This window comes from Neobacillus niacini (genome assembly GCF_023715415.1).
Lineage (GTDB): Bacteria > Bacillota > Bacilli > Bacillales > Cytobacillaceae > Neobacillus > Neobacillus niacini_C.
The window spans coordinates 1-40,573 of record NZ_JAMBOB010000020.1; the positions used below are offsets into that span (position 1 = coordinate 1).

37 protein-coding genes, 18 tRNA genes, 2 rRNA genes and 1 other annotated feature are annotated in these 40,573 nt (G+C 39.0%); of the genes, 51 read left to right on the plus strand and 6 right to left on the minus strand.

From position 1 onward, the window contains the following. The 24 genes from M3189_RS25470 to M3189_RS25580 all read left to right on the plus strand — a co-directional run. A 23S ribosomal RNA gene (locus M3189_RS25470) occupies positions 1-87 on the plus strand; the annotation flags it as partial. Positions 88-220: 133 nt separating this feature from the next. Continuing rightward, positions 221-336, plus strand: a 5S ribosomal RNA gene (gene rrf / locus M3189_RS25475). 10 nt (positions 337-346) lie between these two features. Next, positions 347-421 (plus strand) — tRNA-Asn (locus tag M3189_RS25480). A 28-nt stretch (positions 422-449) separates the two neighbouring features. After that, a tRNA-Thr gene (locus M3189_RS25485) sits at positions 450-522 on the plus strand. Positions 523-542: 20 nt separating this feature from the next. Next, positions 543-617: transfer RNA gene (locus M3189_RS25490), tRNA-Glu, on the plus strand. A 39-nt stretch (positions 618-656) separates the two neighbouring features. Then, positions 657-732 (plus strand) — tRNA-Val (locus M3189_RS25495). Between the two features lie 66 nt (positions 733-798). Beyond that, a tRNA-Thr gene (locus tag M3189_RS25500) sits at positions 799-874 on the plus strand. Between the two features lie 78 nt (positions 875-952). Continuing rightward, positions 953-1,037: transfer RNA gene (locus M3189_RS25505), tRNA-Tyr, on the plus strand. 48 nt (positions 1,038-1,085) lie between these two features. Continuing rightward, a tRNA-Gln gene (locus M3189_RS25510) sits at positions 1,086-1,160 on the plus strand. 1 nt (position 1,161) lies between these two features. Beyond that, positions 1,162-1,234: transfer RNA gene (locus M3189_RS25515), tRNA-Lys, on the plus strand. Positions 1,235-1,302: 68 nt separating this feature from the next. Continuing rightward, positions 1,303-1,378, plus strand: a tRNA-Ala gene (locus tag M3189_RS25520). Between the two features lie 327 nt (positions 1,379-1,705). After that, positions 1,706-2,602: an arginase gene (gene rocF / locus M3189_RS25525; RefSeq protein WP_251639461.1), complete on the plus strand. Its 897-nt coding sequence runs from the start codon at positions 1,706-1,708 to the stop codon at positions 2,600-2,602. 191 nt (positions 2,603-2,793) lie between these two features. After that, positions 2,794-3,357 carry an RNA polymerase sigma factor SigW gene (gene sigW, locus M3189_RS25530; protein ID WP_251639463.1) on the plus strand — a complete coding sequence of 188 codons (564 nt, stop codon included), beginning with the start codon at positions 2,794-2,796 and terminating at the stop codon, positions 3,355-3,357. A gap of 16 nt (positions 3,358-3,373) precedes the next feature. Next, the gene (locus M3189_RS25535; protein ID WP_251639466.1) at positions 3,374-3,997 is read left to right on the plus strand and encodes an anti-sigma factor family protein; all 624 of its coding nucleotides are present in this window, start codon (positions 3,374-3,376) and stop codon (positions 3,995-3,997) included. Positions 3,998-4,131: 134 nt separating this feature from the next. After that, complete coding sequence (gene cdaA / locus M3189_RS25540; protein WP_251639468.1) at positions 4,132-4,965, plus strand: diadenylate cyclase CdaA; 834 nt, start codon at positions 4,132-4,134, stop codon at positions 4,963-4,965. Further along, positions 4,958-6,187, plus strand: coding sequence for a CdaR family protein (locus tag M3189_RS25545; protein WP_251639469.1), 1,230 nt, complete (start codon positions 4,958-4,960; stop codon positions 6,185-6,187). Before cdaA ends, M3189_RS25545 begins: the two co-directional genes overlap by 8 nt. A 37-nt stretch (positions 6,188-6,224) precedes the next feature. Then, positions 6,225-7,574 (plus strand): phosphoglucosamine mutase, encoded by a 1,350-nt coding sequence (gene glmM / locus M3189_RS25550; protein ID WP_251639471.1) that lies wholly within the window; start codon positions 6,225-6,227, stop codon positions 7,572-7,574. 249 nt (positions 7,575-7,823) lie between these two features. Next, entirely contained in the window at positions 7,824-7,979 is a 156-nt protein-coding gene (locus tag M3189_RS25555; protein ID WP_251639474.1) for a hypothetical protein, read from the plus strand. A gap of 57 nt (positions 7,980-8,036) precedes the next feature. Then, positions 8,037-9,839, plus strand: coding sequence for a glutamine--fructose-6-phosphate transaminase (isomerizing) (gene glmS, locus M3189_RS25560; protein WP_251639476.1), 1,803 nt, complete (start codon positions 8,037-8,039; stop codon positions 9,837-9,839). 189 nt (positions 9,840-10,028) lie between these two features. Continuing rightward, the gene (locus M3189_RS27050; RefSeq protein WP_285889826.1) at positions 10,029-10,163 is read left to right on the plus strand and encodes a hypothetical protein; all 135 of its coding nucleotides are present in this window, start codon (positions 10,029-10,031) and stop codon (positions 10,161-10,163) included. A 22-nt stretch (positions 10,164-10,185) separates the two neighbouring features. After that, entirely contained in the window at positions 10,186-11,709 is a 1,524-nt protein-coding gene (locus M3189_RS25565) for a sodium:solute symporter family protein (protein WP_251639478.1), read from the plus strand. Between the two features lie 240 nt (positions 11,710-11,949). After that, positions 11,950-12,927 (plus strand): ABC transporter ATP-binding protein, encoded by a 978-nt coding sequence (locus M3189_RS25570; protein WP_251639480.1) that lies wholly within the window; start codon positions 11,950-11,952, stop codon positions 12,925-12,927. After that, entirely contained in the window at positions 12,924-13,727 is an 804-nt protein-coding gene (locus tag M3189_RS25575) for an ABC transporter permease (protein ID WP_251639483.1), read from the plus strand. The genes M3189_RS25570 and M3189_RS25575 overlap by 4 nt, the downstream gene beginning before the upstream one ends. A gap of 4 nt (positions 13,728-13,731) precedes the next feature. After that, on the plus strand, positions 13,732-14,514 hold the full coding sequence (locus tag M3189_RS25580) for an ABC transporter permease (protein WP_251639485.1): 783 nt from the start codon (positions 13,732-13,734) through the stop codon (positions 14,512-14,514). 24 nt (positions 14,515-14,538) lie between these two features. Here the strand turns inward: M3189_RS25580 and M3189_RS25585 are convergent, their stop codons facing one another. Continuing rightward, complete coding sequence (locus tag M3189_RS25585) at positions 14,539-14,793, minus strand: alpha/beta-type small acid-soluble spore protein (RefSeq protein WP_095251293.1); 255 nt, start codon at positions 14,791-14,793, stop codon at positions 14,539-14,541. A gap of 102 nt (positions 14,794-14,895) precedes the next feature. Further along, positions 14,896-15,104: a binding site (T-box leader), on the plus strand. 52 nt (positions 15,105-15,156) lie between these two features. Between M3189_RS25585 and argS the strand changes: the two genes are divergently transcribed. The 3 genes from argS to M3189_RS25600 all read left to right on the plus strand — a co-directional run bounded on the left by argS (position 15,157) and on the right by M3189_RS25600 (position 18,775). Further along, on the plus strand, positions 15,157-16,851 hold the full coding sequence (gene argS / locus M3189_RS25590) for an arginine--tRNA ligase (RefSeq protein WP_251639486.1): 1,695 nt from the start codon (positions 15,157-15,159) through the stop codon (positions 16,849-16,851). Between the two features lie 23 nt (positions 16,852-16,874). Then, the gene (locus tag M3189_RS25595) at positions 16,875-17,336 is read left to right on the plus strand and encodes a DinB family protein (RefSeq protein ID WP_251639488.1); all 462 of its coding nucleotides are present in this window, start codon (positions 16,875-16,877) and stop codon (positions 17,334-17,336) included. Between the two features lie 257 nt (positions 17,337-17,593). After that, on the plus strand, positions 17,594-18,775 hold the full coding sequence (locus tag M3189_RS25600) for a NupC/NupG family nucleoside CNT transporter (protein ID WP_251639490.1): 1,182 nt from the start codon (positions 17,594-17,596) through the stop codon (positions 18,773-18,775). A gap of 22 nt (positions 18,776-18,797) precedes the next feature. Here M3189_RS25600 and M3189_RS25605 read toward each other — a convergent pair whose 3' ends face one another. The 3 genes from M3189_RS25605 to mgtE all read right to left on the minus strand — a co-directional run bounded on the left by M3189_RS25605 (position 18,798) and on the right by mgtE (position 22,211). Further along, positions 18,798-19,397, minus strand: coding sequence for a DedA family protein (locus tag M3189_RS25605; RefSeq protein ID WP_435368122.1), 600 nt, complete (start codon positions 19,395-19,397; stop codon positions 18,798-18,800). A 115-nt stretch (positions 19,398-19,512) separates the two neighbouring features. Beyond that, positions 19,513-20,694 carry an FtsW/RodA/SpoVE family cell cycle protein gene (locus tag M3189_RS25610; RefSeq protein WP_251639494.1) on the minus strand — a complete coding sequence of 394 codons (1,182 nt, stop codon included), beginning with the start codon at positions 20,692-20,694 and terminating at the stop codon, positions 19,513-19,515. Between the two features lie 158 nt (positions 20,695-20,852). After that, positions 20,853-22,211, minus strand: a complete 1,359-nt coding sequence (gene mgtE, locus M3189_RS25615; RefSeq protein ID WP_251639496.1) for a magnesium transporter — start codon at positions 22,209-22,211, stop codon at positions 20,853-20,855. Between the two features lie 303 nt (positions 22,212-22,514). Between mgtE and M3189_RS25620 the strand changes: the two genes are divergently transcribed. The 8 genes from M3189_RS25620 (at position 22,515) to M3189_RS25655 (ending at position 31,581) form a co-directional block, all read left to right on the plus strand. Further along, positions 22,515-23,291, plus strand: coding sequence for a hypothetical protein (locus M3189_RS25620; protein WP_251639498.1), 777 nt, complete (start codon positions 22,515-22,517; stop codon positions 23,289-23,291). 129 nt (positions 23,292-23,420) lie between these two features. Continuing rightward, positions 23,421-24,488 carry a D-alanine--D-alanine ligase gene (locus M3189_RS25625; protein ID WP_251639500.1) on the plus strand — a complete coding sequence of 356 codons (1,068 nt, stop codon included), beginning with the start codon at positions 23,421-23,423 and terminating at the stop codon, positions 24,486-24,488. A gap of 62 nt (positions 24,489-24,550) precedes the next feature. Then, positions 24,551-25,930, plus strand: coding sequence for a UDP-N-acetylmuramoyl-tripeptide--D-alanyl-D-alanine ligase (locus M3189_RS25630; RefSeq protein WP_251639501.1), 1,380 nt, complete (start codon positions 24,551-24,553; stop codon positions 25,928-25,930). An 82-nt stretch (positions 25,931-26,012) separates the two neighbouring features. After that, entirely contained in the window at positions 26,013-26,720 is a 708-nt protein-coding gene (locus M3189_RS25635) for an alpha/beta hydrolase (RefSeq protein WP_251639503.1), read from the plus strand. Between the two features lie 323 nt (positions 26,721-27,043). Beyond that, positions 27,044-28,537 (plus strand): DEAD/DEAH box helicase, encoded by a 1,494-nt coding sequence (locus tag M3189_RS25640; protein WP_251639505.1) that lies wholly within the window; start codon positions 27,044-27,046, stop codon positions 28,535-28,537. A 102-nt stretch (positions 28,538-28,639) separates the two neighbouring features. Next, positions 28,640-29,602, plus strand: a complete 963-nt coding sequence (gene uvsE, locus M3189_RS25645) for a UV DNA damage repair endonuclease UvsE (RefSeq protein WP_251639507.1) — start codon at positions 28,640-28,642, stop codon at positions 29,600-29,602. 67 nt (positions 29,603-29,669) lie between these two features. After that, on the plus strand, positions 29,670-30,149 hold the full coding sequence (locus M3189_RS25650; RefSeq protein WP_251639509.1) for a PH domain-containing protein: 480 nt from the start codon (positions 29,670-29,672) through the stop codon (positions 30,147-30,149). Continuing rightward, a complete protein-coding gene (locus M3189_RS25655; protein WP_251639511.1) occupies positions 30,142-31,581 on the plus strand; it encodes a PH domain-containing protein in 1,440 nt (479 codons plus the stop codon). Before M3189_RS25650 ends, M3189_RS25655 begins: the two co-directional genes overlap by 8 nt. Before the next feature lie 14 nt (positions 31,582-31,595). On the opposite strand, the gene M3189_RS25660 is transcribed toward M3189_RS25655, so the two are convergent. Further along, a complete protein-coding gene (locus tag M3189_RS25660; protein WP_251639513.1) occupies positions 31,596-32,189 on the minus strand; it encodes a rhomboid family intramembrane serine protease in 594 nt (197 codons plus the stop codon). Between the two features lie 101 nt (positions 32,190-32,290). On the opposite strand from M3189_RS25660, the gene acpS reads away from it, so the two are divergent. The 6 genes from acpS to M3189_RS25690 all read left to right on the plus strand — a co-directional run bounded on the left by acpS (position 32,291) and on the right by M3189_RS25690 (position 38,456). Further along, entirely contained in the window at positions 32,291-32,641 is a 351-nt protein-coding gene (acpS, locus tag M3189_RS25665) for a holo-ACP synthase (protein ID WP_251639524.1), read from the plus strand. Positions 32,642-32,771: 130 nt separating this feature from the next. Continuing rightward, entirely contained in the window at positions 32,772-33,782 is a 1,011-nt protein-coding gene (locus tag M3189_RS25670; RefSeq protein ID WP_251639515.1) for a LolA family protein, read from the plus strand. A 128-nt stretch (positions 33,783-33,910) separates the two neighbouring features. Beyond that, on the plus strand, positions 33,911-35,074 hold the full coding sequence (gene alr, locus M3189_RS25675) for an alanine racemase (RefSeq protein WP_251639517.1): 1,164 nt from the start codon (positions 33,911-33,913) through the stop codon (positions 35,072-35,074). A 185-nt stretch (positions 35,075-35,259) separates the two neighbouring features. Further along, positions 35,260-35,541, plus strand: coding sequence for a CopG family ribbon-helix-helix protein (locus tag M3189_RS25680; RefSeq protein ID WP_095251323.1), 282 nt, complete (start codon positions 35,260-35,262; stop codon positions 35,539-35,541). A 4-nt stretch (positions 35,542-35,545) separates the two neighbouring features. Beyond that, positions 35,546-35,896 (plus strand): type II toxin-antitoxin system PemK/MazF family toxin, encoded by a 351-nt coding sequence (locus M3189_RS25685; protein WP_034673264.1) that lies wholly within the window; start codon positions 35,546-35,548, stop codon positions 35,894-35,896. A 370-nt stretch (positions 35,897-36,266) separates the two neighbouring features. Then, complete coding sequence (locus tag M3189_RS25690) at positions 36,267-38,456, plus strand: Tex family protein (protein WP_251639519.1); 2,190 nt, start codon at positions 36,267-36,269, stop codon at positions 38,454-38,456. A gap of 166 nt (positions 38,457-38,622) precedes the next feature. On the opposite strand, the gene cmpA is transcribed toward M3189_RS25690, so the two are convergent. Further along, the gene (gene cmpA / locus M3189_RS25695; protein ID WP_251639521.1) at positions 38,623-38,736 is read right to left on the minus strand and encodes a cortex morphogenetic protein CmpA; all 114 of its coding nucleotides are present in this window, start codon (positions 38,734-38,736) and stop codon (positions 38,623-38,625) included. 92 nt (positions 38,737-38,828) lie between these two features. Here cmpA and M3189_RS25700 point away from each other — a divergent pair, with 92 nt between their 5' ends. From M3189_RS25700 to M3189_RS25745, 10 genes are all read left to right on the plus strand, one after another. Beyond that, positions 38,829-39,302, plus strand: a complete 474-nt coding sequence (locus M3189_RS25700; protein ID WP_251639523.1) for a SprT family protein — start codon at positions 38,829-38,831, stop codon at positions 39,300-39,302. A 259-nt stretch (positions 39,303-39,561) separates the two neighbouring features. After that, a tRNA-Asn gene (locus M3189_RS25705) sits at positions 39,562-39,636 on the plus strand. A gap of 6 nt (positions 39,637-39,642) precedes the next feature. Beyond that, positions 39,643-39,733, plus strand: a tRNA-Ser gene (locus M3189_RS25710). Positions 39,734-39,741: 8 nt separating this feature from the next. Then, a tRNA-Glu gene (locus M3189_RS25715) sits at positions 39,742-39,813 on the plus strand. Positions 39,814-39,868: 55 nt separating this feature from the next. Next, positions 39,869-39,945, plus strand: a tRNA-Asp gene (locus tag M3189_RS25720). A gap of 23 nt (positions 39,946-39,968) precedes the next feature. Then, a tRNA-Gln gene (locus M3189_RS25725) sits at positions 39,969-40,043 on the plus strand. 1 nt (position 40,044) lies between these two features. After that, a tRNA-Lys gene (locus M3189_RS25730) sits at positions 40,045-40,120 on the plus strand. Positions 40,121-40,148: 28 nt separating this feature from the next. Then, positions 40,149-40,233, plus strand: a tRNA-Leu gene (locus M3189_RS25735). A 67-nt stretch (positions 40,234-40,300) separates the two neighbouring features. Then, positions 40,301-40,386 (plus strand) — tRNA-Leu (locus M3189_RS25740). Positions 40,387-40,448: 62 nt separating this feature from the next. Beyond that, positions 40,449-40,525 (plus strand) — tRNA-Arg (locus M3189_RS25745). The last annotated feature ends 48 nt before the right edge of the window (positions 40,526-40,573 follow it).

The following is a 40,573-nucleotide window of genomic DNA, read 5'->3' on the forward strand; positions in this document are numbered from 1 at the left end:
TGAAAGATGATCAGGTTGATAGGTCAGAGGTGGAAGCGTGGTAACATGTGGAGCTGACTGATACTAATCGTTCGAGGACTTAACCAATTTTTAAAGGCAAACTCGTTTTACAAAACTTCTTCTGAAAATTATCTAGTTTTGAGGGAATGATTTTTTTAAAAAACCTCTTGAAAAGTTTCAAAAAGACAGTATAATAATAAATGTCTTTGAGAAAAAATAGTCTGGCAATAATGGCGAGAAGGTCACACCCGTTCCCATACCGAACACGGAAGTTAAGCTTCTCAGCGCCGATGGTAGTTGGGACTTTGTCCCTGTGAGAGTAGGACGTTGCCAGGCTTTATATTGTTCCGCAGTAGCTCAGTGGTAGAGCTATCGGCTGTTAACCGATCGGTCGTAGGTTCGAGTCCTACCTGCGGAGCCATTTCTATTTTTATTCGAAAATTAGCTATGCTTCCATAGCTCAGTAGGTAGAGCACTTCCATGGTAAGGAAGAGGTCAGCGGTTCGAGCCCGCTTGGAAGCTTTCCTATTCTTTAATTATATGGCCCCTTGGTCAAGTGGTTAAGACACCTCCCTTTCACGGAGGTAACACGGGTTCGAATCCCGTAGGGGTCACCAATGTTTTTATGCGAAAGCGAAAATAACTTACTATCATACGGAGGATTAGCTCAGCTGGGAGAGCATCTGCCTTACAAGCAGAGGGTCGGCGGTTCGATCCCGTCATCCTCCACCAATATTTTTTTGCGATATCAAATTAACTTTTGATATTTTTACCAATAAAAAATTATATTTAATATATGCCGGGGTAGCTCAATTGGTAGAGCAACTGACTTGTAATCAGTAGGTTGGGGGTTCAAGTCCTCTCGCCGGCACCATGCTTCTTACTTGCTGAATTTACATCAGCGGAAGCATGCGAAAAATCCCAGAAGGGATTTTAAACAGTTTTTATAAGTGGAGGGGTAGCGAAGTGGCTAAACGCGGCGGACTGTAAATCCGCTCCCTCCGGGTTCGGCGGTTCGAATCCGTCCCCCTCCACCACTTATATTTTTTAAAAATGTTGGACAAACTAGTTAATGTCCTTAACATTGGGCTATAGCCAAGCGGTAAGGCATCGCACTTTGACTGCGACATGCGTTGGTTCAAATCCAGCTAGCCCAGCCAAGAGCCATTAGCTCAGTTGGTAGAGCATCTGACTTTTAATCAGAGGGTCGAAGGTTCGAGTCCTTCATGGCTCATCATTTTACAAATTGACCCCAAGGGATATTTTATCTCTAAGGGTCTTTATCTATGAAAAATTGAATATGGGGCCTTAGCTCAGCTGGGAGAGCGCCTGCTTTGCACGCAGGAGGTCAGCGGTTCGATCCCGCTAGGCTCCACCAAGTTAATTTCACGATAGTGAATTTAACTATGATTTTTTGCCAAGCAAAATAATCAAATTTTTTTGTAAAGCAAAATAACCATCACACTACATATTAAATTTCGCCTTAAATCATTACGATTTAAGGCTTTTTTATGTTCAAGCAAAAGTCCTAAGTTACTGCCAATTCAAAGACCTAAAGGCTAAGGCTAAAAGTTGGCTACCATCAATGGATGTACATAAATACCGATTCCGCTGCAACCGTATATATATACAAAATCTTGTCGAGTTGAGTCATTTACCTGAAAGCGGTTAAAATAGTAGTTAATGAAGGGGCAGGAGGTACAGTATGAGAAAACTATCTATAATTGGAATGCCAATGGATTTAGGTCAAATGAGACGTGGAGTTGATATGGGACCTAGTGCTATCCGATATGCAGGAATAAATGAGAGATTGAAACCACTTTTTGACCAAATTCACGACATGGGAGATATTCCAATTGGAAGACCAGAAGTAGTAATCGATAAGGAATCAAATTTGAGAAATTTAGACCTCGTTGCTGAAAAAAGTACACTGCTAGCAGAAAAAGTGGATGAAGTTATTCAATCAAGGTCTTTTCCGCTTGTTTTGGGGGGAGATCACAGCATTGCCATTGGAACATTAGCAGGTGTTTCGAAGCATTATCAGAACCTCGGGGTTATATGGTATGATGCACATGGTGATTTGAATACGGCAGATACCTCACCTTCTGGAAATATTCATGGTATGCCATTAGCTGCGAGTTTGGGTGTTGGTCATCGTTCCTTAACAGATATCGCAGGGTATGCACCAAAAGTAAAACCAGAAAACGTGGTTATCATCGGTGCGAGATCGCTTGATGAAGGTGAAAAGATTTTAATCAAAGAAAAAGGCATTAAAGTATATACAATGCATGAAATTGATCGGCTAGGGATGGCAAAAGTGATGGAAGAAACGATTACATATCTAAAGGAACGAACAGATGGTGTTCACCTATCACTTGATTTAGACGGTTTGGATCCTAACGATGCTCCGGGTGTAGGGACTCCGGTGATGGGCGGCATTAGTTATCGAGAAAGTCATTTGGCAATGGAAATGCTAGAAGAAGCCCAGATTATTACTTCAGCTGAATTTGTAGAAGTTAATCCCATTTTAGATGAGAAAAACAAAACTGCACGAGTAGCTGTTGAATTGATGGGATCCTTGTTTGGAGAAAAATTATTATAAACATTAGGCAGCAGCTTTCCAAGGAAGCTGCTGTTATTATTTCAGTTTAAAAAATGAGTAAGCCTTCTTATATCCAAAATTAGTTAATTTTTGTTAATATAAAAAGTATGTAGGAAGATATTATTTATATTGAAACCTTTTTGCTTATGATTCGTAAGATTGTATAGCCGCATTGGAGCTGAGATAAATTAATGGAAGCCCTTATAAAAAAGAGAATTAAACAGGTTATAAAAGGCGATCAGGATGCATTTGCTGACATTGTTGAAATCTATAGTAACAGTATTTTTCAGCTGGGGTATCGAATGCTGGGAAATCGCCATGAGGCAGAGGACATTGCACAGGAAGCCTTTATCCGTGCATATGTTAATATTAAGTCATTTAATCAGGATTTAAAATTTTCTACATGGTTATTCAGGATTGCAACCAACTTATGTATCGACAGAATTAGAAAGAAGAAGCCTGATTACTATCTGGATGCAGAAGTTTCTGGGACAGATGGTCTTACCATGTATTCACAGCTCTCTTCGAACTCCCCTTTACCTGAGAACGAATTGGAAAGTCTTGAACTCCAAGAAAGTGTTCAAAAGGAAATATTAAAGCTGCCTGAAAAATACAGGTCTGTGATTGTTCTGAAATATATGGAAGAGTTGTCATTAAATGAGATAAGTGAAATCCTTGATATGCCATTAGGCACAGTCAAAACCCGTATCCATCGTGGACGCGAGGCATTGCGACAACAATTACGTTATGTGTGATAAGAGGTGAAACACGTTGAAGTGTAATGATGAAATCGTTGACTTAATGCATGAATACTTAGATGAAGAAATTGATCCTACAAATGAGATGATTTTAAGAGAACACCTCAAAAGCTGCAAGGAATGTGAGACACTGTTCAATGAATTTAAGAAGACGATTGCAGTTGTAAAAGGCACGTCTAGAATGCAAGCACCACCTGACTTTACAGCAAAAGTGATGGCTAGTCTTCCAAAAGAAAAGAAAAAAGTAGGTATGCAAAGATGGCTGAGAAATCATCCGCTCATTGCTGCTGCTTCCTTATTTTTGGTTTTAATGATGGGCAGTGTATTTTCAACATGGAATCAAGAACGGGAATTTTCCGTTTCTAAACAGGAAAATTTAATAGTACAAAACAATACGGTAATTGTTCCCGAAGGAGAAGTCGTCAAAGGGGATGTCATCGTTCGAAACGGAGAATTAAAAATCGAGGGTGAAGTTCAAGGCGACGTAACGGTAATTAATGGGGAAAAGTATTTAGCTTCAGCTGGACATGTAACGGGCCAAATTGAAGAGGTTAATGAAGTATTTGATTGGATTTGGTATCACATGAAAAAGACAGCCTATGATGTTATTGATATTTTTAATGATAGTGAAAAATAATAAAAGGAAGTCACTCAGCAAGTGGGTGATTTCTTTTTTAATTTTTAGTATTTAAATGACAAATAATAGGTACAAGTTGCATTTATGGTATAATAAATGGGTTATAAGTTAGACAAATTTACGGAGGAAAAACAATGCCGTTTTTTGAAGATTTTACAATATGGAAGTACCTAGCTAGTATTGTTGATATTCTCCTTGTTTCGTATGTCATTTATAAGTTATTAAACCTTATAAAAGGAACGAAGGCTGTTCAATTATTAAAAGGGATTGTAGTAATTCTTCTTATAAGAGTGGTCAGTGAGTTTTTTGGACTAAATACGCTAAGCTGGTTAACACAGCAAGCGATTGATTGGGGATTCTTAGCCGTTATCATTATTTTTCAGCCGGAGCTTCGGAGAGCTCTTGAGCAATTAGGTAGAGGGCGTTTTTTCTCAAGAAGCAGTGGACCTGATGATGAGGAACAAGAGAAAATGGTGGACGCCATTATTAAAGCAACAGATTATATGGCGAAGAGACGCATTGGAGCCTTGATTTCCATTGAGAGGGAAACAGGGATGAGTGATTACATTGAAACAGGTATCCCGCTAGATGCGAAAATATCTTCTGAATTGCTCATAAATATTTTCATTCCAAATACACCACTTCATGATGGTGCTGTCATTATTCAAAAAAACAATATTGCGGCGGCGGCGTGTTATCTTCCCTTATCTGAAAGCCCCTTTATCTCAAAGGAACTCGGTACAAGACATCGTGCTGCTCTAGGAATAAGTGAAGTAACAGACAGTTTAACCGTTGTTGTTTCAGAAGAAACCGGAAATATCTCTCTCACTAGAAACGGTGAGCTTCACCGAAATTTAACATTAGAGGGTTTCAAGGAATTAATCTCTCATGATTTAATCATTACCAGCACGAAAGTAAAACCGGCTTCTTCAGCTCGTTGGAACTGGAGGGGAAAGAATAATGGATAAACTAATGGATAATCCTTGGTTTATTAAAATAATGGCGATATTACTGGCCGTTCTACTTTATTATGTCGTCCCTAATACTGGCAGCAAGACAAACGAAATAAATGTACCAGGCGGAAATACCACAGAAATCTTAGCTGATATCCCTGTAAAAGCTTATTATGATACAGAAAACCTTGTAGTTTCAGGAATTCCGGATACGGTGGATGTAACAATTGAAGGACCAATGCCCCATGTTCAGTCAGCAAAGGCTTTAAAAAACTTTGAGGTATTTGTAGATATAACCAATGCTAAAATTGGAAACCAAAAGGTGAAATTTGAGGTTAGTGGTTTATCTGATAAATTAAAAGCAACCATCAAGCCAAGTACCATAACCGTAGCGATTCAAGAAAAGGTTACGACTGAGTTTACGGTGGAGGCAGAATTTGATAATGATTTGATAAAAGATGGTTATTCGGCGGGACAACCTACCGTTAAGCCAAATAAGGTAAAAATTACAGGTGCCAAAGATGTAGTCGATCGAATTACATATGTAAAAGCAGCACTTGAAGGCGGAGATCTACTCGATAGTACTGTGACAAAAGAAGCACAGGTACAGGTACTAGATAAAGAACTAAATAAACTGAATGTTGTCGTTGAACCGGAGACCGTACAAGTTACGATTCCAATAAAAAGCAATACAAAAACTGTCCCAATAAACATCATTGAAAAAGGTACCCCACAAGAAGGAATCACGATTGAATCAATGAAATTAGATGTTGAGGAAGCCGTTATTTCTGGAGCTGAGGATGTTTTAAAAGAAACGGATAGTGTCCGCGTTGAAGTGGATGTAAGTAAAATAAGTGAAAATACGACACAGACTTTACCGGTTATTATTTCAAACGGGGTAACAAAAGTAACACCTGAAACGGTAAAGGTAACCGTGGTTGTGAAAAGTGAAGTAGAGAAAACTGTATCTGGTGTTCCAATAAAAATTAGAAATTTACCGGAACAATATGAGGCGGTCATCAATGAACCAGCAAATCGAGCAGTAAATTTATTAGTCTTTGGACCAGGAACAGAGGTAACTGCTTTAGGACCAAACAACTTCGATATATTTATTGATTTGAATGGACTTACAGAAGGCGAGCATAATGTGAACATCCAAGTGAATGGGCCGCCTAATGTAAAGTGGGCACCTGATAAATCATCTGTAAAAATTACAATAACGAGAGACAACGCATAATACACAGCAGTAAACATGATAAGGAGCGATTTTGAAAATGGGAAAATACTTTGGTACCGATGGCGTCCGAGGCGTTGCAAATAGTGAATTAACACCTGAATTAGCTTTTAAATTAGGACGTTTCGGGGGTTTTGTATTAACAAAGGATAAGGACAGACCAAAAGTGCTAATTGGTCGTGATACCCGTGTTTCCGGACATATGCTTGAAGGGGCATTAGTAGCTGGTTTACTTTCTATTGGTGCTGAGGTAATGCGCTTAGGAGTAATCTCAACTCCTGGGGTATCCTATCTAACAAAGGCATTAGGTGCTGAAGCTGGTGTAATGATTTCTGCTTCACACAATCCGGTTGCGGACAATGGAATTAAGTTCTTTGGTCCTGATGGATTTAAGCTTTCTGATGACCAAGAACTTGAAATTGAAGAATTAATTGATATGGAAGAAGATCAATTACCTAGACCTGTTGGGGCGGACCTAGGACAGGTTATGGATTATTTTGAAGGTGGTCAAAAGTATCTTCAATACTTAAAGAATACAGTTGATGAGGATTTCTCAGGCATACATATTGCCTTAGATTGTGCACATGGAGCTACTTCTTCACTTGCCACTCATCTATTTGCAGACCTAGATGCGGATATTTCTGTTATGGGTGCTTCGCCTAATGGCATCAATATTAATGCTGGGGTGGGTTCCACACATCCTGAAGCCTTAGCAGCAATGGTTAAGGAAAAAGGTGCAGATGTTGGGCTATCGTTTGATGGTGATGGTGACCGTTTAATTGCTATTGATGAAAAAGGTAATATCGTTGATGGTGACCAAATTATGTTTATTTGTGGAAAGTATATGAAAGAACAGGGTCGTCTAAAGCATAGCACGATTGTTTCGACTGTTATGAGTAATCTTGGATTTTACAAAGGCTTAGAAGGCTATGGAATTCAAAGTGTACCAACTGCAGTTGGAGATCGGTATGTGGTAGAAGAAATGAAGAAAAACGGCTTTAATCTTGGTGGGGAGCAATCTGGTCATATTATTTTCTTAGACTACAATACCACTGGTGACGGATTATTAACGGGGTTGCAATTAGTAAATATTATGAAATCAACTCAGAAGAAATTGTCTGAACTAGCTGCAGATATGAAAAAGTTTCCTCAGAAGCTTGTTAATGTACGTGTAACGGATAAACACCATGTTACGGATAATGAGAAGGTTAAAACGGTTATTGAACAGGTGGAAGCAGAAATGAATGGGAACGGCCGTATTCTTGTTCGTCCATCAGGCACTGAACCACTAGTCCGCGTGATGGCTGAAGCACCTACAGAAGAAGTATGTGCTGCATATGTAGACCGAATTGTTTCTGTTGTAAAAGCTGAAATGGAATTAAAAGAATAGATCATTGTATATGCATAAGGGACGATATTGAGCCCTTATGCATATTTTATTATGTGAGAGGGAAATTAACTACTTTCCCATTTTTTATTTTATTGACGAATGGTGATTCATCAGTTACGATTAGTTTGCTTTGTTCCTTAATAGGCAAAACTAATTATGAAGGAGGATAGTGGATAAGAGAGTTTAGATTTAAATAAAAGCGCCTGAACTAACCAGTGTGGGTTAGTTGACGAGGAGGAGGTTTATCGAATGTTCGGCGGATACCTCCCGGTTGAACGCACAACCGATTATTTCTTCTTTAAAACACCAAGGCAACTCGGTGCACAAAGAGAGGGAAATGCGCATACTAAACATAGCAATAAAAAGAAGAAGGTATATACAGATACCTATCTAAAACAGAGATAAGGGGGCAAGGTGAGCCTCCAAAGCAATCTTGCCCCCTCTATCAGGGAGGAAAAGAAAATGTGTGGAATTGTTGGATATATTGGAAGTAATGATACGAAAGAAATTTTGTTAAAGGGCTTAGAAAAGCTTGAATATAGAGGCTACGATTCAGCAGGAATTGCTGTTATGAACGAAAACGGTGTCCATGTTTTTAAGGAAAAGGGACGTATTGCTGATTTACGTGAGATTGTAGATACGGACGTAATGGCTAATAGCGGAATTGGTCATACACGCTGGGCTACTCATGGAGTACCAAGCAGAACAAATTCCCATCCCCACCAAAGTGCATCTGGACGTTTTACCCTCGTTCATAATGGTGTAATTGAGAACTATGATCTTCTCAAGCGAGACTATTTAGCAGATGTAACGTTTGTTAGTGAAACGGACACAGAAGTCATTGTTCAATTAGTTGAGAAGTTTGTTCACGAAGGCTTAGAGGTTTTAGAAGCTTTTCGTAAGACACTTTCACTTTTACATGGCTCCTATGCCCTTGCTTTATTAGACGAACAAAACAGTGAGACTATTTTTGTTGCAAAAAATAAAAGTCCATTATTGGTAGGCCTTGGTTCAGATTTTAATGTTGTTGCAAGTGATGCGATGGCAATGCTACAGGTAACAAACGAATACGTAGAGCTTATGGATAAAGAAATCGTGATCGTTATGAAGGACCAAGTAACCATCCAGAATCTAGATGGAGAAACAATTACTCGTACTTCTTACATTGCTGAATTGGATGCAAGCGACATTGAAAAAGGCACATACCCTCATTACATGTTAAAAGAGATTGATGAGCAGCCTGCGGTTATGCGTAAAATTATTCAAGCCTACCAAAATGAACAAGGTAAATTAACGATTGATCCCGATATCATTTCTGCAATGAACAACGCTGACCGCATTTATATTATTGCGGCCGGTACCTCTTATCATGCAGGTCTAGTTGGCAAGCAGTTCATTGAAAAGATGGCGAAAATTCCTGTAGAGGTTCATATTTCTAGTGAGTTTGGTTATAATATGCCTCTTCTCTCTGAGAAACCTTTGTTCGTCTTTATTTCACAGAGCGGTGAAACTGCTGATAGTCGTGCCGTTCTTGTTAATATTAAGGAAATGGGTTATCAATCATTAACAATTACGAATGTTCAGGGTTCAACTCTTTCTCGCGAAGCTGATCATACTTTATTGCTTCATGCAGGTCCTGAAATTGCTGTTGCTTCAACAAAAGCCTATACTGCACAATTAGCTGTGTTAGCGATAGTAGCAGAAGTTACTGCGAAAAGCCGAAATCTTGACCCAGGATTTGATTTAATTCATGAACTTGGTCTAGTGGCCAATGCGATAGAAGTTCTTTGTGATTCAAAAGAAATCATTGAGCATATTTCGAGAGAGTTTTTATCTGTAACACGTAATGCCTTTTTTATTGGACGTGGAATTGATTACTATGTTGGGTTAGAGGGAGCATTGAAGCTAAAGGAAATTTCTTATATTCAGGCAGAAGGCTTCGCTGGCGGAGAGTTAAAGCATGGTACCATTGCTTTAATTGAAGAAGGTACACCAGTAATTGCACTTGCTACCCAAGAAAGTGTAAATCTAAGCATTCGCGGTAACGTTAAAGAAGTTGTTGCCCGCGGCGCAAACCCATGCATCATTTCAATGAAGGGTCTAAACATGGACGAAGACAGCTTCGTTATTCCGGAAGTACATGATTTATTAACACCACTTATCTCTGTAATACCATTACAAATTCTTGCCTACTACGCTGCACTGCACCGTGATTGTGACGTTGACAAACCACGTAACCTCGCAAAATCCGTGACAGTTGAGTAATAGGTAAAAATTACAACGAATATAGATTGGCTCTATCTAATTTTTTAGATGGAGCCATTTTTTTATAATCAGTATCTAAGAATAATGAAATTTGGATAAAAATACTGTTGACGGAATAAATATGTATGTTAAAATCAATTTTATATATTTAGAAAATATAGAATTATCTTTCTAGGAGGAGGTATTAGAATGGTTACAGCGTTGTTGATTTGGCTTGGCACGATGATTTTTTCGTTTGTATTAGGTACATACCTATGCATGAGAATTGAAAAATCTGGCGTTAAACGTTGGGGAGCTACGGGAAAAATTTTTAAATATAAATAAGAGATAAAGAGGGCGAAACTTCATGATGTACATAATTGTATTAGCTTTTTACTTATTATTTACGATATGGTCGAGTGTAAAAAGCTTAAAGAATACAGAATCCATCTCTGATTTTACAACGGGTGGACATCGAATGGGATTACTGTTAGGAATAGGCACAACAACAGCTACATGGGTAAGTGTAGCATCTGTTCTAGGAGTACCTGGCTATTTATATAGCTCAGGCGTAGCAGCAATAATTGGTTGGGTTGCAGGCTGGTGTTTAGGGGGAGCGTTAATCCCACTGGTGGCTTATAAAATAAGAAGACCGGAAACTCCGGTACGAACATTTCCAGAGTTTATTCATCTTAGGTACGAGCCTTATAAGCAAAATAGCCCTTTACGGATGATTGTTGGGATTTTAATGACAATCGGCTATTTCCTTTTAGTTCATATCCAAGTAGTAGGGTTCGGAATTGTTTTTGAAACGATAACTGGAATCGATTATAAAATAGCCATTTTTGCCTTTTTGATATTTCTACTCTTTACGAGTATTGGCGGCTTTTGGTCTGTTGCCGCAACGGATACACTTAATACAGTTCTTATTGTAATTGGAGTTGTTTTAGGAAGCGGTGCAGTTTTAGCTGCAACCGGCGGATTACAGAATATTGTAGATACACTTTCTACGACAACTGCACCTACGATTGCAGGCGGACCGCCGCTTGAGCAAGGAATTCTTCTATCTCCATTAGGGACCTTTAGTCTTAGTGCACTCATTTCTATTTTTATTTCAAATTCATTAGGCTCACCCGCATCGCCGCATTGGGTTACAAGAATGCTGGCACCAAAAAATATCAAGGTTGCTATCTTGCAAATCATGGGTACAATCGGAGTGTTATTATTCATCATGGGCCCACTAATCATCCTTGGACTTGGTGCAAAAGCATTATTACCTAGTCTACCTGCAGGAAAAACGACGGATTACATAGTTCCATTAATCATTCAGGACTATGCACCCCCGCTAGTCGGCGCCATGACATTAGTTGCCCTTTGTGCAGCTGCTGTTTCGACTGCAAACTCTATGCTGTTAACCGCAGGGACTACCCTATATTATGATGTGTATTTAGGCATCTTTTCGAAAAAAGTAAGTGATAAAGATTTTAATAAGCGACTTAGATTAATTATTTTCGTCTTGGGATTCTTAGCTGTTATTAGTGCTATTAAGCCGCCGTGGTTTCTGGCAATGGGCTTTGTCTACGTTTACGGAGGATTCGGGGCAGCATTTTTCTTAGCCGTCTTCTTAGGATTGTATTGGAAGAGAATGAACGCAGCAGGAGCTTATGCGGGAATACTAATTGGCTCTGTTGGATATGTTGTTTCCAAGGCAATGGGAGCTTCAAATCCATTTCTAATAGCAGCTGGTATTTCTTTAATAGGGGTAATTCTTGCCGTTTATACGACTAAAAAGCCGCCTATTGAAGCCTATGAACCTTATTTTGAAGAGAAAGTTAGTAAATCCACGGATCGAGTATTGTCCAGTGTAATTAATCGATCTGAAGGAGCTTAAATTTTCGATAAATTTCAGTGATTAAAGGACTGGTAGCAAGCCTAGCTATCAGTCCTTTTTTAAATTTTATTATATGTGAAATGCGTGAAACCAAAAGGAAGGTAACCATTAGTATTCGTGATGCCCGTAAGCAAAGGAATTTTGAAAAAGTGGTAACCATACTATTCTAAAAATTCTTGACACTTATCTCCATCAGGTGATATTATTTTCCTCTGTGACGAAAAAGGGAGGGAATACCAGTTGATAAAATTAGAGGGCATATCGAAATCCTTCAAAGTGCCAAAGCGTTCCAATGGATTGCTGCAAGCCACTAAATCACTTTTTTACCGGGAGCATACTATTGTTGAAGCTCTTAACGAAATCTCCTTCGCAATCAATCCTGGTGAAATTGTTGGGTACATTGGTCCGAATGGTGCTGGAAAATCGACAACGATTAAGATCATGAGCGGCATTTTAGTTCCAGACGGAGGAACCTGCAGTATCATGGGTTTCACACCATGGAAGGACCGGGTCGAGTATGTAAAAAATATCGGAGTTGTCTTTGGACAGCGTTCGCAGCTTTGGTGGGATGTTCCGGTGATTGATTCATTTGAGCTATTAAAGGATATATACAAAATCCCGCCACAAGATTATAAAACAACCTTAGATCTGCTTATCGAAACACTAGAATTAAAAGACATCATAAACGCTCCGGTTCGTCAATTAAGTTTAGGACAACGGATGCGCTGCGAAATTGCTGCTTCATTACTACATAACCCCAATATCTTATTCTTAGACGAACCAACGATTGGCCTTGATGCCGTTTCGAAAATAGCAGTCCGACAGTTTATCAAAACCATCAATCAGGAAAAAGGCGTCACCGTTGTCCTGACTACCCACGATATGAATGATATTGAAGCTCTAGCCAATCGAGTGATATTAATTGGGAAAGGCAGCTTGCTTTATGATGGAAAAATAGAGGAATTGAGAAAACGGTTTGGAACGCATAAAACCATTACGGCTGACTATCGTAAAAATACCAATAGCTTTGATATACCAGGGACCACCATCATCCATTGGTCTCCTGAGCACACTGTACTTAGTATTGATACCGAACAGACTCTCACATCTGACGTCATTACCCAATTATCTAAAAAAGTGGACCTAGTAGATGTCACAATCGAATCACAGCCAATTGAGGATATTATTGTCCAGCTGTATAAGGAGTTCCAAATATGAAGGTATACGCTTCGGTATTGAAAATTAGGCTGTTAATTGGTATGCAATATCGTTCTGCGGCACTAGCCGGGGTGGCAACGCAATTTTTCTGGGGATTTATTTCGATCATGGTATTTGAAGCATTCTATCAATTTGCTGCTGTAACACCGCCAATCTCATTGAAAGAGTTAATCACCTACATATGGCTGCAGCAGGCTTTCCTTGCTTTCATCATGCTTTGGTTCCGGGACAATGAATTATTTGATCTGATAACAAGCGGGAATATCTCCTATGAACTTTGCCGTCCTACTGACCTTTATGGTTTCTGGTATGCAAAGCTTCTGGCACAGAGACTATCAAGCGCATTGCTACGCTGTTATCCTATCTTAATCGTGGCTTTCTTTTTACCAAAACCCTACAACATGACACTACCTCCAAATGTTATAACCTTTATTTTGTTTGTCATTACCCTATTATTAGGTTTACTGCTGTTAGTAGCCATTTCCATGTTCTTATATATCTCTGTTTTTGTAACCTTATCTCCAATGGGATCACTATTGATATTTGGGGTGCTGGGAGAATTCTTTGCAGGTTTGATTATTCCCATACCGCTAATGCCTCTATGGCTACAAAAAATTGCCTACGTCCTGCCTTTTCGCTGGACTGCGGATTTTCCATTTCGGGTTTATTCAGGACATATTGTGCAAAGTGACGCTATAATTGGAGTTTTTATTCAATTAGGATATCTTCTAGGTCTCCTTTGGTTAGGAAAAGTTGCTCTTAACAGTGTCCTAAGAAGAGTGGTCGTACAGGGGGGATAATGGGATGAATCTTTATTTAAAATATTTATTAATCTTATTTAAATCACAAATGCAATACCGAACATCGTTTTGGCTATTATCAATTGGACAGTTTTTTATTCCCTTTTCGGTTTTTGCAGGACTTTACTTTTTGTTTGAGCGGTTCGGTCAGATAAAAGGGTGGGATTTCTTCGAAGTTGCTCTCTGTTTTGCTGTTATACACATGGCCTTTTCGTTAAGTGAATGTTTTGCACGGGGATTCGACACTTTTTCCAGCTTAATTGTGAAAGGAGATTTTGACCGGGTTCTGGTACGCCCTCGAAGTACCTTTCTTCAAGTTCTGGGGTCAAAATTTGAATTTACACGGATAGGCAGGCTCCTGCAAAGTGCGATTGTTCTTATATGGGCATTGAATAATCTACCCATCGAATGGAGCTTTATGAAAGCCGCTACCCTATTTTTTATGATTACCAGTGGTGTCCTAATCTTTACGGGTATCTATATGCTCGCCGCAACGATGTGTTTTTGGACTGTTCAGGGTTTGGAGGTAGCAAATATCTTTACGGATGGCGGCAGAGAGATGGCGCAGTATCCGTTAAATATTTATCAAAAGTGGGTAGCTCGTTTCTTTACCTATATCATCCCTTTTGGAACCGTAAATTACCTGCCGCTGCTGTTTATTCTTGGAAAAACAACTGGGAATCAACTGCTTTATATGCTTACGCCCATTGCGGGAAGTCTGTTTATTCTTCCTTGTTTTCTTGTGTGGCAATTCGGAGTAAGGCATTACCGGTCCACAGGATCATAAAATAAGCAGTGGGATTTCCACTGCTTACCTTTTTTTAGCCATATTTTCTTGAGCCATTTTGACGAGCTCCCGAACCATGCTGCCGCCTAATCTGCCGCCGACTTTTCCTGCCTGTTGTGAAGTGAGCTGACCATTGTAGCCTTTCTTTAATGGAACACCTACTTCTTCTGCTGCCTCAAATTTCGCATTCTCGGGATTTTGTGCTTGAACAACCCTTGCCTTTAATGCATCTAATCCATTCCTAGCCTCTGGGACAAGGATTTTATTTCTTCTGGCCATACTATCCCTCCTTAACGTTTAGGATGACCAATTTGAAAAAATAATCTGCAGTGACTAGATAAATCCTTTTTTATCCAGTATAATAGCTACAAATAAAGTCGGAAAAAATCAATGAAAAAGAGAGTAATTCTTTGTGAAGTCAAAGCGAGTCAGGGATGGTGGGAGCCTGATACGAAACAAAGGATGAAGCGCACTTTTGAGATGTTTGCCTGAATAAAGTAGGGGAAACCGGAGTAGTCCTCCGTTAACAAGTCAAGCTGGTTCCTTTGGAACAAGTAGAGTGGTACCGCGAGTTAACTCTCGTCTCTTCATATAGAGACGGGAGTTTTTTGTTTTTATAAAGAGAAGCAGGAGGTCTTACTAATGAAATATAAACAGGAGCTTGCAAAAGTGTTATATGAAGTGCTAGGACAGGAAATGCAGGTAAAAGAGCTTGAAATGCTCATTGAAAAGCCGAAAAATCCACTTCACGGTGATTTAGCCTTTCCGTGTTTTTCATTAGCAAAGCTAAAAAGAAAGGCTCCAAATAGGATTGCCGAAGAGTTAAGTGAAAAGATTCAATCACCCATTTTTGAAAAGATCGAAGTAGTGGGCGCATATCTAAATATCTTTTTAAATAAAAAAATGGTTGCAGAAGATACGATTTCAGAAATTATCAAGCAAAAGGAAAAGTATGGTTCCCTAAATGTCGGAAATGCCCGTCCAGTAACGATTGACCTGTCATCACCCAATATCGCGAAGCCATTCTCCATGGGTCATCTGCGTTCAACGGTTATCGGAAACTCTTTGGCATTTATTGTAGAAAAATGCGGATATACCCCTATACGAATTAATCATATAGGTGACTGGGGTACTCAATTTGGTAAGCTGATTACTGCCTATAAGCTTTGGGGAGAAGAAGAGAAGGTTAAAGAAAACCCGATTAAGGAATTATTATCCCTCTATGTTAAATTTCACGATGAAGCAGAAAATGATCCTGCACTTGTTGAACAGGGGAGAAGCTGGTTTAAAAGACTTGAAGATGGGGATGAGGAAGCTTTAGCCCTTTGGCGTTGGTTCCGTGAAGAGTCTTTAAAAGAATTTTCAAGGATATATGAATTAATGAACGTTCAATTTGATTCTTTTGCAGGCGAAGCTTTTTATAATGATAAAATGAATCGTGTTGTCCAACTGCTAGAGGAAGCAGAAATGCTAGTAGAATCTGACCAGGCTCAAGTTGTTGACCTGACAGACGAAGGATTACCGCCTTGTTTAATTAAAAAATCCGATGGAGCTACGCTTTATGCAACACGTGATTTAGCTGCAGCTCTTTTCCGTAAAGAAAACTATAACTTTGATTGGTCATTATATGTCGTTGGGAATGAACAGAGCCTTCATTTCAAACAGTTAAATGCTGTATTAGAAAAGATGGGCTTTTCATGGGCAAAGAAGATGGTCCATATTCCGTTCGGGATGATGCTTAAGGACGGAAAGAAGATGTCGACCAGAAAAGGGAAGGTCGTCTTATTAGAGGAAGTACTAAATGAATCCATCACAATGGCTAAATATAACATTGAAGAAAAAAATCCAAACCTCACAAACAAAGACGTGGTAGCGAAACAAGTGGGCGTCGGTGCCGTTATGTTCCATGACTTAAAAAACTATCGAATGAATGATATTGAATTTTCATTAGAAGAAATGCTTCGTTTTGAAGGAGAAACCGGTCCTTATGTCCAATATACTTATGCAAGGGCTTGTTCTATTTTACGCAAAGCAAACTGGCAGATAGACGATGAAGTAAAACCATCCTCTCCATCCTGGGAAAAGGAGTGGAAGGTGGTAAGCTTGCTTACGGAGTTTACGAACGCTATTAAAAGAGCGTATGAACAGTTTGATCCATCTCAAATCGCAAAATATATTGTGGACCTCGCTCAAGCTTTCAATAAATATTACGGCGAGGTGAAAATTCTTGAAGATGGTGAAGAGCAACAAGCACGCCTAGCTCTTGTATATTCTGTAACGGTTGTATTAAAAGAAGGATTGAGATTATTAGGGATTGAAGCACCAGAGGAAATGTAATAAATAGGTGGGGGAGAAGTAGAATGAGTGAACTTTTGTTTAATAACATGGAGCTAACAAGAAGTTTCTTTATCAAGAATGTGGCAGCAATTGAGGAAGGGCTGGCTGATGTACAACCCAAAGGTTTTAATAACACCATTCATTGGCATATTGGGCATGTATTAACGACAGCTGAGGTTTTGATTTTTAATTTTCCTAAAAATCCAAGTCATTTACCAGCAAACTATATGGAATTATTCGCAAAGGGAACGAAACCAGCAGATTGGGAAGGTGATGTCCCTTCTATTTCAGTATTGACTAGTCAGTTGAAGGAACAATTATCAAGAATGAAGGAGATTCCTGTTGAAAGCCTCAATGTGGAGTTAAAAGAACCATTTCTTGGCCAAAAAACATATGGTGAACTCGTAAATTTTGCATTGTTTCATGAGAATTTACATTTAGGACATATCCAAGCTATGAAACGTGTAATCGAAACTGCCGAGTAGCATAATCTAGGATAATATGTAAATCCACCTTTTAAGGGGTGGATTTTTTTTGTCTAAAGAGTAAGAAATGGGGAGAATGGCATAATAAAAAGTGAAAAACCTGAATTTTATTACTTTCCTTGAATGGATTGACACTAGGTAAAGGTGCTTTTATAATCTTTGATATGCTCGACATTTGTCAGAAAATGTCGAAATTAATTATGTTTTCTATCTTCTTACATAATCGATAGAACATCATGAATTGGAGAGGGATTAGGATGAAGTATCTACTTTTTTTGGCTGCAATTGCTATCATTTTTTTGTTAGCCTATATCGCTAGTAACAATAAGAAAAGAATTAAGGTTAAACCGCTTGTTACTATGTTAGTGTTACAGCTCATTTTTGCTTTCTTGCTGCTGAATACAGAGGTTGGGTTTGTCATTATTACGGCTGTTTCTAGTTTGTTCGACCATCTTTTAAGCTACGCTGCAGAGGGAATAAACTTTGTTTTCGGTGGAATGGCGAATGAAGGTGCAGGTCCATTCTTCATAAATGTTCTGCTGCCAATTGTTTTTATTTCTGTATTAATCGGAATTGCACAGTATATTAAGATTCTTCCTATTATCATTCGGTACCTTGGAATTATTTTAAGTAAGGTAAATGGATTAGGTAAGCTTGAATCTTATAATGCTGTTGCATCAGCAGTCTTCGGCCAATCAGAGGTATTCATCTCGGTAAAAAAACAGCTTCCCTATATTCCTGAACACCGTCTTTATACATTATGTACCTCAGCAATGTCAACGGTTTCAGCCTCCATCTTAGGGGCGTATATGACGATGATTGATCCGAAGTATGTAATAACGGCACTGGTTTTAAACTTATTTGGCGGATTCATGGTTGCCAATATCATTAATCCTTATGAGGTTTCAGCGGAAGAAGATATTATAGATGTACAAGAGGGAGAAAAACAAACCTTCTTCGAGGTTCTCGGCGAATATATTCTGGATGGATTTAAAGTAGCCATTATTGTTGGGGCGATGTTAATCGGTTTTGTTGCATTAATTAGTATGATTAACAGTGTATTTGATGCAATTTTTGGAGTTAGCTTTCAGACAGTTCTAGGATATGTGTTTTCACCACTTGCTTTTATTGTGGGTGTACCTGCCGAAGATATGGTGAAAGCGGGTACGATTATGGCTACTAAATTATTATCAAATGAATTTGTTGCGATGATGGATTTAGGAGAGATAGCAGATACTCTATCCAGTAGAACAGTTGGAATTATTTCCGTATTCCTTGTATCTTTTGCAAACTTCTCATCCATTGGGATTATAACAGGGGCAGTAAAAGGACTGAATGAGGCAAAAGGAAATCAAGTAGCTAAGTTTGGACTTAAGTTACTTTACGGTGCTACACTAGTAAGTTTATTAACAGCAGCAATCACAAGTATTATGTTATAAGGAAAAAAACAACCACCGATTTTTAATCAGTGGTTGTTTTTTTCGTTTTCTTTATTAGGTAGTAGATGACACCTAGAATAACAGCTCCAATAATAATAGGCAATGTATATTGCGCTGCGTATTCTTTAATATGTGACCAATTCTCGCCTAACGCATGTCCTAAGTAAAGGAATAGAATGGTCCATGGAATAATAGCTGCTACCGTATAAAGAGTAAATTTTGTCGCAGACATTTTAGCGATTCCAGCTGGAATCGATATCGCATGCCTGACGACTGGAATAAATCGAGCAAAGAAAATAACGCCGACTCCATATTTGCTAAACCATTGTTCAGACAGGTCAATTTGCTTCTTTTTAATAAAGACATACTTTCCGTACTTCTCTAAAAAGGGACGGCCTCCATAATAGCCAGCCCAATAGAGAAATAGCTGTGCAAAAGTTCCACCAATCGTCCCAGCAATGATTGCTCCTGGATAGCCAAGAATGCCCTCTGAAATCATATAACCGCCGTAGCCTAAGACTATTTCGCTTGGAATAACTTCTATCATTAACCCTAGTGCAATTCCGAAGTAACCTAGCTCTGATAAGAACTCCAATATTGAAAAAATAAATTCCTTCATAATTCACCTTCACTTGTAAATGTTCTTTTGCTTTTATTAATGTCTCTTAAAGCTCTTCTAAGTTTATAACAGTTTCGACAATAAAGAAATAAAAACAGCGGGAATCCGCTGCTCTCTATTAACTACTTAGTGACTTTGATGATGTAAACATGTAATTACGATGATGAAAACGAATACTGTAGACAATCCCCATTGCAAACATATTGCCCATTAACGAGCTGCCTCCATAGCTGATGAAGGGCAAGGGAATTCCTGTAATCGGAAGGACCTGAATGGTCATACCGACATTTTGAAAAACATGAAAAGTTAGCATGGAAATGATTCCTGTGCACACATATGTATTAAACGGATCATTCGTATCTAAGGCAGTTTTTATTAAGTGGTAAATTAATAGAAAGAATAGTCCAATGACAATACTGCCGCCTACAAAGCCATACTCCTCACCAATTACGCTGAATATAAAGTCTGTATGTCCTTCGGGAATGTATACTTCCCGATTTCCAAACCCCTTACCAGTTATCAAACCAGAGCCAATGGCACTTAAGGATTTCAATAGGTGATAGCCCGAGCTGCTTGAGTGATTAAATGGGTCAAGCCACGCGTAAATGCGGTTAAACTTGTATTGCTGTACATGTAAATACTTTTCAAGGATATCCGGTCTTTGTACGACTAGGTAAATAATGAAAGCGCCAAGTGATGCCCCAGTACTAAATAGGGGTAAGATAATCTTCCATGTGATCCCTGAGACGAGGATAAATCCAACTAAGATGGATAATAAGACGAGAGAGGTGCCCAAATCATTCTGCTTCATAATAAAGAAGATAGGAACGAATGTGGTGATTCCCAGTTTAAGCAATAACCAAAAGTCTCTTTTAAATGATTTCTCAAGATATTTCTCCTGATGCTTAACTGCAACAGAGCTAAGAGCCAGGATTAAAAACGTTTTTACAAACTCTGAAGGCTGAATGGAGCCAACAGGAGTGATAAACCAGCTTTTTGCACCGTTTCGAATGGGAGCAATGCTTTCAGGAGCAACTAGTATGACTATAAGTAAAAGAAGCCCAAACCCGTAAAAATACCAAGAAAGCCGCCTATATTGATAGCCATCGAAAAGGATTGTAATCGAAATGATGGCAGCTCCAACCACATACCAGAATGTTTGTCTAACTAAGAAATTATCTTCGTACTGCCCAGCAGTCTGTGCACTATAAATGCCTACACAGCTAACGAGGAAAAATAGAAACAGAATTAATGTTAACGTCCAATCAAAGCGATCTACTTTTTTTGTGATATTGTCCATATGCCACACCCAATTTTATCTGTTTGTATAGTGATATGCTAACAAAGAAAAGATTTGGTAACAATATACTTAGGAAAATTATTACAAGTTGTTACCTAGTAAGACGAATCAATTAGAGAAAAGTTTCAAAAAAATAAAGCACGGTTATAAGGCCGTGCTTACAGAAGATAGTTTAGGAACATCGTGGCAATTCCAAAGTACGTGAGCAATGAAAAAATATCATTAATCGTTGTAATTAATGGGCCAGAAGCGACGGCTGGGTCTATATTTAAACGAAATAAAATGAGCGGGATTATGGTACCAGCCATGGTGCCAATAATAAGGGTAAAGAATAGCGAAACACCGACCACTGCCCCTAAGATAAGGCTCCCCTGCCAAATGTAGGCAATGATTGAAATGAGGATCGCGCAGGTAATGCCAATTGTCACTCCAACCCCAAGTTCCCGCAAAACTAAGCGAGCGATGACACCTTTATCGATATCGTGCGAAATGAGGCCTCTTACGACAACTGCAAGTGATTGTGTTCCAGTATTCCCTGTCATACCTGCAATCATTGGCATGAAAAAGGCAATAGCGACAACTTGATTTAATGTACTTTCAAAACTACTGATAATGCTTCCGGAAATGAGTCCGATAAATAAAAGTAAAATAAGCCATGGAAGTCTCCTCGTAGCAGCAACAAACGTCTTTGTATCAAAATCGATGGATTTCCCGGAGGCTGATAACTTTTCTATATCTTCATTTGCTTCCTTTATGACGACATCGATGATATCATCAACCGTTACAATACCAACCAGCACATTGGCTTCATCCACTACAGGAATGGCCAGGAAATCATATCGTTCCGTCATGCGGGCCACTACTTCTTGGTCGGTGGTGACAGAAACCGAAATGACACGTTCATACATAATACTGCTAATTTTTTCATTGAGATCTGCCAGAAGTAAATCTCGATAAGAGACAACACCAACCAGCTTCCGTACTTCATCGACGACATACAGGTAGTTAATGGATTCAGCAAACTCTGCAAACGTTTTTAACTTATCAACAGCTTCTCTGACAGTATAATAACTTCGAATCCACACAAAACGGTTGGTCATCAATCTTCCAGCTGTTTCGGGTGGATAATTCATGATATCGGTAACGGCTTTAGACTCTTCTATCTTCATTCCAGAAAGAAGTGACTCTTTTTTCTCTGGGGATAGTTCATCCAGGAGTAAGGCTAAGTCATCATTGTCCATTAAATCAAGGACTTTGCTGGATTTTTCAATTCCAAGTTTATTTAATACTTCAAGCTGTTCTTCTTTCTCGAGTTCCTGCATTAAGTCAGCAAGGACGTGAAAATTTAAGAATAAAAGAAATCGAAGTTTATGCTTTTCAGGTAAATCCTCGTAGATCTTCGCTGTGTCATAAGGCTGTAATTCTTCAAGAATCGAAATAAAGTCTGCTTTCTTGTTTTCTTTTAGTAATTTAATAATATGGAGAGTGATCTCATCCTGCGTCATATCTTTAATCATCTTATACTCTCCTTTCTACCGGTGCGTTTGTACACTCTATACAGGTATGTTAGAAAATGATTTGTTGATTATTTGCAAATACTAGTTAGGAGTTTAAAACTAGTATGTGTAAATCGTAAAATAATCAAGCTAACTGTTTCAAAAGTATCACAAAATCCTTTAGAATTGTAAATGAATTGAAATAAGCTATTTGGACTATTAATGATAAAATGAGGAAGGATTAGTTAAGATTGGTACCATTTTATAGTGTACGTTCAAACTTATTATATAGATTTTATTTTTCCCGATCGGAGGAGTTTGGCTTTGAAAAAGCACCATCAAGACATACGGGATCTCGTTTATGTCCATCTAAATCAAAATGATCAGTATGTATTGTCTTACGGTATCGAATTTGCCGAATTTGCTGCTGCCTTTTCCGGTGCTTTAAATCCGCTGCTATTATTAAAGCATCACTTTGAAGATGGTGATTTTAATATGCATACACTGCTCGAATATTGTCCAGAGGATAAAATCAAAAGATTAGCTAACGAGGATATATACGGCTACGGAGACTTTTGCTGGATTGACTTTGTTGAAGAAGAAGGATTAAATGAACTCACTGGGCAGGAAATAGCAGAATTATTATATTTGGGTCACCAGAAGCAGCATTTAAAACTTCCCTTTTATAATAAGCTTGGTAATCGCTTTGTTTACTTAGCACATGATGATGGTTTCTTTAATAAAACCTATTACCGAAGTTTCAAGGATTTTTTCCAGCTCTTAAGTCAAGCCCTTTCAAGTAAATTAGGAGAGTTGAAGCTTGAGAAGTCCATCCTTGGAATTAGGAAAAAACGTCTATATCCACCGATAAATAAGGAAATTCTCCTATCTCTAACCCCTTTTATTAAAGAGGGTATCTGTATTTCCTTACGAGATGTGGATCATCAGCGAAGCAGACTGGAAATTCCTATCTGGGTGATAGGCGACTTTGCCACAATGGATGACATGTATGAGGAGTATGAACAAATTTCTGGTGAAAACTGCCATGCGAAAATTATCTTTGATAAGAAAACAAAAGAGTGGAAGCTTACCGTAATCTAATCTCTCCATTTCAGTGGAGAGATTTTGTTTGTGTAAGGAATAATAGTAAGTTTTTAACCAAGCTGTAGGTTTCATAAAGTAATAAAAGTGATAAAATAAAATCGTGAAATGCGAAAATGGAGGTTTAGTATGAAAACTAAAATTGGTTTATTGTACGGAGGAAAATCCGCTGAACATAAAGTATCATTACAAACGGCTCTTGCGGTAATTAAAGCGCTTGATCTAGAAAAATTTGAAATACATCCGATTTACATAAACGTAGAAGGTCAATGGATAAAGGGACAACAGCTACATGCACCAGTAGAAAACGTTAAAGCATTAGAATTTACAAATGAAAATCAGGTAGCAACCACATTGGCACCAGCACTTTTTCAGCATAATCAAGACTCATTGGATGTAATATTCCCATTACTTCATGGTCCAAATGGAGAAGATGGAACCGTACAAGGATTATTGGAGTTATTAAACCTTCCGTATGTCGGGAATGGTGTATTAGCTTCCGCAGCGGGAATGGATAAAGTAATGATGAAAAATGTGTTTGCTCAAGCAGGGTTGGCACAGGTGAATTATGTTGCCTTTATTAGAACGGAATGGGAAAAGGGTAAAGAGTCTGTCTATACGAAAGTGGAAGAGGAACTCGGATATCCTTGTTTTGTAAAACCAGCCAACCTAGGTTCAAGCGTCGGTATCAGTAAATGTACAAACCGAACAGAACTTGAAGCGGCATTCGTTGAAGCATTTCAATTTGACCGTAAAGTAATCATTGAAGAGGGCGTCGTTGCCCGTGAAATTGAAGTTGGGATTCTTGGAAATGACGAACCAAAATGTTCAGTGGCTGGTGAAATTGTTCCAAAGAAGGATTTTTATGATTATAAGGCGAAATATGAAGATGGTGATACGGCACTAATCATTCCGGCAGATGTTTCTGGGGAAGAGTATCAACAAATACAAGAAATGGCCATTCAAGCCTTTAAAGCGTTGGATTGTTCAGGACTTGTCCGAGCTGACTTCTTCTTAACAAAAGACGGTAAGGCCTTAATTAATGAAGTAAATACGATGCCTGGATTTACGCCTTTCAGTATGTTCCCGCTGTTATGGAAGCATACAGGTGTGGAATACCCACAATTAATTGAAACATTAGTGAATCTTGCAAAAGAAAGACATGCAGAAAAACAAAACATAAAATACACGTTCTAAGTAATTGACACGGCTCAGGTGCCGTGTCTTTATTTAAAATCATAACTAACTGGAGGTTTGAAATGATAAAAAGAAACCTAAAGCAGATATCCGAGATGATAGCTGTTAACAATGATATCGCCTCATTTGGTGAGGTGGAAATTACTGGTGTTTCTATTGACTCTAGAAAAATTGAACCTGGTAATTTGTTTGTTCCTTTTAAAGGGGAAAGCTCGGATGGTCATAGATTTGTAGAAGAGTCACTGAAGAAGGGCGCAGCTGCTGCATTGTGGCAAAAGGATGTGCCCAATCCACCCACACATTTACCAATCCTGATAGTGGAAGATTGCTTAGTTGCCCTGCAGGAATTGGCGAGAGAATATCGTAAACAATTACCAGTAAAAGTGGTAGGAATTACCGGAAGTAATGGGAAAACAACTACTAAGGATATGACAGCATCTCTCTTATCCACCACCTATAAAGTACAAAAAACAGAAGGAAATTATAATAACCATATTGGATTGCCACTAACCGTATTAGGTTTGGATGAGGATACTGAAATTGCCGTATTAGAAATGGGAATGAGTGGCAGGGGGGAAATAGAATTTCTCACAAAACTTGCTTCTCCAGATGCGGTTGTCATTACAAATATTGGAGAATCACATCTTCTTGATCTTGGGTCAAGAGAAGGAATTGCTGAAGCAAAGCTTGAAATCCTGCAAGGGTTAAAAGAGGGGGGAATGGCCGTCCTTCATGGCGATGAACCACTTCTTATGGAACGAATAAATAAATATAAAGGGAATGTTAACGTCTTAACATTTGGAAGAAATAACAGGAATGACTTTTATCCTACAGAAGTCAATCAGGTAGAACATGGCAATCGGTTTACGATCAATGAGTCCACTGAAAACTTCGAACTTCCTGTATTAGGAACTCATAATATATTAAACGCACTTGCTGCGATGATCATTGCTCAATACTTTGATGTGCCATTTACTAAAATGAATGAAGGCTTAGCGAGCGTTAAACTTACCAATATGAGAATGGAGCTTGTTGAGGGAAGTCATGGTGAAAAGATTATCAATGACGCCTATAATGCTAGTCCTACCTCGATGACTGCGGCAATTGAACTGGTTTCAAACCTGAAGGGCTATCAAAAAATCATTTTGGTTCTTGGTGATATGCTCGAATTAGGACCTCAGGAAGAACAATACCATCTGCAAATTGGTGAAGGATTGAATCCGGGTAAAATAGATTTGGTCTTTACCTTTGGAAAGTTAGCAGAGCACATTGCCCAAGGAGCACGTTCCGCTTTAGGGAAACACAGAGTTTTTTCCTTTACAGACAAGAATGAGCTAATTAATGCGTTAAAGCAGCATGTAAATAACGAGTCATTAGTCCTCGTAAAGGCTTCAAGAGGGATGAAATTAGAAGAAATTGTGACAGCATTACAGAAAAAGTAATCCAAAAATATGACCGTATGCTAAATGCAGTTATTGGAACACTAAAGAAAAATATTCTTCAAAATAAAGTAGGTGGAGAGTCTTGATTGGCTGTTTGTGTATTCATGGCTTTACAGGGGCACCATATGAAGTAGAGCCTCTTGCTGAGTATTTAACCAAGCATACAGACTGGATATTCAGTGTCCCGACTCTTCCTGGCCATGGGGAAAATCTTTCACTAAAAGGTGTTCACTATCAACAGTGGATTGAACATGCAGAGAACGAATTAAAGAAATTAATTGCTACCTGTGATCAGGTATATGTAATCGGATTTTCCATGGGTGGTATGATTGCAAGTCTTTTAGCTGCCAAGTACCCAGTGGACAAGCTTGTACTACTTAGTGCAGCTGCTTATTACCTAAACCCAAAACAAATGGCAAGCGAAATTAAATCAATGATTTTGGATTCATTAAAAGGAAACTTAGAAAAGAATGAATTTTTTCAGCGATATAAAAGAAAAATAAAAGCAACTCCCATAAAAGCGACTCTACAATTTCGCAGGCTTGTATCTTACATTAAACCACTTCTCCCGCAAGTAGAAGTGCCAACATTGATTGCACAAGGGGAATGTGACGGAATCGTCCCTCCTAAAAGTGCCGAATACTTATACCGGACAATTAATGCTAAAACAAAGAGGCTTACGTATATCAAGGACTCCAGCCATCATATCTGTCATTGTGAGGAAAAAGAGGCCCTTTTTTCCCAGGTGTATGACTTTTTGATGGAGAGGTATGCCGATATGGGACCGTAAATGACGCATTAATTGCAATTAGCGTGTAATAGTGTTATGATTATCTGCAACGTGTCTAAAGAACGATGAATAAAGGGCATACTCCTTGAAGGGGAATGTCTTTTTTTGGTAAAATATAGATGTTACCTACTAGCGGCATTTTGATGCGTGTCTAGCTACGGCGCCTAGGGCTCGACCGCTTCAGTCCAACGATGAAGTCAAAAGCGACTTCACCGTCAGGCCCTACAACGCTTTCGCCCCTAAGCAAGACGCTTTTTCGCATTTCTGAGTATCGGGCGAAAATATTCAGCACCTTAAAAATATTTTCACATAGATGAAGGAGAATGAAAACATTGACAAAGTTTGAAGATTTAGGCCTAAGTCAGGCTACTTTAGAAGCTGTCCTCAAAATGGGTTTTGAGGAAGCAACACCAATCCAAGCAGAAACAATTCCAATGGGACTTGCAAACAAGGATTTGATCGGGCAGGCTCAAACAGGAACTGGTAAAACAGCTGCATTTGGAATTCCGTTAGTGGAAAAGGTTGATGTAACCAAGGATGCCATCCAAGGAATCATCATTGCACCAACTCGTGAGCTTGCTATCCAAGTATCAGAAGAGCTTTATAAAATCGGATCAGGGAAAAGAGTTCGCGTTCTATCTATTTACGGTGGACAGGACATCAGCCGCCAAATCCGCTCATTAAAGAAATACCCACATATCATTGTAGGTACTCCTGGACGTGTATTGGATCATATAAACAGAAAAACAATGCGCTTAGATACAGTTAATACTGTTATTCTTGACGAAGCAGATGAAATGTTAAATATGGGATTCATTGAAGACATTGAAACTATTCTTGCTTCTACACCATCTGAGCGTCAAACATTACTTTTCTCAGCAACAATGCCAGCTCCGATTCAAAGAATGGCAGAAAAGTTTATGAAAGACCCACAAATTGTCCGTGTCAAGATGAAAGAAATGACTGTACCAGCGATTGAACAATTCTATCTTGAAGTGATGGAAAAGAATAAATTCGATGTCTTAACAAGACTTCTTGATATTCAATCACCAGAGTTAGCGATTATCTTTGGACGGACTAAACGCCGCGTTGACGAATTATCTGAAGCATTAACCTTAAGAGGTTACACAGCTGAGGGAATTCACGGAGACTTAACACAGGCGAAACGTATGCAAGTCCTTCGTAAATTTAAAGAAGGAACCATTGATGTATTGGTTGCAACAGACGTGGCAGCAAGGGGTCTTGATATCTCTGGCGTAACACATGTTTACAACTTCGATATTCCACAGGATCCTGAAAGCTATGTCCACCGAATTGGACGTACAGGTCGTGCTGGTAAATCAGGTATGGCATTAACATTCATCACACCGCGTGAAAAGTCTTACCTATCTGTTCTTGAAAGAACAACGAAGCGTAAGATGGAAAGAATGACACCTCCTACATTGGATGAGGCGTTAGAAGGACAGCAACGAGCAGTAGTCGATAAGATTGTTGCAACGATTGAATCAAATAATCTTCAGTATTATAAAGCTGCTGCGAAAGAATTACTTGAAGAAAATGATGCTTCAACTGTTGTTGCTGCAGTATTAAAAATGTTAACAAAAGAGCCTGATCAAACACCGGTTAAGTTAACTGAAGAAGCACCAATGCATTCTAAGCGTGATAGAAAGCCGCAAGATCGTGACCGTAGAAGAAGAGATGACAATAGAAGCTATAATTCTTCACGTGGCGGCGACCGCGATCGTAAAAAGGCACCTGCTAAGCCAAGAACAGGTGAAAAGCGTTCATCTGGAAAACCAAGAAGCTTTAACAGATAATAAAGATAGAGAGCATGGACATAATGTCCAATGCTCTCTTTTTATTTTAACAGGGTGTTTAATGGGAACATTAATGGTAAAACCCTGTTAGGAGTGATGAGGATGATTGTTAAACTTGGATATGTGGCCATGAGCGTTGAGCTTCAAAATGCATCACCATCCCAAACGATGACATTTGCACAATTTAGCAAGATAAAGGACCGTGAAGCTGCAATTAGAAAGTTAGAGCGAATTGCAGAATCGAATATCGATAATTGCTTAAGGTTATTAAAACACAATGCCGGAAATCAAATTCATTTCTTTCGTTTAAGCTCCCGCTTAATCCCGCTCGCTAATCACGAGGAGCTGCTTGATTGGGATTATATAAAGCCACTAAAAGAATCATTAAAAAAAATCGGTGACTACCTTAACCAATACCCAATGCGAATTGACTTTCACCCAGACCATTTCGTTGTCCTAAATACGCCCAACAAGGATATACTTTCGAATGCATTAAAGACACTTGTGATGCATTTGAAATTGCTTAGGGGAATGAAAATTGATACAGAACACCGGTGTGTCCTGCATGTTGGCGGCGGCTATGACGATAAGGAAAAGGCACTTGAACAGTTTATTTATAATTGGGGATATATCCAGCCTGCTATTCAAAAAATGATCATTCTTGAAAATGATGATACCACGTTCACAGTTAAAGAAACGCTATACCTTTGTGAAAAGTTAGGGATTCCAATGGTATTTGATTATCATCATCATTTGGCCAATCATGAAGAGGTGGAATGGCAGGGAGACTGGGAACGAATCGTTGCCACATGGAAGACGTCACCTCTGCCTGTTAAAATGCATATCTCAAGTCCTCGCTCTGATAAGGAATATAGGGCACACGCTGATTTTGTTGATCCTGAAATGTTTCTGAAATTCATCAATAAAATCAAGGGAAGTGTTCCTGAGGTCCATTGCATGATAGAGGCCAAGCAAAAGGACGCCGCCCTCTTTCGTTTGATGAAGGATTTACAAGGCAGGACTGGAATTAAATTAATTGACCAATCGAGTTTTGTTGTTGAGTAACATTGATGTTTCCTTCCAGATTACCATGTATACTTAAGAAAAGGCGTAGTAAATGGGGGGGGAGAGTATGATACTAGAGCCACAAAAACGAATATCTGCAAAGGCGTTAACCGTTTGGAAAATCTCAGGCGTGATTCAAATTGTCATTAGCTGGATAGTAACAGGAGTAGCTATTTTTCTTTTACATACTTTTAATGGTCCATTTTGGATTTCCGTACTATTAATTGTAATAGAACTAATTTCTACGTATTTATTTATTTTTTTATTGCCGACCATAAAGTGGCGACGCTGGCGGTATGATGTTAGAGATGAGGAAATAGAACTTCAAGAAGGTATTTTCATCGTAAAGCGGACGTTAATTCCAATGGTTCGCGTTCAGCATGTTGATACGGTACAGGGACCTATTTTACGCAACTATCAATTAGCCTCTGTTATTATTAATACTGCTGCAACTTCACATGAAATTCCTGCATTAGAAGAGAGTGAAGCAGAAGAATTAAGGCACTTTATTTCTACTCTTGCAAGGGTGGCGGATGAAGATGTTTGAACCGAAAAGACTTCATCCGATTGTGATTGTGCTGACTATTGGTAAAAGGTTAAAGGATTTCATTTTTAGTTTTATCGCCTTGTTCTTTATTTGGAAAAATGGTGGAAAGCTGCTGCTATTTGGCGCAATCGGTATTGCCATGGTAGCTATCGTTCTGACAAGTATTCTTTCCTGGCTGCGATACACGTATAGATTGGAGCAGAATGAACTTCGGATTGAATATGGTGTTTTTGTTCGCAAGAAAAGGTATATTCCTTTAGAACGGATTCAAAGTCTGGATATTTCAGAAGGGATTCTTCAGCGTCTATGCGGGATGGTGAAGGTCAAAGTTGAAACTGCAGGCGGAAGCGGGACGGATGAAGCAGAAGCGGTTCTAGCAGCTATCTCTAAAGAAGAAGCACGCTATATTCAAGAATATGTAGCAGCAGCTAAAAATCCTGCTGTTCAAGAGGTTGAATCGAATCCTGCAATTTCTAGTCATACTGTATATAGAATGGCTCCATCGCAATTAATCTTACTATCACTTACATCGGGCGGAGTAGGTGTGGTCATATCAGCGGTATTGGCATTTTTTTCACAACTGGATGATTTTATTCCATTTGAAAGAGTATTTCGTGGAGTTGAACAATGGGCAGTAAGCAATCTAATTATCATTGTCTTGTTTGTTTTTGGAGGCTTGGTGGTTGCATGGGTTATTGCCCTCGTTGGAACGATGTTAAAATATGCTAATTTTAATGTCACCAAAACTGAACATGATTTGGTTATTTCTCAGGGTTTATTAGAAAAAAGACAGATTACGATTCCGTTAACTCGAATTCAAGCAATCAGAATCAATGAAAATATCGTTCGTCAATGGCTAGGTTATGCTTCGGTTATCGTTGAAAGTGCAGGTGGTTCAGTGAGTAATCAGGAAGGTTCAAAGGTACTGCTTCTGCCGCTTGTAAAGATCGATTCCATCGAGGATATCTTGGGACCCTATCTTACGGATTATCGACTATCTTCAAGCTTTCATCCAGTACCAAAAAGAGCAATGCTCCGCTATATTTTTCGGAGCTGGATCATTATTGTTCCGATAGTGGCTGCGGCTATTTTCTTTCTAAAGGCGTGGGGGCTTCTTTCGTTAATCGTCCTAGCGTGGTTTACATTTTGGGGAATATTAAAATACAAGGATGCTGGTTGGAAGCTGGAAAACCAGCAATTAAATCTCCGCTATCGAAAAATGGTTAGGTCTACTGTATTTATCAAGAAAAATAAAATACAAAGTCTAGAAGTGAAAGAAAGCTACTTTCAAAAAAGAAAAGACCTAGGATCGCTTGAAGCATTTGTGAAAGTTGGCTTCGGTGGTGGTGGCAGCACTGTAATGGATATGGACCAAAATGATCTAAAGAAAGTTTACTCTTGGTTTTCTAGGGAAGCTAAAAAAAGGGATTGAACCAATAGAATGGCTCAATCCTTCTTTTTATTATAAAAAATGGCTCCAAGTAAAAAGCCTCCTAATAAACCAAATATATGGGCAGTAATATTAATATTGGGCTGGATGAAGGTCATAATCAAGCTGAGAGCACAAATGATAAGGATAATTTGCGAATTTTGCTGTGAGAGCATATGCTTACGAAAGAGAATCATGCTTATATAATAACCAAATAATCCAAAGATTGCTCCACTAGAGCCAACGTGTACGTAGGTTAAGGGTTCAAGAATTAGTGTGGCTACATTAGCCAGAATGCCAGAAACAAGATAGACAAGCAGGAATTTGCCCTTTCCTAGGAGTTTTTCAAGAGCCGGACCAAAAAGAACAAGCGAGAAACTATTAAATAAAACATGAGTAAACCCACCGTGCATAAAAATGGGAGTAATCAGTCTCCAATACTCACCTTCCTTAATATAGAGATTTACCCCTGAAAAAGTCGCTTTAAACCAAAAGTTTGGGAATATTGGTAAAGCAGTTAGAAGATATAATAGGAAATGGATGGCAATAATAATAGAAACAACCGGATAAAAGCGGATAAATTCGCGAAAACTCTCTGTCCTCGTAAACATAATAACCTCCCCGAAAATACTTACTACTAATATTAGACTAAAACTGTAGTCTTGTTGTACTATTATGCATTTTTTACTTTAAATAGAAGGGAACCTTGCAAATGATTAAAGGGATTGGGATTGACATCATTGAACTTTCAAGAATTGAAGAGATTGTCACAAGACAAAAGAAGTTGATAGATCGAATACTGACGGAGAATGAAAAACAAACGTTTGTTAAACTTCCTGAGCGAAGAAAAATTGAATTTTTAGCTGGGCGATTTGCGGCAAAAGAAGCCTATTCTAAGGCTCTTGGAACGGGTATCGGTAAGGAGTTATCTTTTTTAGATATTGAAATCCAAACAGATTCTTCAGGAAAGCCTTACATCGTAAAGCCTGAAAGTTATGGATTCCTTTCGATTTCTCACAGCAGGGATTACGCTGTTGCCCAGGTAGTCATCGAGGAAAAATAGAAAAATTCATAATAGCTTGGCAAACCTTTAATCATATTCCAAAAGGTTGTCTCATATATTCATAGGGAAATGGGAGAGACAAGTCTTCTTTATATTCATATGAAAATGAGACAAGAAGGGGTTGAAGGAATTGAGGAAAAGGTTTTTGCTTGTGTTTACGGGGTTAATGGTCATCTTTCTATTAGCGGCCTGTGGTTCTAAGTCAAAAGATGATGTGGTGAAAGAGTTAAATGGAAAACTAAATGATTTAACTGGGTATAAAGTAGATGCGAAAATGACGTTGAAAATGGGTACTGATTCACAGGTGTATAACGTAGAGATTTGGCATAAGGACCCAACATTCTATCGGGTCAATCTAAAAAATGCAGAAAAAGACCAAAGTCAGATGATTTTACGTAATGATGAAGGAGTATTTGTATTAACACCTGCATTAAAAAAGAGCTTCAAATTCCAAAGTGATTGGCCGCAAAATAGCAGCCAAGCCTATTTATATGAATCGTTAATTAAGGACATTGTAGAAGATAAAGAGTCCAAATTCTCTGCTACAAAAGAACATTATGTATTTGAAACCAAAACCCGTTATCAAAACAATAGTATGCTGCCAATCCAAGAAATAAAATTAAACAAGGAAGATTTATCACCGGCAATGGTAAAAGTGATGGATCCAGATCGAAATGCGCTAGTGACTGTAGAATTCTCAAAGGTTAAATTCAATGCCAGCTTTGATGAAAGCGACTTTGATATGAAAAAGAATATGACTCGTGCGGATCTTAACTTGCCTGTAATGGCAGACAGTAAGGATGAAGCCTTTACGGTAAAATACCCAACTGCTGATATGGGTGCGAAGTTAGTGGATGAAAAAGTAGTCAAACTTGAGGATGGAAAACGTGTTGTCCTAACCTACGAAGGTGATAAGTCATTCACACTTGTACAAGAAAAAGTAGCTGTAAAAGAAGCTTCCACTTCACCAACGTATGTGGATGGAGAATTAGTTGATTTAGGTATTACCATCGGTGCAGTTTCTGAAGGTTCTATTACTTGGACTGTGGATGGTGTAGACTACATGATTGCATCGAATGACTTAACAGAAAATGAACTCATCGAGATTGCAAGAACCGTTCAAGGTGATGTAGAAAAATAAGATTATTGGATGCAGGCCCTTAGAGAAGGGTCTGTTTTTCATTTGACAATTAAATTAAGTAGTTTGATAATCAATAGGGTAAAAATAAATATAATAAAAGTGACTTTAAGTAATTAGGAAGTGGAATTATGACTGAGCAGGGTTATTTTTATAGAGATACATGGGCAGAGGTGGATTTAGATTATATTCTCGCAAATGTTACCTCTGTCAAAAAACTTTTGCCTCCCAATGTGGAGATTATAGCTGTTGTAAAAGCAAATGCATACGGACATGGAGACTTTAAAGTGGCCGAGAGTGCACTAAAAGCAGGTGCAACATATCTAGCAGTAGCATTTATGGATGAAGCCATTGCCCTTCGGAATAAGGGAGTACTTGCACCCATTCTAGTCCTAGGTGCAACACGTCCAGAGGATGCTCCGCTAGCAGTCAAATATAAAATTACTCTTACAGTGTTTCAGTTAGAGTGGATAACAGCGGCACAATCCTATCTCCCAGTGGATAAGGTACTTCCCGTCCATATAAAGCTTGATACGGGAATGGGGAGAATAGGAATCCGAACAAAGGAAGATTTAGCGCAGGTTGTAGAAACGATTTCGGGTGATGAACGGCTAGCGATTGAAGGTGTCTTTACACACTTTGCCACAGCAGATGAAATAGACCATACTTACCTGGATAAACAATTAGCGTTATTTCATGATTTGCTGTCTGTCATGAAGGAACAGCCTAAATATATCCATTGCAGCAATAGTGCTGCTGCATTACGTTTTACAAAGGCGAATTTTAATGCTGTTCGTCTTGGGATTGCTATGTATGGATTAACACCTTCTCCCGAGATTGAAAATGAGTTACCTTTCCCCCTTCAGGAGGCATTTTCGCTCCGTTCGAGGCTTGTTCATGTGAAAAAACTCGTTAAGGGAGATAAAGTAAGTTATGGTGCTACGTATGAGGCAGAGGACGAAGAGTGGATTGGGACGATCCCCATCGGTTATGCGGACGGCTGGATTCGTCGGCTTCAAGGACAGGAAGTATTGGTTGAAGGAAAAAGAGTACCAATTGTTGGCAGGATTTGTATGGATCAATGTATGGTAAAATTACCACATGAAGTTCCAGTGGGGACAACTGTTACGTTAATAGGAAACCAGAACAATGAATTCATTTCTGTTAATGAAATTGCTGAGAAACTAGAAACAATCAATTATGAAGTCCCATGTATCATCTCAACTAGAGTACCCCGTCTATATAAACAGGGTGGGAAAATTGTCGTATTAAAAAACTATCTTTTGCATGAATAAATGGCCTATTATTAAAAATGGGAACATATTTATGTTAATGCGGAATTTTAGTGCATAAAAGGTAGTTTGTTTGGCCTATAATACAGAAGTATTATAATTAGTCTATGCATGGTGGGCATTAAGTGGTATTATTAAATATGGTAGATAGAAAAAATGGTGTGTAGTGATGGTGGAGGTGTATGTTTGTGTCTGAATCCGGCGCAACTACGGAAATCTTAGTAAAATTACCGCAACATCTTTTAACCGAGTTAGATGGTTTTGTAAAATTAGAAAACGTTAACCGGAGCGAGTTTATTTATCAGGCAACTAAAATGTATTTACGCGAACGAAAAAAGAGACAAATTCGCGAATCCATGAGACGTGGATACATGGAAATGGCAATGATCAATTTATCAATTGCATCGGAAGCATTTCAAGCAGAATTTGAGGCAGAGCACACAGTTGAACGTCTTGTAAGCGGAGGGTAATCCCTTGATTGTCAAGCGTGGTGACGTTTATTTCGCGGACCTATCCCCAGTTGTTGGTTCTGAACAAGGCGGCGTCCGTCCTGTACTTGTCATTCAAAACGACATCGGGAATCGGTTTAGTCCCACAGTTATTGTTGCAGCGATTACAGCACAAATTCAAAAAGCGAAGCTTCCCACTCATGTAGAAATTGATGCGAAGCGCTACGGTTTTGAACGAGATTCAGTCATACTTTTAGAACAGATTCGTACAATTGATAAACAGCGGTTAACCGATAAAATAACCCATCTCGATGACGAAATGATGGAAAAAGTGGATGAAGCCTTGCGAGTAAGTATAGGTCTCATCGAATTTTAACATGAATGCACGCTCTTCTTAGAAAGAGCGTTTTTTTATACGTATGCTCTAACCTCATATTTGTTTCTGCTTAGCAAGCTAATTAGCTTGCTATTTTTTTTATTTAAAACTTTGTTAATTTCATTGTTGATTATTAGTACAGCGGTATAAAAGGTCGATGAAAGACAAATTAGGATAGTACGCAGTGAGATTAGTCTTTCATAAGGGTGATGAAGGACAAACCAGAAGAATCCTCAGTGAGATTAGTCCTTCATAAGGATTTTCGTAAGAAAAATCAACATCTGTCTTTAACGAAGCCTTATTTTAAGAAGAAATAGTTCCTATAATGAATCGATTGAGGGAATTTGATACAATATGGTAATAGCAATGGATGGAGGTTTTTGAAGTGAACGATACAGTTGTAAAAGATGAACAGCTCCTTGGGAAGGTAGCTGCCGAATTAACTATACCTCTTAAACAGGTAAAGAGTGTTATTACGTTATTGAATGAGGGCAACACCGTGCCATTTATCGCCCGCTACCGTAAAGAAATGACAGGGGCACTAGATGAAGTCCAAATAAGAAATATCCAGGAACGCTGGCAATACATACAAAACCTTGAGCAAAGAAAAGAAGAAGTACTTCGGACCATTGCAGAGCAAGGTAAACTAACGGATGAGCTTTCACAAAAAATAACGAAGGCAGAAAAGCTTCAAGAGGTGGAAGATTTATATCGACCTTATAAACAAAAACGACGTACAAAAGCAACAGTTGCAAAGGAAAAAGGGCTAGAACCTTTGGCGGAATGGATATTAACATTCCCAAATACGCCGATTGAGGAAAAAGGAAAGGAATTTTTATCGGATGAAAAGGAAGTCCTTACGGTTGAAGACGCAATTTCTGGTGCAAAAGATATCATTGCTGAAATGATTTCTGATGATGCAGAGGGGCGGAAATGGATTCGTAACGAAACCTTTAAGTCGGGTAAAGTAGAATCAACGGTAAAAGATGCGGAAAAAGACGAGAAAAAAGTTTATGAAATGTACTATGAATATGAAGAGCCAGTAAATAAAATCGTTCCCCATCGAATCCTTGCGTTAAATCGTGGTGAAAAGGAAGATATCTTAAGGGTATCCATTAAGGTGAATAATGACATCATCCTCTCTTATCTATCGAGAAAATGGATACGCATCCAGCATTCGCCTGCGGCTCCTTTTGTACTAGAAGCAATTGAAGATAGCTATAAGCGGCTTATTCAGCCCTCGATTGAAAGGGAAATTCGAAGTGAGCTAAATGATAAAGGTGAAGAGCAGGCCATTCATATTTTCTCTGAGAATCTCCGTAATCTGCTTTTGCAGCCGCCTTTAAAAGGAAAAGTCGTAATTGGTGTAGACCCGGCATACCGGACAGGCTGTAAGTTAGCGGTTGTGGATGAAACAGGTAAGGTATTGAAAATTGATGTGATTTATCCGCATCCACCCGTATCAAAGACAAAGGAAGCGAAAGAGAAGTTCGTTCGAATCCTACGAGATTATAAAGTAGAGATGGCTGCTATAGGCAATGGAACCGCCTCACGGGAAACCGAACAATTCGTAGCGGATATCCTAAAGGAAATGAATGAAGAAATCTATTATCTAATCGTTAATGAAGCGGGTGCAAGTGTGTATTCTGCCTCTGATATAGCGAGAGAAGAGTTTCCAGATTTTCAAGTAGAAGAAAGAAGTGCTGTCTCGATTGCAAGAAGATTGCAGGATCCACTTGCTGAGCTAGTGAAGATTGACCCGAAATCAGTGGGTGTTGGTCAATACCAGCATGATGTTACACAAAAGCGTCTTTCCGAATCATTGCATTTTGTTGTGGAAACTGCGGTAAACCGTGTAGGTGTGAATGTAAATACTGCTTCAGCCTCCTTGTTGCAATATGTTGCCGGGCTGACAAAAACAGCGGCACAGAATATTGTGAAGAGAAGGGAAGAAGAAGGGAAGTTTACGAGCAGGGTTCAATTAAAGAAAGTCCCTCGTCTAGGGGCTAAAACCTATGAACAAGCCATTGGCTTCTTGCGTGTATTAGACGGGAAACAGCCGTTAGACAAGACGGGAATTCACCCAGAAAGCTATAATGAAGTGAAAAAGTTATTAGAGAGTCTGGGCTTTTCAACAGATGATTTAGGAAGTGCTGAATTAAGAGAGGCTCTTGGTGGTCTTGATTTAAAAGCAGTTTCTGCAGAGCTGTCAATTGGTGAATTAACATTAAAAGATATCATCGACGCACTTGTTAGACCAGAACGTGACCCGCGTGATGATCTGCCGCGTCCATTATTGAAAAAGGATGTCCTTAAATTAGAAGATTTAAGTGCAGGGATGGAACTTCAGGGGACGGTTAGGAATGTAGTAGATTTTGGGGCGTTTGTAGATATCGGCGTTAAGCAGGATGGTCTTGTTCATATTTCTAAGCTAAGTAATCGTTTTGTGAAACATCCATTGGATATCGTATCTGTTGGTGATGTGGTTACGGTTTGGGTGGATTCGGTTGATATGAAAAAGGGCAGAGTAGCTTTAACCATGCTGCCGCCAGCTAAATAATCATTGAAGATGACCATTTTTATTCGGATGGTCATCTTTTTGTTGTGTAAATTTTGAACTTGGAGTGATTCATGGTGACCAATAAAGTCTATTAGTTGCCAAAACAGCAAGAGAAAATAATATAGCGGTAACCAATAGACTTTATTAGTAACTGAGCACTGTGTTCTTATGAAGTATGTTTCTTCCTGTAAAAAAACCAGCATTGGTTTAACAGTTTTATTTGATATCGGTCCTTCTCGTAGAAAGCTCTTTTCATTTGGTTTTGGAACCAAGTCGGCATAGTTAACCCTCCCGAAAAGTAGATCATTATAGGTATCTACAATATATGCTATAATAGGTTGTCACGTTCGCATTATTGAAGGAGGAAGGCAAATGGAGGATAAAGAACTACAAAAATTAGTCGAAAAAGTCTCGATTGAATTCTTTGGTAAGCCTTTTAGGCATAAAGCCTCCTTTAATAGCAGGCTGCGTTCAACAGGGGGAAGATATCTGCTTGGCACCAATAACATCGATATCAATAAAAAATACTTAGATCAACTGGGCTTGAATGAACTAATCGGGATTATTAAACATGAACTCTGCCATTATCACCTACACTTAGAAGGAAAAGGGTATCAGCACCGTGATCCAGATTTTAAAATGTTATTGAAAAAAGTAGGTGCGCCAAGATTTTGCAGTCCACTGCTAGACAAACCTAAGAAACGCACCCCTAATAAAATTCTCCTATATGAATGTACAAAATGCCGTCAGCAATACAAAAGAAAAAGGACGATTAATACAAGTCGATATGTATGTGGAAAGTGCAGAGGTAAGCTAAAGAAGGTAAAAGAGGTACAAGAAGAATAAGGAAATAATAGGATGCTTATTTTCTATGAAAATCGTATTGACTTTATAATACATCGTCATTATAATGTAAAGAGTCGACAAGGTGATTGTCCTAGTTTGACATCGAAAAATTTAGTTATTCCGCAGTAGCTCAGTGGTAGAGACGAGCATAGCTTCATTAATTAGCTACGAGTTGTACACACCGAGCCGCTCCTTGCGTTACTTTCTGAGGTGGGGACACAAGATTGTAAACGAGGTTTAGGGAACAACATCATATTATTCCGCAGTAGCTCAGTGGTAGAGCTATCGGCTGTTAACCGATCGGTCGTAGGTTCGAGTCCTACCTGCGGAGCCATTTTATGGGGAAGTACTCAAGTGGCTGAAGAGGCGCCCCTGCTAAGGGTGTAGGTCGGGTAACCGGCGCGAGGGTTCAAATCCCTCCTTCTCCGCCATAAAATTTGGCCCCTTGGTCAAGTGGTTAAGACACCTCCCTTTCACGGAGGTAACACGGGTTCGAATCCCGTAGGGGTCATCAGGGACGGGAGATGATTTTAGCTCATTTCCTGTTTCTTATTTATAACACATTTGGTCCGGTAGTTCAGTTGGTTAGAATGCCTGCCTGTCACGCAGGAGGTCGCGGGTTCGAGTCCCGTCCGGACCGCCATTTTTTAGCAGAAATTATAGTATTGGGCTATAGCCAAGCGGTAAGGCATCGCACTTTGACTGCGACATGCGTTGGTTCAAATCCAGCTAGCCCAGCCAAGAGCCATTAGCTCAGTTGGTAGAGCATCTGACTTTTAATCAGAGGGTCGAAGGTTCGAGTCCTTCATGGCTCACCATTTTATGTTTGATATTTATTTTTAGTTTGCGGGTGTGGCGGAATTGGCAGACGCACCAGACTTAGGATCTGGCGCCGCAAGGCGTGGGGGTTCGACTCCCTTCACCCGCACCAACCAATTATTAACTCTTGAAAAGACGTTGATAATCTGGTATGCTAATAAATGTCGCTACAAACGTATGCGGTCGTGGCGGAATGGCAGACGCGCTAGGTTGAGGGCCTAGTGGGGGCAACCCCGTGGAGGTTCAAGTCCTCTCGGCCGCACCAAAAAAAGATGTTGACATATCAAACTCGGTTTGATACAATATAAAAGTTGACTTTGAAAGTTTGCGCCCGTAGCTCAATTGGATAGAGTGTCTGACTACGGATCAGAAGGTTATGGGTTCGACTCCTTTCGGGCGCGCCATATTTTACGGGAAGTAGCTCAGCTTGGTAGAGCACTTGGTTTGGGACC

Coding starts and splice junctions, on each gene's coding strand:
- mgtE (WP_251639496.1), bottom strand. CDS start 22,211: ATGATTAAAGATATGACGCAGGATGAGATCACTCTCCATATTATTAAA.
- M3189_RS25575 (WP_251639483.1), top strand. CDS start 12,924: ATGAAGGTATACGCTTCGGTATTGAAAATTAGGCTGTTAATTGGTATG.
- cmpA (WP_251639521.1), bottom strand. CDS start 38,736: ATGCCGACTTGGTTCCAAAACCAAATGAAAAGAGCTTTCTACGAGAAG.
- M3189_RS25700 (WP_251639523.1), top strand. CDS start 38,829: ATGGAGGATAAAGAACTACAAAAATTAGTCGAAAAAGTCTCGATTGAA.
- M3189_RS25565 (WP_251639478.1), top strand. CDS start 10,186: ATGATGTACATAATTGTATTAGCTTTTTACTTATTATTTACGATATGG.
- alr (WP_251639517.1), top strand. CDS start 33,911: ATGACTGAGCAGGGTTATTTTTATAGAGATACATGGGCAGAGGTGGAT.
- M3189_RS25545 (WP_251639469.1), top strand. CDS start 4,958: ATGGATAAACTAATGGATAATCCTTGGTTTATTAAAATAATGGCGATA.
- M3189_RS25640 (WP_251639505.1), top strand. CDS start 27,044: ATGAAAACATTGACAAAGTTTGAAGATTTAGGCCTAAGTCAGGCTACT.
- M3189_RS25690 (WP_251639519.1), top strand. CDS start 36,267: ATGGAGGTTTTTGAAGTGAACGATACAGTTGTAAAAGATGAACAGCTC.
- M3189_RS27050 (WP_285889826.1), top strand. CDS start 10,029: ATGGTTACAGCGTTGTTGATTTGGCTTGGCACGATGATTTTTTCGTTT.
- M3189_RS25650 (WP_251639509.1), top strand. CDS start 29,670: ATGATACTAGAGCCACAAAAACGAATATCTGCAAAGGCGTTAACCGTT.
- M3189_RS25580 (WP_251639485.1), top strand. CDS start 13,732: ATGAATCTTTATTTAAAATATTTATTAATCTTATTTAAATCACAAATG.
- glmS (WP_251639476.1), top strand. CDS start 8,037: ATGTGTGGAATTGTTGGATATATTGGAAGTAATGATACGAAAGAAATT.
- M3189_RS25655 (WP_251639511.1), top strand. CDS start 30,142: ATGTTTGAACCGAAAAGACTTCATCCGATTGTGATTGTGCTGACTATT.
- rocF (WP_251639461.1), top strand. CDS start 1,706: ATGAGAAAACTATCTATAATTGGAATGCCAATGGATTTAGGTCAAATG.
- M3189_RS25595 (WP_251639488.1), top strand. CDS start 16,875: ATGAGTGAACTTTTGTTTAATAACATGGAGCTAACAAGAAGTTTCTTT.
- M3189_RS25625 (WP_251639500.1), top strand. CDS start 23,421: ATGAAAACTAAAATTGGTTTATTGTACGGAGGAAAATCCGCTGAACAT.
- M3189_RS25660 (WP_251639513.1), bottom strand. CDS start 32,189: ATGTTTACGAGGACAGAGAGTTTTCGCGAATTTATCCGCTTTTATCCG.
- cdaA (WP_251639468.1), top strand. CDS start 4,132: ATGCCGTTTTTTGAAGATTTTACAATATGGAAGTACCTAGCTAGTATT.
- M3189_RS25555 (WP_251639474.1), top strand. CDS start 7,824: ATGTTCGGCGGATACCTCCCGGTTGAACGCACAACCGATTATTTCTTC.
- M3189_RS25630 (WP_251639501.1), top strand. CDS start 24,551: ATGATAAAAAGAAACCTAAAGCAGATATCCGAGATGATAGCTGTTAAC.
- argS (WP_251639486.1), top strand. CDS start 15,157: ATGAAATATAAACAGGAGCTTGCAAAAGTGTTATATGAAGTGCTAGGA.
- M3189_RS25610 (WP_251639494.1), bottom strand. CDS start 20,694: ATGGACAATATCACAAAAAAAGTAGATCGCTTTGATTGGACGTTAACA.
- sigW (WP_251639463.1), top strand. CDS start 2,794: ATGGAAGCCCTTATAAAAAAGAGAATTAAACAGGTTATAAAAGGCGAT.
- M3189_RS25585 (WP_095251293.1), bottom strand. CDS start 14,793: ATGGCCAGAAGAAATAAAATCCTTGTCCCAGAGGCTAGGAATGGATTA.
- acpS (WP_251639524.1), top strand. CDS start 32,291: ATGATTAAAGGGATTGGGATTGACATCATTGAACTTTCAAGAATTGAA.
- M3189_RS25600 (WP_251639490.1), top strand. CDS start 17,594: ATGAAGTATCTACTTTTTTTGGCTGCAATTGCTATCATTTTTTTGTTA.
- uvsE (WP_251639507.1), top strand. CDS start 28,640: ATGATTGTTAAACTTGGATATGTGGCCATGAGCGTTGAGCTTCAAAAT.
- glmM (WP_251639471.1), top strand. CDS start 6,225: ATGGGAAAATACTTTGGTACCGATGGCGTCCGAGGCGTTGCAAATAGT.